Source organism: Glutamicibacter nicotianae, from assembly GCF_002797775.1.
Taxonomy (GTDB): domain Bacteria; phylum Actinomycetota; class Actinomycetes; order Actinomycetales; family Micrococcaceae; genus Glutamicibacter; species Glutamicibacter nicotianae.
The window spans coordinates 2,355,987-2,413,657 of record NZ_PGEY01000001.1 but is presented as its reverse complement, the minus strand read 5'-3'; the positions used below and the strand labels follow the sequence as shown (position 1 = coordinate 2,413,657).

General features: G+C 63.8%; 47 protein-coding genes and 1 pseudogene (2 of these 48 cut by a window edge). 27 read left to right on the top strand and 21 right to left on the bottom strand.

Annotated elements, in window-relative coordinates; genetic code table 11:
• A protein-coding gene (gene nirB / locus ATK23_RS11205) for a nitrite reductase large subunit NirB (protein WP_167550506.1) crosses the window boundary here: on the bottom strand, positions 1 to 1,495 show its 5' portion. It extends 1,208 nt beyond the left edge of the window; the window shows 1,495 of its 2,703 coding nt (coding positions 1–1,495); its start codon is at positions 1,493 to 1,495; the stop codon falls past the left edge of the window.
• Between the two features lie 148 nt (positions 1,496 to 1,643).
• On the opposite strand from nirB, the gene ATK23_RS16585 reads away from it, so the two are divergent.
• Both ATK23_RS16585 and ATK23_RS11195 read left to right on the top strand, forming a co-directional pair.
• A complete protein-coding gene (locus tag ATK23_RS16585; protein WP_245858378.1) occupies positions 1,644 to 2,231 on the top strand; it encodes a nitrite reductase (NAD(P)H) small subunit in 588 nt (195 codons plus the stop codon).
• 323 nt (positions 2,232 to 2,554) lie between these two features.
• Positions 2,555 to 3,181 carry a dihydrofolate reductase family protein gene (locus ATK23_RS11195; RefSeq protein ID WP_245858376.1) on the top strand — a complete coding sequence of 209 codons (627 nt, stop codon included), beginning with the start codon at positions 2,555 to 2,557 and terminating at the stop codon, positions 3,179 to 3,181.
• 42 nt (positions 3,182 to 3,223) lie between these two features.
• On the opposite strand, the gene ATK23_RS11190 is transcribed toward ATK23_RS11195, so the two are convergent.
• The 4 genes from ATK23_RS11190 to ATK23_RS11175 are packed head-to-tail and all read right to left on the bottom strand — an operon-like array spanning position 3,224 to position 8,484.
• Positions 3,224 to 4,714, bottom strand: a complete 1,491-nt coding sequence (locus ATK23_RS11190; RefSeq protein ID WP_066141915.1) for an FAD-dependent oxidoreductase — start codon at positions 4,712 to 4,714, stop codon at positions 3,224 to 3,226.
• On the bottom strand, positions 4,711 to 6,846 hold the full coding sequence (locus ATK23_RS11185) for a molybdopterin oxidoreductase family protein (RefSeq protein WP_066141912.1): 2,136 nt from the start codon (positions 6,844 to 6,846) through the stop codon (positions 4,711 to 4,713). Before ATK23_RS11185 ends, ATK23_RS11190 begins: the two co-directional genes overlap by 4 nt.
• Before the next feature lies 1 nt (position 6,847).
• Entirely contained in the window at positions 6,848 to 8,224 is a 1,377-nt protein-coding gene (locus tag ATK23_RS11180) for an MFS transporter (protein ID WP_066141909.1), read from the bottom strand.
• 17 nt (positions 8,225 to 8,241) lie between these two features.
• Complete coding sequence (locus ATK23_RS11175) at positions 8,242 to 8,484, bottom strand: hypothetical protein (protein WP_066141906.1); 243 nt, start codon at positions 8,482 to 8,484, stop codon at positions 8,242 to 8,244.
• 330 nt (positions 8,485 to 8,814) lie between these two features.
• Here ATK23_RS11175 and ATK23_RS11170 point away from each other — a divergent pair, with 330 nt between their 5' ends.
• The 4 genes from ATK23_RS11170 (at position 8,815) to ATK23_RS11155 (ending at position 14,342) form a co-directional block, all read left to right on the top strand.
• A complete protein-coding gene (locus tag ATK23_RS11170; protein ID WP_066141903.1) occupies positions 8,815 to 10,317 on the top strand; it encodes a xanthine dehydrogenase small subunit in 1,503 nt (500 codons plus the stop codon).
• A complete protein-coding gene (gene xdhB / locus ATK23_RS11165) occupies positions 10,314 to 12,647 on the top strand; it encodes a xanthine dehydrogenase molybdopterin binding subunit (RefSeq protein WP_066141900.1) in 2,334 nt (777 codons plus the stop codon). The genes ATK23_RS11170 and xdhB overlap by 4 nt, the downstream gene beginning before the upstream one ends.
• Positions 12,648 to 12,649: 2 nt before the next feature.
• Positions 12,650 to 13,522 carry a xanthine dehydrogenase accessory protein XdhC gene (gene xdhC / locus ATK23_RS11160; protein ID WP_083515595.1) on the top strand — a complete coding sequence of 291 codons (873 nt, stop codon included), beginning with the start codon at positions 12,650 to 12,652 and terminating at the stop codon, positions 13,520 to 13,522.
• A 91-nt stretch (positions 13,523 to 13,613) separates the two neighbouring features.
• Positions 13,614 to 14,342 carry a hypothetical protein gene (locus ATK23_RS11155; RefSeq protein ID WP_066142538.1) on the top strand — a complete coding sequence of 243 codons (729 nt, stop codon included), beginning with the start codon at positions 13,614 to 13,616 and terminating at the stop codon, positions 14,340 to 14,342.
• Positions 14,343 to 14,411: 69 nt separating this feature from the next.
• Here the strand turns inward: ATK23_RS11155 and ATK23_RS11150 are convergent, their stop codons facing one another.
• Both ATK23_RS11150 and ATK23_RS11145 read right to left on the bottom strand, forming a co-directional pair.
• Positions 14,412 to 18,866, bottom strand: coding sequence for a type VII secretion EssC family protein (locus ATK23_RS11150; RefSeq protein ID WP_066141897.1), 4,455 nt, complete (start codon positions 18,864 to 18,866; stop codon positions 14,412 to 14,414).
• Complete coding sequence (locus tag ATK23_RS11145; protein ID WP_066141894.1) at positions 18,863 to 19,909, bottom strand: RDD family protein; 1,047 nt, start codon at positions 19,907 to 19,909, stop codon at positions 18,863 to 18,865. Before ATK23_RS11145 ends, ATK23_RS11150 begins: the two co-directional genes overlap by 4 nt.
• A 145-nt stretch (positions 19,910 to 20,054) precedes the next feature.
• On the opposite strand from ATK23_RS11145, the gene ATK23_RS11140 reads away from it, so the two are divergent.
• The 6 genes from ATK23_RS11140 (at position 20,055) to ATK23_RS11115 (ending at position 24,111) form a co-directional block, all read left to right on the top strand.
• Entirely contained in the window at positions 20,055 to 20,342 is a 288-nt protein-coding gene (locus tag ATK23_RS11140) for a WXG100 family type VII secretion target (RefSeq protein ID WP_066141890.1), read from the top strand.
• Positions 20,343 to 20,476: 134 nt separating this feature from the next.
• Positions 20,477 to 20,800 (top strand): hypothetical protein, encoded by a 324-nt coding sequence (locus tag ATK23_RS11135; RefSeq protein ID WP_066141888.1) that lies wholly within the window; start codon positions 20,477 to 20,479, stop codon positions 20,798 to 20,800.
• Positions 20,801 to 20,818: 18 nt separating this feature from the next.
• The gene (locus ATK23_RS11130) at positions 20,819 to 22,204 is read left to right on the top strand and encodes a hypothetical protein (protein ID WP_066141883.1); all 1,386 of its coding nucleotides are present in this window, start codon (positions 20,819 to 20,821) and stop codon (positions 22,202 to 22,204) included.
• Positions 22,205 to 22,268: 64 nt separating this feature from the next.
• Positions 22,269 to 22,895 carry a hypothetical protein gene (locus ATK23_RS11125; RefSeq protein ID WP_157066396.1) on the top strand — a complete coding sequence of 209 codons (627 nt, stop codon included), beginning with the start codon at positions 22,269 to 22,271 and terminating at the stop codon, positions 22,893 to 22,895.
• Positions 22,877 to 23,494, top strand: coding sequence for a hypothetical protein (locus ATK23_RS11120; RefSeq protein WP_066141873.1), 618 nt, complete (start codon positions 22,877 to 22,879; stop codon positions 23,492 to 23,494). The genes ATK23_RS11125 and ATK23_RS11120 overlap by 19 nt, the downstream gene beginning before the upstream one ends.
• A gap of 17 nt (positions 23,495 to 23,511) precedes the next feature.
• Positions 23,512 to 24,111, top strand: a complete 600-nt coding sequence (locus ATK23_RS11115; RefSeq protein WP_100339271.1) for a hypothetical protein — start codon at positions 23,512 to 23,514, stop codon at positions 24,109 to 24,111.
• Positions 24,112 to 24,490: 379 nt separating this feature from the next.
• Here the strand turns inward: ATK23_RS11115 and ATK23_RS11110 are convergent.
• A pseudogene (locus tag ATK23_RS11110) lies at positions 24,491 to 25,391 on the bottom strand (IS982 family transposase).
• 228 nt (positions 25,392 to 25,619) lie between these two features.
• A complete protein-coding gene (locus ATK23_RS11105) occupies positions 25,620 to 26,987 on the bottom strand; it encodes an FAD-binding oxidoreductase (RefSeq protein WP_066141866.1) in 1,368 nt (455 codons plus the stop codon).
• A gap of 108 nt (positions 26,988 to 27,095) precedes the next feature.
• On the opposite strand from ATK23_RS11105, the gene ATK23_RS11100 reads away from it, so the two are divergent.
• Positions 27,096 to 27,779, top strand: a complete 684-nt coding sequence (locus ATK23_RS11100) for a GntR family transcriptional regulator (protein WP_066141862.1) — start codon at positions 27,096 to 27,098, stop codon at positions 27,777 to 27,779.
• Positions 27,780 to 27,866: 87 nt separating this feature from the next.
• On the opposite strand, the gene purB is transcribed toward ATK23_RS11100, so the two are convergent.
• Positions 27,867 to 29,276 (bottom strand): adenylosuccinate lyase, encoded by a 1,410-nt coding sequence (gene purB / locus ATK23_RS11095; RefSeq protein ID WP_066141859.1) that lies wholly within the window; start codon positions 29,274 to 29,276, stop codon positions 27,867 to 27,869.
• On the opposite strand from purB, the gene ATK23_RS11090 reads away from it, so the two are divergent.
• Together ATK23_RS11090 and ATK23_RS11085 are read left to right on the top strand one after the other, a co-directional pair.
• On the top strand, positions 29,275 to 29,688 hold the full coding sequence (locus ATK23_RS11090; RefSeq protein ID WP_066141856.1) for a hypothetical protein: 414 nt from the start codon (positions 29,275 to 29,277) through the stop codon (positions 29,686 to 29,688). The two genes, purB and ATK23_RS11090, sit on opposite strands and share 2 nt — an antisense overlap.
• A gap of 2 nt (positions 29,689 to 29,690) precedes the next feature.
• Positions 29,691 to 31,040, top strand: coding sequence for a hypothetical protein (locus ATK23_RS11085; protein ID WP_066141853.1), 1,350 nt, complete (start codon positions 29,691 to 29,693; stop codon positions 31,038 to 31,040).
• Positions 31,041 to 31,202: 162 nt separating this feature from the next.
• Here the strand turns inward: ATK23_RS11085 and ATK23_RS11080 are convergent, their stop codons facing one another.
• Complete coding sequence (locus ATK23_RS11080) at positions 31,203 to 31,589, bottom strand: phage holin family protein (protein WP_066141850.1); 387 nt, start codon at positions 31,587 to 31,589, stop codon at positions 31,203 to 31,205.
• 82 nt (positions 31,590 to 31,671) lie between these two features.
• Here ATK23_RS11080 and ATK23_RS11075 point away from each other — a divergent pair, with 82 nt between their 5' ends.
• The 8 genes from ATK23_RS11075 to ATK23_RS11040 all read left to right on the top strand — a co-directional run bounded on the left by ATK23_RS11075 (position 31,672) and on the right by ATK23_RS11040 (position 42,106).
• A complete protein-coding gene (locus ATK23_RS11075; RefSeq protein WP_052254042.1) occupies positions 31,672 to 32,781 on the top strand; it encodes a histidinol-phosphate transaminase in 1,110 nt (369 codons plus the stop codon).
• Positions 32,782 to 32,908: 127 nt separating this feature from the next.
• Positions 32,909 to 34,051, top strand: a complete 1,143-nt coding sequence (gene pdhA, locus ATK23_RS11070; RefSeq protein WP_038993236.1) for a pyruvate dehydrogenase (acetyl-transferring) E1 component subunit alpha — start codon at positions 32,909 to 32,911, stop codon at positions 34,049 to 34,051.
• Positions 34,052 to 35,029 carry an alpha-ketoacid dehydrogenase subunit beta gene (locus ATK23_RS11065; protein ID WP_038993237.1) on the top strand — a complete coding sequence of 326 codons (978 nt, stop codon included), beginning with the start codon at positions 34,052 to 34,054 and terminating at the stop codon, positions 35,027 to 35,029.
• A 20-nt stretch (positions 35,030 to 35,049) separates the two neighbouring features.
• Positions 35,050 to 36,465 carry a dihydrolipoamide acetyltransferase family protein gene (locus tag ATK23_RS11060; RefSeq protein WP_038993239.1) on the top strand — a complete coding sequence of 472 codons (1,416 nt, stop codon included), beginning with the start codon at positions 35,050 to 35,052 and terminating at the stop codon, positions 36,463 to 36,465.
• A gap of 133 nt (positions 36,466 to 36,598) precedes the next feature.
• Positions 36,599 to 37,039, top strand: a complete 441-nt coding sequence (locus tag ATK23_RS11055; RefSeq protein WP_066141847.1) for a carboxymuconolactone decarboxylase family protein — start codon at positions 36,599 to 36,601, stop codon at positions 37,037 to 37,039.
• A 29-nt stretch (positions 37,040 to 37,068) separates the two neighbouring features.
• A complete protein-coding gene (locus ATK23_RS11050; protein ID WP_066141844.1) occupies positions 37,069 to 37,965 on the top strand; it encodes a sigma-70 family RNA polymerase sigma factor in 897 nt (298 codons plus the stop codon).
• A 59-nt stretch (positions 37,966 to 38,024) separates the two neighbouring features.
• The gene (locus tag ATK23_RS11045) at positions 38,025 to 39,533 is read left to right on the top strand and encodes a hypothetical protein (RefSeq protein ID WP_157066394.1); all 1,509 of its coding nucleotides are present in this window, start codon (positions 38,025 to 38,027) and stop codon (positions 39,531 to 39,533) included.
• A complete protein-coding gene (locus ATK23_RS11040) occupies positions 39,533 to 42,106 on the top strand; it encodes a hypothetical protein (RefSeq protein ID WP_066141839.1) in 2,574 nt (857 codons plus the stop codon). The genes ATK23_RS11045 and ATK23_RS11040 overlap by 1 nt, the downstream gene beginning before the upstream one ends.
• A 34-nt stretch (positions 42,107 to 42,140) precedes the next feature.
• On the opposite strand, the gene ATK23_RS11035 is transcribed toward ATK23_RS11040, so the two are convergent.
• Positions 42,141 to 44,198 (bottom strand): S9 family peptidase, encoded by a 2,058-nt coding sequence (locus ATK23_RS11035; protein ID WP_083515594.1) that lies wholly within the window; start codon positions 44,196 to 44,198, stop codon positions 42,141 to 42,143.
• A 206-nt stretch (positions 44,199 to 44,404) separates the two neighbouring features.
• Between ATK23_RS11035 and ATK23_RS11025 the strand changes: the two genes are divergently transcribed.
• The 3 genes from ATK23_RS11025 to ATK23_RS11015 all read left to right on the top strand — a co-directional run bounded on the left by ATK23_RS11025 (position 44,405) and on the right by ATK23_RS11015 (position 47,090).
• On the top strand, positions 44,405 to 45,181 hold the full coding sequence (locus ATK23_RS11025) for a hypothetical protein (RefSeq protein ID WP_157066393.1): 777 nt from the start codon (positions 44,405 to 44,407) through the stop codon (positions 45,179 to 45,181).
• Between the two features lie 310 nt (positions 45,182 to 45,491).
• Positions 45,492 to 46,853, top strand: coding sequence for a TRAP transporter large permease subunit (locus ATK23_RS11020; RefSeq protein ID WP_245858374.1), 1,362 nt, complete (start codon positions 45,492 to 45,494; stop codon positions 46,851 to 46,853).
• Between the two features lie 18 nt (positions 46,854 to 46,871).
• The gene (locus ATK23_RS11015; protein WP_198934384.1) at positions 46,872 to 47,090 is read left to right on the top strand and encodes a hypothetical protein; all 219 of its coding nucleotides are present in this window, start codon (positions 46,872 to 46,874) and stop codon (positions 47,088 to 47,090) included.
• Here the strand turns inward: ATK23_RS11015 and ATK23_RS11010 are convergent.
• Positions 47,087 to 47,812 (bottom strand): GntR family transcriptional regulator, encoded by a 726-nt coding sequence (locus ATK23_RS11010; RefSeq protein ID WP_066141818.1) that lies wholly within the window; start codon positions 47,810 to 47,812, stop codon positions 47,087 to 47,089. The two genes, ATK23_RS11015 and ATK23_RS11010, sit on opposite strands and share 4 nt — an antisense overlap.
• A 108-nt stretch (positions 47,813 to 47,920) precedes the next feature.
• Between ATK23_RS11010 and ATK23_RS11005 the strand changes: the two genes are divergently transcribed.
• Positions 47,921 to 50,833, top strand: coding sequence for an FAD-binding and (Fe-S)-binding domain-containing protein (locus ATK23_RS11005; RefSeq protein ID WP_066141814.1), 2,913 nt, complete (start codon positions 47,921 to 47,923; stop codon positions 50,831 to 50,833).
• A gap of 71 nt (positions 50,834 to 50,904) precedes the next feature.
• Here ATK23_RS11005 and ATK23_RS11000 read toward each other — a convergent pair whose 3' ends face one another.
• The 8 genes from ATK23_RS11000 to ATK23_RS10965 all read right to left on the bottom strand — a co-directional run.
• Positions 50,905 to 52,383: an amino acid permease gene (locus ATK23_RS11000; RefSeq protein ID WP_066141811.1), complete on the bottom strand. Its 1,479-nt coding sequence runs from the start codon at positions 52,381 to 52,383 to the stop codon at positions 50,905 to 50,907.
• A 14-nt stretch (positions 52,384 to 52,397) separates the two neighbouring features.
• Positions 52,398 to 53,813 (bottom strand): aspartate ammonia-lyase, encoded by a 1,416-nt coding sequence (locus ATK23_RS10995; RefSeq protein ID WP_066141809.1) that lies wholly within the window; start codon positions 53,811 to 53,813, stop codon positions 52,398 to 52,400.
• 47 nt (positions 53,814 to 53,860) lie between these two features.
• A complete protein-coding gene (locus ATK23_RS10990; protein ID WP_245858372.1) occupies positions 53,861 to 54,856 on the bottom strand; it encodes an asparaginase in 996 nt (331 codons plus the stop codon).
• On the bottom strand, positions 54,853 to 55,557 hold the full coding sequence (locus ATK23_RS10985) for a FadR/GntR family transcriptional regulator (protein WP_066142534.1): 705 nt from the start codon (positions 55,555 to 55,557) through the stop codon (positions 54,853 to 54,855). Before ATK23_RS10985 ends, ATK23_RS10990 begins: the two co-directional genes overlap by 4 nt.
• Positions 55,558 to 55,691: 134 nt before the next feature.
• A complete protein-coding gene (locus ATK23_RS10980; RefSeq protein ID WP_066141806.1) occupies positions 55,692 to 56,129 on the bottom strand; it encodes an SRPBCC family protein in 438 nt (145 codons plus the stop codon).
• Between the two features lie 9 nt (positions 56,130 to 56,138).
• Entirely contained in the window at positions 56,139 to 57,119 is a 981-nt protein-coding gene (locus ATK23_RS10975; protein WP_066141803.1) for a TIGR03086 family metal-binding protein, read from the bottom strand.
• Positions 57,116 to 57,463: an ArsR/SmtB family transcription factor gene (locus ATK23_RS10970; protein ID WP_066141800.1), complete on the bottom strand. Its 348-nt coding sequence runs from the start codon at positions 57,461 to 57,463 to the stop codon at positions 57,116 to 57,118. Before ATK23_RS10970 ends, ATK23_RS10975 begins: the two co-directional genes overlap by 4 nt.
• A 140-nt stretch (positions 57,464 to 57,603) precedes the next feature.
• Positions 57,604 to 57,671: the final stretch of a beta-ketoacyl-ACP synthase III gene (locus tag ATK23_RS10965; protein WP_066141797.1), read on the bottom strand. The gene runs 883 nt beyond the window's last position; 68 of the gene's 951 nt are visible here — the last part of the coding sequence; the start codon falls outside the window, past its right edge — the gene reads right to left on this strand; it ends in the stop codon at positions 57,604 to 57,606.

Sequence of the window (57,671 nt, the reverse complement as noted above, 5' to 3'; positions counted from 1 at the left end):
TGAGCATCTGCGCTTCCATGAGCTTCTTGAGCATGGGAACGCAGGACCCGCACTGGGTGCCGGCACGGGTGCACCCCTTCAACCCGGAAACAGTGGTCACCGGAGCCTCGCCCTCGAAGCAGCCGCAACCGGAAACTGCATCGCGGATGGTTCCAGCAGTGACCGAATTGCAGGAGCACAGCACCGCATCATCGGGCAGTTCGCCCTCCGGCGCCTCGCCGCCCAGTGCGCTGAGGTAAGCGCCTGGCTCGCCGGGCAACTCCCGGCCGAGCAGCGGACGCAAGGACTGGTACGGGGTGGCATCTCCCACGAAGATGCCACCGAGCAGGGTCTTGGCGTCGGAGGACACCACGAGCTTCTGGTACAGGCCGCGCGGGGCATCCGCGTAGACCACTTCCAGCGCCCCCTCGGTACGGGCGAAGCCGTCGCCGAAGCTGGCAACGTCCACCCCGGAGAGCTTGAGCTTGGTGGCCGTATCGAAGCCCGCGAATTCGGCCTCGCCGCCGGCCAACTGCTCTGCCACGATTTCCGCCATGGCGTTGGCCGGCGCGACCAGGCCTATGCAGAACCCGTCATAGTTCGCGACCTCGCCGATGGCCCAGATGTGCTCGATATCCGTGGCGCAATGCGAATTGATGACCACGCCGCCGCGCGGACCCATGCCGAAACGGGGTGCCTGGCTGCTGGACTCGTCCAGGGCCGCGTTGTGGTTGCGGATCAGCTCGTCGCGGGGACGCACGCCGATCGACACGATGACCATGTCGGCCTCGATCACGCGTTCATCTGCCATCAGCACCCCGGTAACTACTCGGCTGCCGGAGTCCTGGCTGGTCAGGATCTCCTGCGGGAAGACCCCGTTGTGGACGGTGAAACCGGTCTGCTCAATGAGCCGGCCCATGGCTTGGCCAGCACCTTCATCCAGCTGGGTGCCCATCAGCCACTTGCCGCCGTCAATGACGACAGCTTCGGCGCCCAGCGCCTGGGCACCTGCGGCGGCTTCCAATCCAAGCAGCCCGCCGCCGATGGTGGCCACCACCGGGGCGCGGCCGAGCGTGGTTGAAAGCTCTTTGACCTTCTCGGCGATGGACCAGACATCTTCCAGCGTGCGATAGACGAACGTGTGCTCGTTGCCGGCGATGGGCAAGGTGGCAGCGTTGGATCCGGTGGCGAGCACCAACTCGTCATATGCGAAGCTGCGTCCATCGGCGGTGGCGACCGTGCGCTGTGTGCTGTCGATAGCCACGGCCTTGGCCTTGGTTTCCAAGGTGACATGCTCAGCTTCCCAGAGCTTCGGATCGCCGAGGGTGAGATCCACCCCGGGGTTGGTCAACGCTTGGGAGAGGGCCACACGGTCATAGGGTAGGTGGGTTTCCTCGGTCAGTACCGTGATGTGCAGATCTTGCGGTGCGCGGCTGGCCAAGGCTTCGGTGAAGCGGTGGGCCGCGGGGCCGCCGCCGATGACCAGGATGTTGCGTGCAGTGTGTGTTGTACCCATGATCTATTTCGACTTTCGCTGGGAAACGGTGAGTTTCAGGCTGATGAGACCACTGTAGAAAGCGCGTTTTGCGCGGCAATTACCCTTGTGTTTCGGCCGGCGCAATTCTCTCCACCACGAGTCAGTTCCCTAGTGAAGGCGCTGAAACATGAACGAATCATTCGGCAAGGAATTCGTTTTCTCCAAGGGAAGGCAACATCAAAATCCGGCGGAATTCCGGCAGGATTTTCGATTCACGTCGATCGAAATTGCTGTTAGCGATGCTTTACCGACCAGCAATCGCGTTGGGCATCGGGCGAAACATGCGGCTTCTAAGCTCGATTTGTCAGCGAAAACCAACCACGAAGGACTGGGAATCATGAGCACGCAAATCGAAGAAGGCACAAGTGAAGCTACGTTGAGCTTGGAGCTGCTGTGCCGCAGCGCAGAGCTGGAGCGCGGGTGGGGAGAAGCGCTCTGGCACGAGACCACGCAGCTGGCCCTGTTCCGCACCGAAGAAGACGCCTTCTACGCCACCTCGCATCATTGCCCGACCAGCGGCGCGAAGGTCATGGCCCGTGGAATTCTGGGTGACACAGTCGTCGATGGTGCTTCAGTGGCCACGGTAGCCTGCCCGCTGCACAAGGAAGTGTACCGACTGGATACCGGGGAATGCCTGAACGCCGATTCGCTGCCGCTGCCGGTGCAGCGGCTCATGGAAATCGAAGGACAGCTATGGATGGAGCAGATCAAATGAGCATCAAATCTGAGTGCAGCCTGAACGTGGAACATTCGGCCTGGCAAGGCTGGTTCGAAATCCTCGACGAGACGGAATCGCTTGCAACCAATTAGCTCCAGCCAGCGTACTGTCCAGCAACGGGGCGGAAGACCAAGACAACCCGCATCATCAACTAATCGCAGGGACGAAAGCCAGAGGCTTTCGTCCCTGCGTCATTTGGCAGCGTGCAGCATCCGGTTAGGAGCAAAGATGCCAGCAGGGTGGGGCCACGGACGTAGGCAGCCACAGCTGAGCGATGCTCCGCAACGGGGGTCTAGCCAGCGCACCAGCGGCTGCCCTAGGTGGCACGTAGCAACGCGGTCGGCTCGCTGGATTCCCGGCCGTTTATCGATGACAGCCTTTCCCTGGTGAAAAGGATCGAAGCAATAGCAACTGTGATTATCCACGCGACCATCACCTTCGATGGGTATCTCGCTGATGCTGATGGCGGGGTGGACCGGATGTTTGGCCGTCCCTCCGCCCCCGAAGATGATGGGGTCGTTGCCTTGGTCATGGAGACGATCGGAGCCATTGTCGACGGTGTGAATCGGAGGCCAACGATCGAGGAGGGCGAAATCCCTTATGGAGGGATACTTCAGGTCCCGGTATACCTGATGACTCATACAGCCACTGAGCCGGTGGTACGTGACGGCATCACCTACACCTTCGTTGTTGATGACATTGCAGGCGCAGTGGAACCAGCCAAGCAGGATGCCAAAGACGGTTTTTTCAGCTTATTGGACGGGAAAATATCGCGGCAGTGCCTTGCCCTGGGATTGGTCGACGAGCTGCACCTGGATATCGCCCCGGTATTGCTTGGCGGTGGCATATCCCTGTTCGAAGGTTTGGGGCAGCATATCGAGCTGGAACGCATTCAGACTTCGGCTTTCGCTAGCGAAGTGCATCTGGCGTACCGGGCGCTTCGCTGATCAGCTCTGCAACGTACCAGGAGCCGACAGCCCTCAGGGTCGTTATGCCACGGCGGGAGCGTTGGCCAGCAGTTCCTCGATTTTCGCTTTGCACCCTCCGCATCCGGTACCCGCGCGGCAGCTTTCACCCACCTGCGCGACGGTGGTGCATCCGGCGTCCACCGCATGGGACACCTGGCCGTAGGTGGCACCCGAGCAACGGCAGAGCTGGTCTTCATCGCTGGGGATCGCAGAGATTTGTTCAGTTGCCGGATCATCCAGCCGCAGTAGGGTCGAACGATCTTCAGGAAGCGCGGTACCGCGCTCATAAGCCAGCGCAAGTTCGGCGCTGGCTTGTGGCAAGCCCATGGCCAGGAACCCGGTGACGGCATCCTTGCGGGTGACGATTTTGAGATAGCGTCCGCGCGCAGGATCCGCGTAAACGGTTGCCTGCAGGTCTGAGTCGTCCCAATACCCGGCGCTGATATCGCCGGCCGCGGTTACCTCGATGCCTTGGCCCTTGAGCATCAGCACATCGGACGCGGAGAAGTCCGGGGCAGGAAGCGGTTCGGCAGGTCCCGAACCAAACAGCTGCGAAAAGTACTGGGACAGCCATGCGGCCTGGGCCCATCCCGGGGCCAGCAAGCCAACCGGCGGCTGCCCGGCTACTTCGGCGCAGTCACCCAAGGCAAAAATTCGTTGCTCGGTGTCGGCGCAGAGGAATTCGTCGGTCTTGATGCCACGGCCTACGGTCAAACCGCAGCCGGTGGCCAGCTCGGTTCTCGCCCGAACACCGGTGGAAATGAGCAGGGCGTCAGCTTGGACCAGTCCGTGGGTGGAGGTCATCAGCCCGGCGAATTCTTGCTCATCCTTTTGAATGCCAGTGGCCTTCACTCCGGAGATCACCTCGACACCGGCGGCGCGCAGATTCTTAGTCAGCAGCGCTCCGCCGTCGGCATCCACAACCCGTCCCAAAGGTGCAGGACCATGGTGCACCAGCACCGGTTGCGCCCCCGTAGTGGCAATGGCCAAGGCGGCTTCGATGCCCAACACGCCGCCGCCCAGAACTGCAATGCGCCGGCCGGCACCGAGCGATTCCCGCAGCTGATGAGCATCATCCACGGTGCGGAGGGCAAAGACCCCGGCAGGCAGGGAAGTTTCCGCATGCGGATCGAAGTTCAGGCCGTTGAGCGTCGGGACTACAGCCCGGGCACCGGTTGCGAAGACCAGACGGTCATAGGAAATATGGCCAGCGTCCTGCAGGTGGACCCGGCGCCGCGAACGGTCGATGCCGGTAGCCCGCACACCCAAGCGCACCTCGACTCCGGCATCTGCCACCCGTTGCGGATCCACCATGCCCAGATGCTCGAGCTCGGCGGCTCCCACGGCTAGCTCAGCGAGCAGCACGCGGTTGTAGGCCAGATGATCTTCGGCGCTGATGACGGTGATGGCGCACTGGCCGGAAGCCGCCGCGGGTAGCAGCCCCTCGACGAGGGATGCGGCGACGGGGCCGAAGCCGATGATGACGATGCGTTGCGGGCGATGCTCGGTCATTGTTCCTCTTCCACAGTGTTCAGCGAAACATGGGCGTGCTTGAATTCAGGCATCCTGCTGTGCGGGTCGAGTTTCGCCTCGGTCAGCAGGTTCGCGGTCCCCGCCCCCGGGTAGTGGAAGGGCAGGAAGACCGTGTCCAGCCGGGCATCAGCGGTCAGCAGCGCTCGGGCGGTCACCTCACCGCGTTCATTGCTGATCACGACCTTCTGTCCCTGGACAATCCGGTGCGCCAAGGCGGTTGCCGGATGGATTTCAAGCATTGGTTCTGGTGCGGCGTTGGCCAGCTCGGGAACACGGCGGGTCTGCGCTCCGGACTGGTAGTGCTCCAGCAGCCGGCCGGTCACCAAGGAGACGGCAGAGCTGTTCTTCTTCGGTGCCGGCTGGAACGCCACCGGAACCAGCACCGCACGCCGATCTGCGTGGGCAAAGCCGTCAAGGAACAAGCGCGGGGTGCCGTTGCGGATGCCGGGTTCGGCCGTCACCTCGGTACCTGCAGGACAGGGCCAATAGACGGCGGCACCGGCATCGAGATCATCCCAATGCACCCCCGAGTAGTCAGCCAAGCCGCCGGCCGAAGCCCGTTTGAGCTCTTCGAAGACTTCCCGCGGATCGGGGGAGAAGCGGCCGGGAGCGTCCAGCCGCTGGGCAAGCTGGGAGAGGATCCACAGTTCGCTGCGCGCATTTCTCGGTGCCTCCAAGGCGGCGCGGCGGCGCAGGATCCGGCCCTCCAAGTTGGTCATGCTGCCTTCCTCTTCGGCCCATTGCAGCACCGGCAGCACCAGGTCCGCCTGCGCCGCGGTTTCCGATAGGAAGAAGTCGCAGACCACCAGGAAATCCAGGCTGGCCAGTGACCTGCTCACGTTCGAGGCATCGGGTGCGGAGATCACCGGGTTGGCCCCGTGGATCATCATCATGCGCGGACCGGTTGGGGTGCCCAGCGCTTCGAGCAGCTCGACGGCGGGAAGCCCGAGACCCGGGATGATTTCCGGGTCAACGCCCCAGACGCGGGCCACCTGCGCGCGATGTTCCAGGTCGGTGATCTTGCGGTAGCCGGGAAGCTGGTCGCACTTCTGCCCGTGCTCGCGGCCGCCCTGCCCATTGCCCTGTCCGGTGATGGTGCCGTAGCCGCCGGCCATAGTTCCGGGCAGGCCGAGCAGCAGTGCGAGGTTGATTGCGGCGGTGACCGTGTCGGTGCCGTTGGCATGCTGTTCAATGCCCCGGCCGGTGAGGATGTAGACCGGCTTGCCGCCGGTCTTCGCTTCGCTGGACGCCTGCGCCAGGGCCCGGGCGGTGCGCCGGATCTGCTCGGCCGGAACACCAGTGACCCGGGCGGTGCGTTCCGGCCACCAGCCGGCCAACGAGGCTTTCACCGCGTCGAAACCATTGGTGCGGGCGGCCAGATAACCGGTGTCGACCAGGGACTCCGCCACCAGCACGTGGGCTAAGCCCAGCAACAGCGGCAGGTCGGTGGCCGGGGTGGGCTGCAGGTGCCAGCCGGCGTTATCTGCGCAGAGCTTGGCCGTTGCCGAACGACGCGGATCAACCACCACAAGCCCGCCATTCTCGCGCGCCCCGGCCAGATGCCGGACAAAAGGCGGCATAGTGTCGGCCACGTTGGAACCGAGCATCAGGATCATCCCGGCTTCATCCAGATCCGCCAGCGGGAACGGCAAACCGCGGTCCAAGCCGAAGGCGCGGTTGGTGCCCGCGGCAGCCGAGGACATGCAGAACCGGCCGTTATAGTCGATGCGCGAGGTGCCCAGGGCCAGCCGCGCGAACTTGCCCAGCTGGTAGGCCTTCTCGTTGGTCAGCGACCCGGAACCGAAAACCGCCAGAGCATCGGCTCCGGATTCTTCCCGGATGGCCCGGACCTTGTCTGCCACCAGATCTAATGCCTGCTCCCAGCCGATCGGTGCAAGGCTGCCATCGGCTTGGCGGAGCATAGGTGCTTGCAGGCGTTCGGGATGATCCAGCAGCGTCGCGGCGCTGTACCCTTTCCGGCACAGCGCCCCGCCGTTGGTTTCGAAGTCGCGGCCCTTCAAGCTCACCGGCTCAGGGGCTTCGGCCTGCGTGCTGCGTTCGAGGGTGATGCCGCACTGCAGTGCGCAGTAGGGGCAATGGGTGGCGGTCATCCTAGACTCCGTGCTTCGCGAAGCGGGTGCCGGGCCGCGCATAGGTGAACCATGCGGTGGCCATGAGCAGCAGGTAGGCGGCGATGAAGATGATGAATGCCGTGGTGTAGGCTCCCGTCGTGGAAACGGACAGGCCCAAGGCTTGCGGAATCAGGAAGCCGCCGTAGGCGCCGATGGCCGAGATCAATCCGAGTGCGGCAGCAGCCTTGCGGGAAGAATCCACTTGTCCGGCCTGCTGTCCCTGGCCGCTCAGGGCAAAGACTGCCGGGATCATGCGATAGGTCGAGCCATTGCCGATGCCGCTTGCGGTGAAGAGCAGCAAGAACAAGGCGAGGAAGACCCAGAAGTTCGCCCGGGGCAGGCTGATCACCAGAGCGGCGGTAATCAAGGCCATGGCCGCAAAGGTGGCCACGGTGATGCGTGCGCCGCCGAGCTTGTCGGCGATCTTTCCGCCATATGGGCGAGCCAGCGAGGCGACCAGCGGGCCGAGGAAGGCCAAGGTGATGGTGGCTGTTCCCAGCGGTAAGGCAGCGTATTCGGGGAAGGTGTCAACGATCAGCTTGGGGAAGACTGCCGAGAATCCAATGAAGGAGCCGAAGGTCCCCACATACAGTGCCGAGATGACCCACAGGTGCTTTTCCTTCAGGCAGGCCACCGCGCCGCGGATATCCGAGCGTGCCGATGACAGATTGTGCATGTACTTCCAGGCGCCCCACGCGGAGAGCAGAATCAGCGGGATCCAGAGCAACCCCGCCAGCGGGAGCTGCAGCGCTCCGGCGGCGAACACCGTGACAATGACCGGCACGAGCAGCTGGGCGACGGCCGCGCCGAGGTTGCCGCCGGCAGCGTTCAGCCCCAGCGCCCAGCCCTTGCGGGCGGCCGGGTAGAAGTAGGTGATATTTGCCATCGAGGAGGCAAAGTTGCCGCCGCCGAAGCCCGTCAGCGCTGCGAGGCTGAGCATGACCCAGAACGGCGTGGACGCATCGGTCAGCGCGAGCGTGATGCCGCCGGCAGGAATCAGCAGGAGCAATGCGGAAATCACTGTCCAATTGCGTCCGCCGAACCGGGCGACCATGAACGTGTAGGGGATGCGCAGGGTCGCTCCTACGAGGCTTGGGATGGAGATCAGCCAGAACAGTTCGGTGGTGCTGTAGCTGAATCCGGCGGCCGGGAGATAGACCACGATGATGGCGAAAAGCTGCCATACGCTGAAACCGAGGAACTCGGCGAAGATGGACCACTTGAGGTTTTGGCTGGCTACCGCTGATCCTGTGTGCTTCCAGAAGGCAGGATCCTCCGGGGTCCAATTGCTGACCCAGCGTCCCGGCTGGATGTCCAGTGCCTGCGATGTGCCAGATGCTTCTAGCTGTGCGCTCACGCTACCCGATCCCTTCTCTAGCGTTTGATGCTTCTGAGCTTTTCAAATCGGTATTTCACCGAGGTGCTCATGTTGTTGCGCCGAGGGGAACTTAATTTCACCTGAGGGATCAGGGAGTCGATAGGCGGCTGTAACGTGTTGGAAACCCGGCTGTGGCCCGAGCAGATCCGCGAGATCAACTCCAAGCGGTTCTCCAGCGCCATGCCGGCGTTACTCACATCGAATACGAAGCCGATGGCCAGTTCAGTTGCCACCGGCATCGGCGCTGGGCTACCTGGAATACCTCGCCCGAGGGCCCATCACAGCCCTACTGGCCTGAGCCGATACGGGCTATAGTAAGGATCCATCGAGGTGGGCTGGCTCACTTCGACGGGTTGGATGCATGTAGAAAATCCGAATTCTGGAGGGCAATCATGGGCGGATGCCTCGCCTGGTCCGAGGGCCAGATCGCGCACGGAGACTGATCGCGCCGCAGCATGCGGCGGCACCTTGCCGAGCCTTGAATCCCCGGCAGGGAGCCAGATCCCGACCATCATCCAATTCATACATGGTGCGTCCGGCGATACCCGGGCGCAGGAGGTGTCAGCGGCATGAGCGCCGAGGCAACGCAAGAGACAAAGTGCCTGGTTACCGTCAACGGGACGGTCCGGGAATTCGACGGACCGCCCCATGCCAACGCGCTGGATTTCCTGCGCGGACAGCAGCTGATCGGATGCAAGGAAGGCTGCGCCGAAGGCGAATGCGGCGCGTGCTCCATCCTGGTGGCCCGCAGCGACGGGGAGGGCAGCAGGTGGACCGCGGTCAACGCCTGCCTGCTGCCGGCCGCGTCCCTTGACGGCCAGGAAGTGATCACCGCCGAGGGGCTGGGCAGCGTCGCGGACCTGCATCCGGTGCAGGCAGAGATGGCCAATCGCGGAGGATCCCAGTGCGGATATTGCACCCCCGGATTCATCTGCTCCATGGCCGCCGAATACTACCGCCCCGAGCGCACCGCCAGCCCCGCAGTCAGCGCGGAGGACGGCGGCGAGCACGAGTGCGGACCCAATGGATTCGATCTGCACGCACTGTCGGGCAATCTCTGCCGCTGCACCGGATACCGCCCGATCCGCGACGCCGCTTATGCGCTGGGCGCGCCCGAGGAAGATGACCCGCTGGCCGCCCGGACACAGCGCAGCGCCCCGCACCCGGTAGCCACCGACATCCTGCGCGCCGACACCCCTACCGGGGAACTCGGCCGCTTCCGCCGGGCCACCGACCTGGACCAGGCACTGCAGATCCTGGCCGCCGAACCGCAGACCGTGCTGGTGGCCGGGGCCACCGACTGGGGCGTGGAAGTCAACATCAAGGGCGCCCGCGCCCGGTCGGTGCTGGCCATCGACCGGCTGCCCGAGCTGCGCCAGATCCAGTTCAATGAGCAGTACCTGGAACTCGGTGCAGGCTGCACGCTCAGCGAGCTGGAACGGAACCTCGCCGGACGGGTCCCGCTGCTGGGAAAGCTCTTCGGGCAGTTCGCCTCCCGGTTGATCCGCAATAGCGCCACCCTGGGCGGAAACCTGGGCACCGGCTCGCCCATTGGCGACACCCCGCCGGCGCTGCTGGCCCTGGAAGCGCAACTGGTGCTCTCCAGCATCAGGGGCAACCGGGTAGTGGCGCTCGCCGAGTACTTCACCGGCTATCGGCAGACCGTGCGGGAGCCGGGGGAGATGATCACCGCGATCCGCATACCGCTGCCGCTGGCCGAACTGACCAGTTTCCAGAAGATCTCCAAGCGTCGCTTCGACGACATCTCATCGGTGGCCGTCGGCCACGCGGTCACGGTGGAAGACGGCGTGATCTCCAAGGCGCGGATCGGGTTGGGCGGCGTGGCAGCAACCCCGCTGCGTGCCAAGGCTACCGAAGAGATGCTGGAAGGAAAGGAATGGAACCTGGACACCATCCGGGCCGCCGCAAGCATCATGGGCCAAGAAGGAACCCCGATGGATGACCACCGGGCCAGCGCCAGCTACCGCAAGGCGATGCTGGCCTCCTCGCTGGAACGGTTCTACGCCGAGCAGCTGACGCGCTCGGGTGCAGGGCAGGAGCAGAACTCATGAGCCAACTATCCCAACGCCCCGATAACGCAGTGGTCGGCCAGCGCCACCGCCACGAATCCGCCGCCGCGCACGTCACCGGTACCGCACTGTATACCGATGACCTAGCGCAGCGCCTGGCCGGGGTGCTGCATGCCTACCCGGTGCAGTCCACCTCCGCCCACGCGAAAATCCTGGGCCTGGATGCCAGTGCGGCGCTTCAAATGCCCGGAGTCGTCCGGGTGATTACCGCGGCAGATATTCCCGGAGTCAATGACCAGGGCGCCAAGCATGACGAGCCGCTGCTGCCGGTGGACGAGGTGATGTTCTTCGGACAACCCGTAGCATGGGTCTTGGGCGAAGACCTGGAAGCGGCGAAGGCCGGAGCCAAGGCGGTGAACGTCGACTATGAGCAGCTGGATTCTCTGATCACCATCAAGGAGGCCATCGCGGCCGGCAGCTTCCACGGCATCCAGCCCGAGATCGCCAAGGGGGACCCGGAGGCAGGCTTCGCGCAGTCGGCCCATGTCTTCGACGGAGAATTCGAATTCTCCGGACAGGAGCACTTCTACCTGGAAACGCAGAACTCGCTGGCCATGGTGGATGAGAGCGGACAGATCATGATCCATTGCTCCACCCAGCATCCCACCGAAACCCAGGACATTGTCTCGCATGTGCTGGGCATCAGCGCCCATGAGGTGACTGTGCAGGTGCTGCGCATGGGTGGCGGATTCGGCGGCAAGGAAATGCAGCCCCACGGCTATGCAGCGCTGGCGGCCCTGGGTGCGGTGCTCACCGGACGTCCGGTGCGGGTGCGGCTGGACCGCACCCTGGACATGACCATGACCGGCAAGCGCCACGGTTTCCATGCCACCTGGAAAATAGGCTTCGACGAGCAGGGCAGGATCCTCGCCCTGCAGGCCCAACTGACAGCTGACGGCGGGTGGAGCCTGGATCTGTCCGAACCGGTGCTGACCCGCGCCATGTGCCATATCGACAATTCCTATTGGATCCCGAACATCAAGGTTTCCGGACGCATCGCCAAATGCCATAAGACCTCGCAAACAGCGTTCCGCGGCTTCGGCGGTCCGCAGGGAATGCTGGTCATGGAAGACATCCTCGGCCGGGTGGCCCCGCAGCTGGGATTGGATGCCAGGGAACTGCGCCGGCGCAACTTCTACACAGAAGGGCAGGACACCCCGTATTACCAGCCGGTGAGGCATCCCGAGCGGCTGGAAGCCGCCTGGAACCAAGTGCTCGACTCGGCAGGCATCGCCGCACGCGAACAACAAATTGCGCAGTTCAACGCCACCCATGAGCACGCCAAAAGGGGATTGGCCTTGACCCCGGTGAAATTCGGAATCTCCTTCAACCTCACCGCCTTCAACCAGGGCGGGGCCCTCGTTCTGGTGTACAAGGACGGTTCGGTACTGGTCAACCACGGCGGTACCGAGATGGGCCAGGGCCTGCACACCAAGATGCTGCAGGTGGCCGCCACCGCGCTGGGCGTGCCGCTGTCCATGGTGCGCAACGCGCCAACGCGCACCGACAAGGTGCCCAACACCTCGGCCACCGCGGCCAGCTCGGGCAGCGACCTGAACGGCGGGGCGGTCAAGGATGCCTGCGAGCAGATCCGGGACCGGCTGGCGCAGGTGGCCGCCGGCATGCTCGGGGTTCCAGCCCAGGACGTCCGCTTCGGCGGCGGCCGGGTCACCGCGCTGGGCAAGGGCGAAACCCTGGAATGGACGGACGTGGTCAAGACCGCGTACTTCCAACGGATCCAGCTCTCAGCTTCCGGTTTCTACCGCACCGAGGGGCTGCATTGGGACCTGTCGCGGATGACCGGCAGCCCGTTCACGTACTTCGCCTACGGGGTGGCGGCCAGCGAGGTGGAAGTCAGCCGCTTTGACGGCTCCTACGTGCTGCGCCGCGTGGATATCGTCCATGACGTCGGGGACTCCCTGTCGCCGCTGGTGGATCTGGGGCAGATCGAAGGCGGATTCGTGCAGGGCACCGGCTGGCTGACCTTGGAGGACCTGCGCTGGGACACCTCCGATGGGCCGGGCCGGGGACGGGTCGCCACCCAGGCCGCGAGCACGTACAAGATCCCGAGCTTCTCCGAGATGCCCGAGATCTTCAACGTCAGCCTGCTACAGAAAGCGCATGAGGAAGGCGCGGTCTACGGTTCCAAGGCTGTGGGGGAGCCTCCGCTGATGCTCGCCTTCTCGGTGCGCGAGGCGATCCGGCAGGCAGTGGCCGCATTTGGGCCCGCCGGCCGCTCCGTGCAGCTGGCGTCCCCGGCAACACCGGAAGCGGTGTTCTGGGCGATCGAATCGGTGTGGGAGGGGCAGTAGCCATGCTCTCGTGGATTGAAGCGGTCACCGCGTTGCGCAATGAGCGGCGGCCGGGCGTGCTGGCAACCGTCACCGCGGTGCGCGGGCATGCCCCGCGCGAGCCGGGCGCAAAGATGGTGATCTCCAGCCAGGAAATCTTCGGGACCATTGGCGGGGGCAACCTGGAGATGGCGGTGATGGAACGGGCCCGCCAGATGATCGCCGTGGGCGCGGGCCAGCCGCAGAGCATCAGCATGAAGCTCAGCGACAAGGCTCCAGCCAAGTTCGGCCGCCAATGCTGCGGCGGCGAAGTCACGGTGCTGCTGGAGCCGCTGCCGGTTGTTGCCACGGTGGCGATCTTCGGGGTGGGCAATGTGGGCATGGAATTGGCCCGCATCCTCTCCCGCCATGACCTGGAATTGCATCTGGTGGATTCGCGCCCGGAATTCCTGGAGGAACTTCCCGTGCTTGAACCCAGCGTGGCGCAGATCCAACCGGCGGTAGCGGTGCTCGGGGAGCAGGTGCTCAGCGCCCTGCCCGGCGGTGCCCACGTGCTGATCATGACCCATGATCACGCCGAGGATTTCCACCTGTGCGATGCCGCCCTGCGCCACCCGGGCTTGGGGTCGATCGGGCTGATCGGGTCCAGCGCCAAGTGGGCGCGTTTCCAGAAGAATCTGGGCGCCAGCGGCTTCAGCGATCGGCAGATCGCCGCGATCCAGTGCCCCATCGGGATCGAGCAGGTGCGCGGCAAGCAGCCGGCGGTGATTGCCGTGTCCGTGGCTGCCGAGCTGCTGGCGCGCATCACGGATGCCGCGAAGCAGCCGGTGCCCGACGCAGAACCCGCGCAGAACCCAGAGCCTGCGCGGAGCGAAGCGAAGATGAGAATAGTCTAATGCGGGGAACAAGGAGCACTGCTGGGGAGTTTAATGATGTGAGAGCGGTGCCCCAGTGCACCGCGCCCGCAATGCCGAGGAGCCCGATTTCATGTCCATGTTCGACAAGCTGCTGCGCAAGGGCAAGCAAATGGCTGGCCAGTATGTCCGGGAACAGCTCAGCCAGCGCAGCTCCAGCAGCGACCAGCGCGGTTACCAGCAGAACACTTCCGGCTACCATCAGCCTTACCAGCAGCAGCGCCAGGACTACGGCAACCGCGGCTACAGCAATCCGCAGGCTTCAGGCCCTTCGCGCGAAGACCAGGCGGCGATCGAGAAGTACCGCTACATGCTGCGCACCGCCCCGCCGCAGGATATGGAACGCGCTCATGCCGAAGCCTTCGCCCGGCTGACCCCGCAGCAGCGAGAACTGCTGCACCACGAGCTGAACGAGCAGCTGCCGCCGGCAGAACGCCCGAGGACCCAGGATCCGCGGGACCTGGCCCGCTCGGCAACCCGAGCGGAAATCTCGCGTCCCGGATTCATGGACAAGCTCCTGGGCTCCGGCGGCAAGGGCCGCGGTCTGGGCATGGCTGCCGGGGCGGCCGGCGGCCTGGGCGTTGGCCTGCTCGGCGGCGTGGCAGGCGCGTTCATCGGCACCGCCATTGCCGGGCCGCTGCTTGACGGCTTTGCCGGCATTGGCGAAGAATTCGGTTCCATGGCCGATGGCCTGGGCGAAACCGTGGCCGGTGCCGGGGAACAGCTCGGCGGCCAGGCCGAGGGCATGTTCGGCGACTTCCTCGGCGGCGCTGGCGGAGACTTCGGCGACTTCGAGTTCTAGCCCCAGCACAGCGAAGCCGGCAGCAACTGCACGTTGCTGCCGGCTTTTTCGCGCCTACTGCTCCACGGCCTACTGCTCCACAAGCGGAAGGTGCACCAGGGTGCGTTGTCCGTTTTGCACCATGAAACCGCGGCCCGGGGGGAATTCGTGGCGCTTGACCCGCGGGAACGGCACCTTGAACAGCGAGTCCCCGTCGTAGGCGTCGGGCTTGAGCGCGATGCCGTGGCGGTTGGACTTCAGCTCGCCGAGCAGCCCGAAGCTGGAGGAGAACGAGTTGATATCCCCATCGGCAATCAGGAAATGATCCGAGCGGTTGATGGCCTTGAGCAGTTCCTTCATCGGACGCTCCGCATCCGAATCGGCGAACTCGGTGAAGTTCTCCACGACAAACACCATCTTGCCCGGCATGGAGTCGTCGGAGACCAGATCCAGCATGTCCTTGGCGAACTGCCGGGTCTCGGCCGGGCCCGAAGCGGTGCCATTCCACTGCCGCCAGCCGCGCAGCTCGGCGCGCCGGCCGCCGAGGTGGAAGAACTGGGTGGCCGGGTTGGCGCGTTCCAGCGCGGTGACCATGGCGCGCATCGCGTTGGTCTTCCCGCTCTGCGGCGGCCCGGCGATGACGAAGGTGCCGATGGGCTCGAAACCGCATGGGCCGAGGGTGGTATCGGACAGGCCGATGGCCGGCAGCCCGTTGACCGTGTCGGGCAGCGCCGCCGCCGCGAATTCCTGGGGGAGGGTTTCGACCCCGGCCGCCTGCGGGGCACCGGTTGCCGCGAGCTCCTGGGCCCAGCTGGTGGTCAGCGCCGTCTGCTCGGCCACATTGGCGGTGCCGCCGAGCACCGCGATCTGCGCCTCGTGGCCCTTGATGATGGCGCGGCCGGGCACGCTGCGCTCATTGAGCACGTCCTTGGCCACGCCCAGCACGTTGTAGGCCTGCTCGTCGGCCATGCGCAGCACCACGCGCTGGGTGATGTTCGCGCTGAGCGCGGTGGGCACCGCGCCGAAGCGGTCGGCGGTGGCGATGACGTGGATGCCCAGCGGGCGGCCCTCGCCGACGATGCGCATGAACACCTGGTAGAACTCGCCGCGGCCGTGGCCCAGCTCCCAGTCGTTGCGGAACTGGCCGAAGCCGTCGATCAGCAGGAAGATGCGCGGCTCGGACAGGTTGCCGGTCACCTGGCGGTACTCGCTCAGCGAGGCGGCGTTCGCGGCCGCATAGCGGGCCGAACGCTCATCGAGGTGCTCGGCCAGGATGCGGAAGACGCGCTGGATGCGTTCCACATCATCGCCTCCGATCACCGCGCCCAGATGCGGCAGCGGTTCAAGCGAACGCAGCGAGCTGGTCCCGAAGTCCAGCGCGTACACCGCCGCGGTGCCGGCCGCCGGGTTGGCTCCCGCAGCGATCGCGATGCTGCGAAGCGCCGCGGACTTGCCCGCGCCGGAGGTGCCGTAGACCAGCAGGTGGCCGTCGGTGTCGGGTTCGAACCAGGCGGTTTCCTGGGCCTGGTGCTCGGGGATGTCGGCCAGCGCCAGCGGGATCCGGCTGTCCGAATCCGGGGCGAGCTCGCGCAAATCCACGGTGGCCGAGAGGTCATCGAGCCATGGCCGGCGCGGGGCCGGGATCCCGGCGCCGTTCGAGGCGGCGATGAAGCTGGAGACCAGGCGCTTCTGGTCGTTCGGGCCGCTGTTCTCCTCGATGTCCGGCGAGCCGGATTCGGGCTGCTCCCAGACGCGCGCCCCGCCGAAGCGCAGGTCCTCCACGCGCACTTCGGCGGCTTCGGGCTCGTCGGTGGTCCAGCCGCCGGCATAGCCGGACTGGAAGGGCACCAGCCGTCCCGGGCCGGTCTTGGCGATGCCGCGCCCGGGCAGCGACGGGTCGAAGCCAGCGGCGATGGGGTCCTCCACCACGTCATTGGAGTCCGCGGCATCGGCCATGCGCAACGCCACGCGCAGGTTGGTGTTGGCGCGCAAATTGTCCTTGATCACCCCGGCAGGGCGCTGGGTGGCCAAGATCAGGTGGATGCCCAGGGAGCGGCCGCGCTGGGCGATGTCCACCACGCCGTCCACGAATTCCGGAACCTCTCCGGCCAGGGCGGCGAACTCGTCGACCACCAGCACCAGGGCCGGCGGGGTTTCCGGGTCCTGGCGCTTTTCCAGTTCCAGCAGGTCCTTGGCCTTCTTGCGGTGGAAGAGCTTCTCGCGGTGGTGCAGCTCGGCGCGCAGGCTGGTCAGCGCGCGGCGAACCAGATGCGGGGAGAGGTCGGTGACCAGCCCGACGCAGTGCGGCAGCTCCACGCAGTCGGCGAAGGCCGAGCCGCCCTTGTAGTCCACGAACAGGAAGGTCACCCGGTCGGGGCTGTATTCGGCGGCCATTGCCAGCACCCAGGCCTGCAGGAATTCGGACTTGCCCGAGCCGGTGGTGCCGCCCACCAGGGCGTGCGGGCCCTGGGTGCGCAGATCCAGGCTCATCGCATCCGGGGTGCCCTGGCCGATGTAGGCGCGCAGGGTTCCGGCGCGCTTGAGCCGTGGCCGGGCGCCGGTGGCGGCGCGGTCGATCACCGAGTTGTTCTGCTTCCAGCGCTCCAGCACCGCATCCGGGGATTCGGCCAGTTCCGGGCCCAGGATGCGCAGCAGCGACACCGAATCCGGGATGTCCGAGGAATCCGGGACCAGCGAGCTGGAGTCCACGATCGGGGCCAGCCGGCGGGCGAAATGCTCGGCGTGCTCGCGCGAGACCCCCTCCACCGACACCTTGCTGGCTTCCTCGCCGGCACGCACCCAGCCCACGCGGGCATCATCCAGACCCCGGGAGACGTCCACGAAGGTGCGGCAGGCCGCGGGCAGCGACTGCACGGTGGGGGCCACGAAGATCGTGTAGATGCCCACGGCCGGCCCGCGCTCGATGATCTGCGAGAGCCGGGCGCGGTCCACCGGGGCATCATTGGTCACGAACAGCACCAGCGAAAGGTCCTTGGCTGTGGGCACGCCGGTTCCCTGCTCGCCGGCTTCCCTGCCCAGCTCCATGGAGGTGTGCCGGGTGGCCAGCGGGCCCAGCCGGTAGGAGGACGGGTCGTTGCGCCGGGCGATGAGCTCTTCCAGGGCGTTGAGCAGCACCGTGCCGGAGGTCTGCGTATCGGCCAGCGCCACCTGGGCCAGCGGGGAGCGCGGACCGGTGGTGTGCGGCAGCCACTTGAACCATTCAAGGTCTTCGGTCCAGGCCGGGTCGATGATCGCGGCGGTGCACAGGTCGTTGGGCGCATGCAGGCCGAACAGCTGCACCGCCAGCGCGCGCAGGGCATCGGCGGACTGCAGCCGGGGCCCGGCAATGCCGATGGCGCCGGCCGAGGGCAGCAGCTCGATGATCGGCACATCCTCGATCATCCGGTATTGCGCGGTGAGCTCCTCGACCCGTTCCACGTATTCCTGCAACCCGGTCCGATCGGCCAGCTCGGCGACCGTGGTGCGGCTGCGCGCGGTTCCCGAACCCAGGCGCAGCGAGAGGAAGTTCCAGTGCTCCGGGCGCCGGGTCCACAGCAGCGGGCCCAGGGATTCGGCCTGCTCGAAGACGGTCGCGGTGGCCGGTGCCTCGTTGCGCCGGTGCGCGCGTTCGCTTTCCTCCCCGGCCAGCAGGGCATCTTCCAGCGCTTCGAATTGCCGTTCGAAGGTCTCGATTTCCAGGCGCAGCTTGTTGTTGTTCTGGGTGCGCTGGCCGATCAGGTTGCCCAGCATCATCAGCGGCGAGATCAGCACCACGATCAGCGACAGCGCGCGCTGGGTGAGCGAGAAAATCGTCAGTCCCATGATCAGCGGCGCGAAGATCATCGGCCAGGGGAAGAGCTTGGGGCTGGCTTCCTGAGGAATCGCCGGGCGCGGCAGTTCCTCGCCCGGGTAGCGGATCTCCACCCGCGGCGAGCGGTTGAAGAGGATCGAACCGCCCTTCTCATAGACCGGGGTATGGCCGGTCGCGGTCCCGGGCAGCAGCTCGAAGTAGACATCCGTGGCGCCCAGGGTGATCAGCTGGCCCGGGATCACCGAGACGCGCTGGGCCAGCCCGCCATCGACCAGGATGCCGTTGGCGGAGTTCAGGTCCACCAGCTCGATCTTGCTTCCCACCTCGATGCGCGCATGCCGGGTGGAGACCATGCGGTCATTGAGCACCACGGTGGCCTTCTCCGAACGCCCCACATAGGAGGTGCCGGCGGGCAGCGCGTAGGCCATGCCCGCATCCGGGCCGTTGGCCACGCGCAGCACCGCGGCCGCCGAACCTCCCGAGACGAAGGCATCGGTCGTCGGCACGACCTCGATGGTGAAGCCCGAACCCAGTTCCGCCTCGGCCAGCGGGGTGTGCGGATCCAGTTGCACCGGTGCGGTGCCGGCAGCGGCAGCCAGCAGCGTGGGATACTCGGGAACCTGCTCCCCGGCCAGCGCCCGGGCGGCGTCTCCCACGGTGGCGGTGGCATCGCAGGTCAAGACCACATCGATGGTGCTGGTGTCCGGGCGCCTGAGCGTGGCCTTGATTTTCACTTCGCGGTCTCCTGGAAGGTAATGCGGAAGGTGCGGCTGCCCACCTGGACGACATCCCCGTCATTCAGATGCAGGCGGACATTGGGTGGTGCATTGCGCGGGGCGCGGGAGGAGGCGGTGACCTGCGTGCCGTTGCTGGAACCCAGATCCATGATCCAGGCATTCGCCCCGTCGCAGCCGAAGGCCAAATGCGTCTTGGACAGCAGCCTTTCCGGGTCCTTCAGCGCGACCAGCAGCTCGTTGCCGGACTCTTCCGTGGCCTGGGGCGCACGCCCGATCAGCCCGGATTCGGGCACAGGAAGATAGGACCCGTCGTCAAAGGCGAAGGCTGCGCGGCGGACGGTTCCCGGTCCCGGTTCCGCTGGCGAATGCCAGTCGCTGTTCTGCGCCCCGATGATGCCCGCGGTGGACCGACGACGCGAGGGCACGGCGGCCTCATCCGGGTCGGCGTCCTCGACGGACGTGCCCAGCGACGGCAGATGCTCGGAAATATCCCGGTCCGGGCGGGAGAGCAGGTATTCGGCACGGGCCAGCGCCCGCGGGTTGGTGGGGTCCAATCCATTGCGCACATCGACCACGTAGGTCTGGGCGATCTTGTCCAGCCAGCTGCGGTGGTGTTCCCGGTCGAAGAGGCAGGAGAGCAGCATCAGCGCCGGGCCGATGAACGGGAGGAGATGGCTGAGCAGGAAGGCAAAAGACGCGGCCATGGCGCGGGGGAAACCCGGCGCGGCAAAGCGACCCAGCCCGGTGGCGCGCAGGCGCATCGCGGACTTGCCGGGCGAAGAGCCTTTGCGGCTGTTCATCGTGAGCAAGACAATCAGGTAGACCAGCAGCAGCAGGGCGCTGACCGCAGACAGGACCAGCGGAACGGTGGAGTACTGCCCGGTCACCCGAAAAATCACGTAGCCGATGCCGGCGGGCAGCAATGCGGCCAGCGAGATGGCGTAGTCGATGAGGTACGACCAGATGCGCAGGCGTGCTCCGGCCGGCCGCATTCCGAGGGTGGAGGATTTGGCGAGGGCTGCAGCTGCGACGACGTCCATGGGACCTTTCTACTTCAATTCAATGCCGGCCTGCCACGGGGAGTTCTCCCCATTGAACGGAGACCATCTGCCACATTAGTCTAGACTGTGAACGAACTAAAGTGGCCCGGCAAGAGGGCCAGTCGACAAGTTGAGGAGCATTGTTATGACTGATTTCAAGGCCAATTATGGCGAGATGGAAGCCATGGCATCGAAGCTTGACACCGGGCGTGAAGACCTGGATGGCGTACTGGAGCAGCTGCAGTCCGGCGTGGACAAGCTGCTGGGCGAAGACTTCACCACCGAGCACGCTTCGGGTCAGTTCGGCGAAGGCTACAAGGATCTGAACGATGGGTTGAAGAAGGCTTTCGACGGCATCAATGACATGGCCATCGCGCTGCGCGACATGATGGAGCAGATCCAGGACACCGACCGTTCCATGGCCGGCAAGTAGGCCCATTTTCTTACGGGGTAATGTGGCCGCCTTGGGAAATTGCGGGCGGCCACATTTTTCTTGCACCGCCTGATCCTTGAATACCGAATTGTCCTTCAGCGTCGTCGCTGGATACCTGAGGAGTCGTTTGCACTATGGCCGATGAGATCTATTTGGCGCGCCTGGAAGAAATCGTGACGGAGCTAGGCAACAGCATTAAGGATTTCGAGAATGCGTCTGACTTCACCAAGGGCATGGCCGGCTCGGTGGGAGACCCGATGGGCAAGGGCGACCTGAAAGACCGGGTCAAGGACTTCGAAGACAACTGGAACGATACCCGCGATGACCTCCTCAAGAATCTTGAAGGAGTGCATACCGGCTTGAAAGACATCAAGGACGGATTTGAAGAGTGGGATCTGGAAACGAAGAAGGCCTTCTTGAATTCGCGCGCTTCCGATGCCCCCAAAGAAGCTAAGTAAACGGAGAGAGTTGACGATATGACCTTGGAATCGCCGAAGGGTACACCCCTGCAGCTCATAGACGGAAATCCTGATGACCTGCTCCGGAGCGCCAAGGACTTGATCACCTCGGGCGAGGAGATGGAACGCTCTGCGGCCAGGCTGGAAGACATCAGCAATGGGACGTCGGATCTGAAGTCTGAAGCTATCGCCAAGCTACGCGAGAACGCTGGAGAAGTATTCCCCGAGTTGCGCAAGGCGGCCATCCGATACGACGGCACGGGCCAGGCCCTGAAGAAATATTCGTATGCTTTGGACCGGGTCCAAGGCGCGTTCCAAATGTGCACCGCTGAAGGCGGAGTGGATTCGTACACGACCTTGAACGCGCTGATCACGGACATCGAGGATGCGCACCAGAGCGTGCAAACCAAGAAAAGCCAAGAAGACACCGCCGAAGGCGCGGTAGATGATGCCGACGGATTCCTCGGCTTCAGCGAAGGGACCGACGAGGAAAAAGCGGAAGCCAAAAGCAACCTGACAGAAGCAACCGCTGCGCGCGAAGAAGCCGAAGAAGAACTGCGTGAGCTGTGGGGCAAATTCGACGGTCGCGTTTCCTATTGGGAAGACGCCTACGATGAGGCAGTCGGCGAAATCGAAGATGCCTTCAAAGCCGCGGACAACGATGACAAGTTCCTCTCCACCCTGGGTTCGGTTCTAGGTTGGATTGCCCTGGGCGTGGGCATTGCGGCCTTATTCATCACTTCGCCGGTATGGGGACCGATCGCATCAGCCATTGCGGTGATCGCAGCCGTTGCCGTGGTGGCAATCGAGGTCATCAAGATGGTCCAAGGTGATGGCGACTGGACCAGCTTGCTGATAGCGGTTGTCGGAATTATCCCGTTCGGCCGTTTTGCTGGAAAAGCCTTCTCCGGCTTAAGCAAGGCATTCCCGTCGGGGATCAAGGCAGGGTCAAAAGCGGGACCTCGGAACATCATCAAGGCCTTCAGCAAAACCCGTTCCAGCACGGGGCGCGGCATTGTCAGGTCTTCCATCAAGTCGGGCACCAAGCGCCCACCGAAAACTACGATCCGTGGAAACCGCCAGACCAAAGCCAAGATCCGGCGCAACAACCGCAAGATCGAGCAAAAGTACCAGCAGAGCGTCTCCGGCAAGACCAAAAAGTATTTGGATGGCTTTAACAAGGAGTTCAAAGGCGACTGGAAGACATACGTGAAGTACATCTCGGAGGGAAGCGCAACAAAGCATCGCGAGATGGCTGCGTACATACTGAAGAACCCTGAGGGCATGGGTCCTCAGGCCAGGGCCTGGGCGGAAAAGATTGCGAAGCACGGGAACTGGGAAGACCGGGGCAACGTCATAGTGACCGCGCCTCCTAGCCTCTGGGACTTGACGCGCGAGAAGTAGCTTCGGCGCGGAGCAATCCGTAAAGTGAACATCCGAGCCACACATTGAATTTGCGGGAGAAACGATGAGCGCAACACCACCAGCGTCGAAGGCGCGTCCCCGAGGTATCGGATACAGCTTGCTGTATCCGGCAGGTTGGCGCGAATTCAACACCAGTGTTGAGCATGAGCAGGCCTTGACGAAACTGGTGACTGCTGAGCCCAAGGCACTTGGACGCGCAGACCTGGTATTGATGCTTCGGCGGCAAATGCACCAGACGTTCGAGTACTTGAGGCGCCGCGGATCACTTGGCTTCGCAATGCCGGTAGAGAAGCTTGCCGAGGGGGGAATGCCGGTTTCCGTGATCATGACCCCACTCAAGGTGGGATCCTCCGGCACTCTGCTGGATGTTGCGCGAAAGGCCGCAGGCGGCAACCAGATCGAAATCGAAGACGCCGACGGAGCAGACTGGTATCTCTGGTCTTCTGCGGAGCAAGCCGCCGAGTCCCCAGAGCTCAAGAACAATGGCTTGAACATGGTTGTTCCTCGTCCGTTGCCAGATGGAACCATCGATCCGGATCCAAAAGCCGGATTGTGGCTGCTTTATTCCTACGCGCACGTTGAGTCGGAGAATGGTGAGGCATTCTCCGAAGGATTGAGGTCGTTGGGCTTGTCGATACTGGGAACTTTCAAGTGGGTGCCAATTCAGTGACAACATACGAGATTGAACCGGATCTGGAATTTTGGATTCCGGTACCTCGCTCATTTCCTGAAGATGGTTGGGATACGGCAGAGCAATGGGCGCAGGACCTTGCGGAATCAGCCATCCCGGACGATCTTGAGCTGCGGAAGGTCTATGAGCAGCTGGCTATGGAAGTGGCGAACAACCAGATAGCAGAAGCCGAGCATACACTCTGGTATTCGCCCGAAGATGGACACGCATTGGGCACTGCCCATTTGATAGTCCTGGATGACGACCCCGCGCTGAGCTTGGAGGAACTGGCCAAGCCGGACTACGAATCGGCGGCACCGGTCCAGATGAGCGAGTACCACTCGGAGTCACTTGGACAGATCATCCAATTGGCGTCTGTCATCGCGCTGGATGGGCAGCAGGAAGGAAACGGATCAGCAGTGTTGCCGGCCATCGGGCATGTCAGAACCGTAGCGCGGGGACATGGACTGCTCTTCCTGCTTGAGGCGTTCGACTCCGACCTCTCGACTTTGAATTTCATGATGGACCCGATGATCGATCTTTTCGATGCGGTGTCTTTCGGCAACGTTGACCATGAAAGCGAATTAGGTACCGTTTGAAGACTTCTAGATCCAGATTGCCCGAGCACAATGAGTTTGTGGCGTCCTCGTTGTATTTCTATCCGCGGATCGACAAGGGATTCGGCCTATTGATGATTGGAGCGATCCTCTTATTGATGGGCATCTACCTGATCGCCAACGACTTGCCGGAAACCTCAAGCTATCTTGCTCAAATCGTCCTTCAGGGTGTCCCCACCGTAGTGGGCTCCATCCTGCTGATCTTCGCTGCCGTCGCGCTTCTCAGCGCTTTGAAGGGTGCCGGAAGAAAAGCGGCCGAAGCCATCGACCTCAAGGTCAAGGCCAGTGGCCTAACTGTTCGTGGCGGGCACAAGATCGCTTGGGCTTCGGTTGCCTCGGTCACGGGCGTCGAGCACGTCAACAATGCGAAGGTGCAAGTCCTATGGGATCGAGCGGACCTCAATCGGACATTGGAGATTTATTTACACGAACCCTTGGAAGGCCCGCGAGGAAAATTCAAGGAAGGAAAGCCCTATGTTCAGGTGTCCCTACGCCACTATCCTGCCGTAGAGTACCGCGCCCTTTATGAAAAGATAATGGACCAATTCGAGAAACGTGGCATCCCTCTCGCATTCGAGGCTAAACCTACTCAATTCTGATTCAAGCGGCTACGCCAAATGACGTGCAAGAGGCGCCGCCTCCCCGGGAATTCATGCGGGGTGGCGGCGCCTCTATTCGTGTACGCCCAGTATGGGTATTTGCTTCCGGGGCTAATGTCCACTGGAAGAGAAGGTTCAACTCCTATTTGGAGCAACTGCGTCGCTGAAAGGCGGGGTGGGAAGGAAGCCGGAGACAAGACCACGCACTGTGGAACATGAATCACATGAGCGGCATGCTTGCCGGCGGTAAGCCAGCAGGCGGAGGTGAAGCCAGTTCCGCCAGATTTGTTCCATTGTCAATCGACGGGGATGACTATTAGCCGGAAGCTCCCTGGTCTTGGCGACTAGATGATTAATTCCTATTGATGGCCCCGCGTTCTCAATGATCATACGCAACCAAGGATCGCTTGCGCGGGGCATTGACCTTCCAGCTATGCCAGATCCCGGCCGCCATGGCTAGCAGCTTGGATGCGACCCTGGCCATCACCCCTTCCAGGGTCCGTGCCCCGTGGCGTTCCAGACCGAGCTGGCCTCTGAGGGTGTCGAAAACCGACTCGACCCACTGGCGGATCCCGCCGAAGTCCCCGAAGCGGGGGCTTTTCGTCCTTCCGGTCCGGGCGCACCAGATGCGCCCTGAGGCCATGGGTGATGAACGCTTCGAATTCCCTGCCGGCAAATCCCCTGTCTGCCAAGATCACTTGCCCGTCGGCGACCAGGTCGCTGCTGGCATCGAGCATTGCGGTGATCGCTTCGCGTTCGCCGATCTTCGGGTTGGCCAGTCCCCAGACGACCGGCACGCCCTCCGGCGTGCAGACCAGGTAGAGCCGGAATCCCCAGAAAAACCTGGAATGCGAGGCACAGTACCCGTAGCCTGCCTGCCCGGCCAGGTCCGAGCGTTTGGCCGTTTCGCGCGACTGGCCGCAGGGTACCGGGGTTGAATCCAGCAGCCGCAGCACATCGCTCCAGGTGGGAATGTCCTTGGCGAGAACAGTGAGGGTGTGGGAGATCAGCGGGGCGGCGGCACGGATGCGCTTGTTGTATCCGGATTGCTGGGGAATGTGGGGGAAGATGTCTTTCAGGTGGGTGCGGGCGTAGCGGATCCACCTGGTTTCGGAGCAGTCCCCGTGCAGCAGGTGCTGTGCCTCGGCCAGGCAGAGCAGTTCCGCGTCGGTAAGCAGTTAGCAGCGGCCACGCCGCTGCTTGGTAGGCATGGTCGGGATGACATGGTCTGTGATGAACACGTAGAGTGTTGTCAGGAGAGTGTTTAGGTTTTTGTTCACACCATAATTCTTAACACTCTCCACCAAGCTTTAAAAGCCCCTGACCAGAATTTTTGTTCTGTTCAGGGGGGTTTGCTTTAGGTCAGGCGCATTAGGACTTATTCATCTAGACGTAGGGACTGATCCCCACCTTGTGCGCATTATCTGGCTGGCATCCAATCCCGCCTTGTCGCGCATGGCGACTGGCCGCTCTTCGACCGGACCTCCGGCGCTAAGCGCGCCTGCCCGTTACAGCGCGCGTCCCGGGGTGAGGATTCCGGCCGGGTCCAGTGCGGCCTTGACCGCCAGCTGCGCCGCACGGGTCGGCTCGTCCAGCTGCCAGGACAGCTCGTGCTGCTTGACCTTGCCGATGCCGTGCTCCCCGGTGATGGTGCCGCCCAGCGAGAGGGCAAGCCGGGTGATCTCATCGATGACCTTTTCGGCGGCCGCATGCCCTTCGGGGGTGTCCTCCGCGTCCACCGTCGGGTGCAGGTTGCCGTCCCCGGCGTGCGCCACCACGGAGATCATCCGCCCGGTGCGCTGGGCAATCTCGTCGATCCCGCGGAACACCGCGGCCAGCTCGCCCACCGGAACCCCCACATCGCAGGAGACCCGCAGCCCGTGGGCGCTGAGCGCCGGATTGGCCAACCGCCGCGCTTCCAACAGCGAGTCGCCCTCGCCGATCAGCACGTCCGCTGCGCCGAAGCTGCGGCATAGTGCGGCGACCGACTGCGCGGCCTGCAGCGCATGGCGGCCGGTGAACTGGCCGATCAGCAGCGCCTGCCCGTCCACCGGCAGCCCGGAAGGGTGGAAGGCCTCGATGACCTGGACGCTGTGCGCGTCGAGCAGTTCGAGCACCTCCGGAAGGTACTCGCCGTTGACGATGGCGCTCACCGCACGTCCGGCGTCCTCGACGGTGCGGAAGCCAGCGCGGAAGGTCTGCGCGGTGCCCTCGGGCACCGGCTTGAGCCGTACCGTGGCCTCGGTGATGACCCCGAGGGTGCCCTCCGATCCGACGAACAGGCTGGTCAGGTCCAGGCCGACAACGTTCTTCCGGGTGCGTGCCCCGGTGTGCACGACACGGCCATCTGCCAGCACCACGGTCAGTGCCGCGACCGAGTCGCGGGTGACCCCGTGGTTCAGGCAGCGCAGCCCTCCGGCATTGGTGGCGATGTTGCCGCCCACGGTGGAGATCCGCGCACTGGCAGGATCTGGCGGGAAGAACAGGCCGTGTCCCCGAGCCGCCTCGTCGAGGTCCGAGTTGATGACCCCGGCCTGCACCACGGCCAGGCGGTTCACCGCGTCGATGTCAACGATCCGGTTCAGCCGTACCAGGCTGATGACCAGCCCGCCCGGGTAGCCAGCCGCACCGCCGGAGAGCCCGGTCCCAGCCCCGCGCACCGAGACCGTCACGCCGTGGCGGTGCGCCCAGGCCAGCGCCTGCGAGACTTCGTCGGTGGATTCGGGGAAGACGGCCGCTGCCGGGCGCCCCTCGGGCTGGTAGCGCGACTGGTCGCGGGCCACGCGGTCCAATTCATCCGCTGCGGTGCTCAGCCGGGGACCGAAGACGGCGGCCAGTTCATCGAGCGGCAGGGTCGGTGCTGCGTGCTGGGTCATGGGTGCTCCTTTGCATGCGCGGTCCGGCAGGGGAGCCGCTGGGTGATTCCCGTTACACACTTTATATTATAAAATCTGAGGGTCAACCCGCGAGTGAAAGCAGGAACCATGACGGCAAGCCAAGCGCAAGCGGAAAGCAAGCGCGGCCGGAGCAAGGCCGATCTGGCCTACGACTATTTGCGCGAACAGGTGCTGGGAGGCACGCTGGCACCGCGCCAGCGGGTGCTGGCCGGGCCTATTGCCGCACAGCTTGAGATCAGCGCCGTGCCGGTGCGCGAGGCAATCCACCGGCTGGCCGCCGAGGGCCTGCTGCAGATTGAGCGCAACGTCGGCGCGCGGGTCGCCGAAATCGACGAGCTCGCCTACCGCGAGGGCATGGAGGCGTTGGCGGTGCTCGACGGGTCGGCTACAGCGCTGGCCGCGCTGGCAGTGGGTGGCGCCGCGCTTGATCGGGCGGAACAGATCAATGAGCAGCTCGCAGGTCTGTTGGGGGACTTCGACCCGGCCGAATACACCCGGCTGAACACCAAGTTCCACGCGGTGCTGCATGCCGGGTGCCCGAACGCGCGGCTGCGAGAGCTGGTCGAGGCAGAATGGCGCAAGTTCTCCGCATTGCATGCGGCGGAGCGTGCGGTGGATGCGGAGCGGGCGCAGGCCGCTGTGGATGAGCACCGCGAACTGCTGCGGCTGATCCGCGACGGCGCGCCCGCAGCCCGCATCGAACAGGCCGTCCGCGACCACGTGCTGTCCTCGTTGCATGCGCGCACCGGATTCGTCAGCCAGCTGCGCTAACGCCGTAGCCCGGTGGCTGTTCCTTAACTGGAAAGCCGGGCCCGGTACGTCGAACTCGACGTACCGGGCCCGGCTTGTGCCGTACGGCTACTTCTTCAGGTGGTCCACCAGCTGCGAAGCGATGCCATTGTAGGTGCCCGGGGTCAGGGACTGCAGGCGGGCTTCAGCATCGGCCGACAGGCCCAGCTCGCCAACGAATTCCTTCAGGCGGGCTGCATCCACGCGGTGGCCGCGGGTCAGGTCCTTCAGGCGCTCGTACGGGTTGTCCATGCCCTCGACACCGGCGATGGCCTCGGCGCGCATGACCATCTGGATGGCCTCGGCGAGGACCTCCCAGTTGTGGTCCAGATCCTCGGCCAGCACGGCCTCGGCAACATCCAGGCGGTCAAGGCCCTTGGCGACGTTGGAGATCGCCAGCACCGAGTGCCCGATGGCGGTGCCGATGTTGCGCTGCGAGGAGGAGTCGGTGAGGTCGCGCTGCCAGCGGCTGGTGACCAGGGTGGAACCCAGGGTGTTCAGCAGGCCGTTGGAGATCTCCAGGTTCGCTTCTGCATTCTCGAAGCGGATGGGGTTGACCTTGTGCGGCATGGTCGAGGAGCCGGTGGCACCTGCCACTGGGATCTGCGCGAAGTAGCCGATGGAGATGTAGCTCCAGACATCGGTGCACAGGTTGTGCAGGATGCTGTTGAATCGGGCGATGTCTGCGTAGACCTCTGCCTGCCAGTCGTGGGATTCGATCTGGGTGGTCAGCGGGTTCCAGGTCAGGCCCAGGTGCTCGACGAAGTCCTTGGCAACCTTCTGCCAGTCGGCAGTTGGAACCGAAGCATAGTGGGCCGCATAGGTGCCGGTGGCACCATTGATCTTGCCCAGGTACTCGGTCTTCTCGACACGGTCCAGCTGGCGGGTCAGGCGCCATGCCAGCACTGCCAGTTCCTTGCCCAGGGTAGTCGGGGTGGCTGGCTGGCCGTGGGTGCGCGAGAGCATCGGCACGTCGCGGGAATCCTCGGCCATCTTGGACAGCTGGGCCACCAGGTCGCGGGCTGCTGGAAGCCATACCTGCTGCACGCCGCCCTGGACGCCCAGCGCGTAGGACAGGTTGTTGATGTCCTCGGAGGTGCAGCCGAAATGCACCAGCGGCTTGAGGTTGCCGATGCCAATTGCTTCCAGGCGGTTGGCGATGTAGTACTCCACTGCCTTAACGTCGTGAACGGTGACAGCTTCGATCTCTGCCAGTTCCTTCACCGAGTCAGCATTGAAATCGGTGACGATCTTGCGCAGTGCCGCCTTCTGGTCCGCAGTAAGCGGGGAGGTGCCTGGAAGAACGGAGTTGTCGGTCAAATGGATCAGCCATTCAACTTCGACGTGAACGCGGTCGCGGTTCAAAGCCGCTTCGGAAAGGTAGTCGACCAGTGGTGCCACGGCGCTGCGGTAGCGTCCGTCGAGGGCAGTCAAAGCCAGTGGTTCATTAGCAAGGGAAGTGCGCGCAATCTCAGCCATGCTCATATTCTTCCATCCCCGGCGCTACATCACATCTTTTACACCGTTCTTGTTTCCACAACTGGGCCCAAATCCTGCTGGCACCGAATCGCGGCTGTCCATGATGGTGGACAAATTCTTAAGGATGCGGAGCAGGAAAATGATGTTTCAAGCGACGCTGCTGACGGTGGCGAGCCAACTCGATGACGCACGGAAAACCACTCAATTCGCCATCGCGCAGTTGGGGTCAATCCATTCATTGACTTGGAATTCCAAGGCAGGCAAGGCGTTTTTGGAGAATGTCGACGAGTTGAGCCGCCGGCTGGAAATGCTCAACAGCGAGCTGGGCGACGCGGAGGAGTACGTAGGGGTAGCCATGCGGGAGATCCAGAACCTCGAAGCACAAATCATGAACCAGCGAATGGCCTCGTAGCCATGGGATATGAAGTCAATTACAGCTCGTTGGATTACGCCGAGGCAGGGGAGATCTGCCAGCGGGTTGCCAACGATATCGATGGCATATCCGAGGTACTGCTCAAAGCCGCGCAGGCAGCTGATAGCTGCCAGCGCGACCTGGATCTGCAGTGCATGGTGTCAGGCATCGGTGCCAGGGGGTATAACGTCGGGCTGTTGGGCGACTTGATCAGGGACGCCTATCAGCAGTCCAGAGAGGTGCAAATTACAGCGTTCGATCTGACCGCAAAAGTCTCCGAAGCCATGCGGAACTATGAAGTTGCCGAGTCCGCTGCTGAACGTATGGTGCTAGCCAGCACGGGAGCCGTGCTGGTGGGAGACTTCATTTCCGAGACCCGCGACAACGGCTGGCGTCCGCCTCTGGAAAGCATGGAAATATTCCTGCGCTTGATGTTCTCGTACCTGCCGCGCTGGCCCTTTGGATCGAACCTGACGCTGACCGAGCAGATCGAAGGTGCAGCCAAGGATCTGTCGGGCTTTATCCGGCGGCTGGGAGCAGATCGCAATACCGAAATACAGCTCACTGGGCAGGATCCAACGCAAACGGTTGAAGTCGATGGAAAGATGCAAAGCTATTTCCAGTTGCACCAAATGCTGGAAGGCGAAGGGACGGAGAATAACGGGAAGATCATGATCGTGAAGGCTGACGAGGATACGTACATTGCGATCTTCCCGGGTACACAGAATGACTCGGAAGTTCCTTCGCCTTTTGGCCCGGAAGGCATCGCCGACGGGTTCGGGGTGGAATCCGAGAACTTCGCGAAACCGCTTGATGAGGCACTGGAGATCAGCGGAGCGAAAGAGGGCGATGAGCTCATCCTTTCGGGGTATTCGCAAGGGGGCATTCATGTGGCCCAGCTGTCGAAGAACAAGTTCTTGAAGCACAAGTACAAGCTGAATAAAGTCCTGACCCTTGGATCGCCCATCGGCACGATTGACCTGCCAGAAGACGTACGCAGCCTGTCGGTTGAAGACCAGAAGGATATGGTGCCGGGTACCGATGGCGGGCCCAACCCCGGCAAGGGGGAGCATTACACGACCACCTTCCCGGGCCCGCGGGAGCACATGGAGGACATCTTGCCCGACGATGGCATCTTTGGCGCTCCGCATAACCTCAAGAATTACGGTGACCACCTTCTGGAACTCGATGAGAATCCGAAGCTGGAAATCAGGGAGCATCTGGAGAAGTACTACCTCCCCGAACCACTGGTGAAAATCCGCATGTTCAAGCTGGAGCGGAAGCCGAAAGAACCTCGGCCCATCACGGAAGAGGAGAAGCGTCGGCTCAATCATGTGGCGCCGCCCCATTAAGATGCCCAAAGCTGCAGCGCGCTATCCAATGCCAGTATCTTCCGACGCCACAGTAAAAGGCAGCGGAAACGGGGAGATGACCGGGCCGGCCAATTGGGAACTAGCCAAAGAAGACGGCACCTGCCGGTTGCCGTCTTCTTTCAGCCGAGAGCGGTAGTCCGCTTAGTCGCTATCGCTCTTGACGAATAGTCCGAGGACCGCCGAGACAATGGAGATGATGATCGTGCCGGCGATGGCATCCCACCAGAACTGCTCGATGACCAGTTCGATGGGCGTGAAGGTCGTCAGCCATGACGTCAGCAAGAGCATCAGGGCATTGATCACGATTGTGAACAGGCCCAGGGTGAGGCAGGTGATCGGCAAGGAGAAAAGCTTGACGATTGGACGGACCAAGGCGTTGACCAAGCCGAAGATGACTGCAACGACCAGATAGGCGATGACCGTGCTCATGGTGCCTTCGCCTGCCGCGACGATCTTGAGACCGGGCACCACCCAAACGGCGGCGGCGAGGGCAAGCGCATTGACGATGACTCGAATCAGAAAGCTCATGGCTTAACTTTGGCACAGAAATCTGGGATTCGGATGAACCTCGGATATCGCTAAACCCATAGTGAGGACTAGGCTTTGAGGTATGACTGAGAACCCGGTGACCCAAGATCAGGTGCAGCCACGCTCTGTAGTTGCACGTTTGCCAAAATACGCTGCGGGCAAGCCGCCTGCTCCAGTTGAAGGCGTCCAAGCTTACAAGCTGTCATCGAACGAGATTCCCTTTGGCCCGTTGGACGCTGTGCATCAGGCAGTCGTCGAGCAGGACAGCCTGAATCGCTACCCAGACCCGCTATCGACCAAGCTTCGCATGGCCCTCGCCGATTATTTGGACGTGCCGGCTGAAGATATCGTGACCGGCGCCGGTTCACTCGGCGCGCTGGTGCAAATCCTGAATACCTTCGCGGGCCAGAACGAGGACGGCATCCAGGATGAAGTCATCTATGCGTGGCGTTCCTTCGAGGCCTACCCGATTCTCGTGCAGACCGCCGGTGCGCTGCCGGTGGAGATTCCACTGCTGGAAGATGGGCGCCACGATCTGGAATCCATGATCGCCGCGGTGAACGAGAACACCTCAGTGATCTTGCTGTGCACCCCGAATAACCCGACCGGACCGGTACTCACCCAGGCCGAGGTCGATGATTTCCTGGCACGCGTTCCGAAGAACGTGCTGGTGGTCCTGGATGAGGCCTACATCGAGTTCGTCCGTGATGAGAAATCGGTGGATGGCATTCACACCTACAACGAGAACGAAAATGTCGTTCTGCTGCGCACCTTCTCGAAGGCCCACGGCCTGGCGAATCTCCGGGTCGGCTACTCGGTGGCCCATCCGCAGATCACCGAGAACATCCGCGTGGTCGCCACCCCGTTTGCCGTCTCCAGCGTGGCCGAGGATGCCGCGGTCGCTTCGCTGGCTAATATCGACCTGGTGCTTGAGCGTGTCGAGGGGCTGGTGGCCGAACGCGAACGAGTGGCGGCGGCCTTGGCCGAGATGGGCTGGAAGATTCCTTCCACCCAGGCGAACTTCGTCTGGCTGCCGCTGGGAGAAAAGACCGGCCAGTTTGTCGAGCGGGCCAACGCCGTGGCGTTGTCTGTGCGCGGCTTCTCGAACGAGGGAGTGCGGGTCTCCATCGGCGAAGTTGAGGCAAACGATCGCTTTATTGAGCTGTGCAAGGAATCACTCGACCTGGCATAGGGGTAACGGGCGCTGATTTCTCGCGTTTTAGCGGTCAAAGCCTATAGGCTTAGGAACTGGACAAGCCGTATATGTCCCATGCGGAATGTATTCCGTGTGGGGCATATTTATGACCGAAGGATGATAAATGACGCGAGCTGCGACCGAGGCGACGGAGCCGGATCTGATTCAGATCCTGACTCCGGACGGCCAGCGTCAGTCCCATGAAACGTACGATGCGTATCTGGGCGACGTTGATGATGACATGCTTCGCGGTTTCTACCGCGACATGGCATTGACGCGTCGATTCGACCAAGAGGCCACAGCTTTGCAGCGCCAGGGGCAGTTGTGCCTCTGGGTCCCGCTGCGCGGGCAGGAAGCCGCGCAGATCGGTTCCGGCCGCGCCACCCGCCGAAGCGACTACATCTTCCCCACCTACCGCGAGCACGGCGTAGCGCTGACCCGTGACGTCTCCTTCTCGGAAATGCTGCGCTTGTTCCGCGGCATCTCCGGCGGCGGCTGGGATCCCCGGGAAAACAACTTCCACATGTACACCATGGTGCTGGCCGCGCAGATGCCGCATGCCGCCGGCTACGGCATGGCGTTGAACATGGAGCAGCGCGGATGGGATGAAGCCCGCCGTGCCAAGGAAGGCAATGCTGTTGTCGCCTACTTCGGCGATGGCTCCTCCACCGAGGGCGAAACCCACGAATCCATGGTCTTCGCCAGCTCCTTCAATGCACCGGTGGTCTACTTCTGCCAGAACAACCAGTGGGCGATCTCCGTGCCTTTCGAGGTCCAGTCCAAGGTGCCTCTGGTCAACCGAGCCGCTGGCTACGGCATGCCCGGAGTCCGCGTCGACGGCAACGACGTGCTGGCAGTCTTGGCCGTCACCCGCTGGGCGCTGGAACACGCACGCAGCGGCAAGGGCCCGGTCCTCATCGAAGCCGTCACCTACCGTCTCGGAGCGCACACGACCGCCGATGATCCGACCAAATACCGCATGAGCGAAGAAGAAGCCCAGTGGGCTCCGAAGGATCCGCTGATTCGCCTGGAAACCTACCTGCGCGATAACAACCTGGTTGATGACACCTTCTTCGAGCAGCTGTCCGCCGACGCCGACGCAATGGCTGCCAAGGTCCGCGAGGACGCCATGGCCTTCCCAGTCCCGCCGCTGGCCAAATCGTTCGAGCAGGTCTACGCCGAAGCGCATCCGCTGATCCAGGAAGAACTGGCCTGGCATCTGGAATACGAAGCAGGATTCGCCGATGCGGCTGAGGGAGAGCACTAAATGACCACCACGATGACCCTGGCCAAGGCCATTACCAGCGGCCTGGACAAGGTGCTTGAAACCAACGACAAGTCCTTGCTGATGGGCGAGGACATCGGACGCCTCGGCGGCGTATACCGGATTACCGACGGGCTGATCGACAAGTACGGCGAGCACCGCGTCATCGACTCGCCGCTGGGCGAGGCAGGCATCGTCGGCACCGCCGTGGGCATGGCCCTGCGCGGCTTCAGCCCGCTGGTGGAAATCCAGTTCGACGGCTTCGTCTTCCCTGCCTTCAGCCAGATCACCACCCAGCTGGCCAAGATGCACGCCCGCTCCGAAGGCCGGCTGACCACTCCGGTGGTCATCCGCATCCCGTACGGCGGCGGCATCGGCTCCATCGAGCACCACTCCGAATCCCCGGAAGCGCTGTTCGCCCACACCGCTGGCCTTCGCATCATCACTCCGTCCAACGCGCATGACGCCTACTGGATGATCCAGCAGGCAGCCAGCTGCCAAGATCCGGTGATCTTCTTCGAGCCCAAGCGCCGCTACTGGCTCAAGGGAGAAGTGGACACCGGGACCCCGGCCCTGGATGCGTTCAAGGCGCAGGTGGTCCGTCCGGGCACCGACGCGACCATCGTGGCCTACGGCCCGCTGGTGCCGATCGCCCTGGCCGCCGCGGATGCCGCGTTGGAAGACGGACGCTCCATCGAGGTCATCGACCTGCGTTCGCTCTCGCCGATCGACTTCGACACCATCACCGAATCGGTGCAGAAGACCGGGCGGCTGATTGTCACCCACGAAGCGCCGACCTTCGGCGGCCTGGGTGGCGAAATCGCCGCCCGCATCACCGAGCGCGCCTTCCTCTCGCTGGAAGCCCCGGTGCTGCGCGTGGGCGGATTCCACATGCCGTACCCGATTTCCAAGGTGGAATCCCAGTACCTGCCGGATATCGACAAGTTGCTTGAAGCCCTCGACCGGTCCTTCGCTTACTGAGCGGAATCCAAGGAGTAGAAATGACAGTCTTTAATCTCCCCGATGTGGGCGAAGGGTTGACCGAAGCGGATATCGCTTCCTGGAAGGTCAAAGTAGGGGACACCGTTGAGGTCAACCAGATCTTCGTCGAGATCGAAACCGCCAAGTCGCTGGTCGAGCTGCCCTGCCCCTTCGCGGGGGTGGTCACCGCATTGCACGCGGATGAAGGCGACACCGTGCTGGTGGACAACCCGCTGATCACCATCGACGAGGAAGGCGGCAAGCCGGCCCCGACCGGCACCCCGGAACCAGCCGAGGCGCTGGCCACCGCAGCGCCGCAGGCCAGCGAGGAACCCGGCCCTCTGGTCGGTTCGGGCCCGACCGCTGATTCCTCCGTGCGCCGCAAGCGCACCAGCCGCCCCGCACCTTCGGCAGCCGGTGCCCGCACCGCAGCGGTCCGTGCCTCCGGCTCCGCTTTGGCCGAGACCATCTCGCGCCGCGCGCAGTCCCTGGGTACCGCCGTGACTCGCGAAGTGGATCGCCGCAAGCCGGCAATGGCGAACTTCGTGGACCGCGTGCTGGCCAAGCCGCCGGTACGCCGGCTGGCCAAGGAGCTGGGAATCGACATCAACGATGTGGTGGGCACCGGCACCCAGGGCGAAATTACCCGCGAAGATGTCAACAGCTACCAGGCCCAGCGCGAAGCCGAGCACGCGGCGGCACCAACCTACTGGGCCCACGGCCAGCTGGCCGACGCCCGCGTCGAACGCACTCCGGTGCGTGGCGTGCGCAAAGCCACCGCGAAGGCCATGGTGGACTCCGCGTTCACCGCACCGCATGTCTCGATCTTCGTGGACGTGGATGCCAGCCGCACCATGGAATACGTAGCACGGCTGAAGAAGTCCCGCGACTTCGAAGGCATCAAGGTCTCTCCTCTGCTGGTGCTGGCCCGGGCCGTGATCTGGGCTGCCGCCCGCAACCCTTCGGTGAACGCCAGCTGGGTGGAGACCGAGAACGGCGCAGAGATCCACCAGAAGCGCTTCATGAACCTGGGCATCGCCGCTGCCACCCCGCGCGGCCTGCTGGTGCCGAATATCAAGGACGCACAGAACCTGAACATGAAGGAACTGGCCATCGCCCTGAACGAGCTGGCCACGACCGCGCGTGCCGGCAAGACCCGCCCGGAGGACATGCGCGACGGTTCGCTGAGCATCACCAATATCGGTGCGCTGGGCATCGACACCGGTACGCCGATCATCAACCCTGGCGAGGTGGCCATCGTCGCCTTCGGCACGATCCGCCAGAAGCCGTGGGTTGTCGACGGCGAAGTGGTCCCGCGCTGGATCACCACCCTAGGCGGATCCTTCGACCACCGCGTGGTTGACGGCGACCTCTCGGCCCGCTTCATGGCCGATGTGGCATCGATCCTGCAGGAACCAGCCATGCTGCTGGACTGAGCTGCGGATAACAGCACCCCGGAGAGAACTTCTGAAAAAAGTTCTCTCCGGGGTGTCACAGTTTAAGCTCCGGTTTCGACGTACTTTTGAAGGGCAGGAACCTGTCTGGAAATCGAATGACAGGAGACACGCCATGCGCATGAATCTGAGCAAAACGCACAAGAAGGGGTACGCCGCCGTACTGGGACTGGAAGCCTACGCCAGCCAGTCGGTGCCCAAGGAGCTCTACGAGCTGGTGAAGCTGCGCGCTTCGATCCTCAATGGCTGCTCCTTCTGCACCGATATGCACTCCCACGACGCCATGGAGATGGGCATGTCCACCGCGAAGCTCTTTGCCGTCGCTGCCTATAACGATTCCCCGCTGTTCACCGACGCCGAGCGCGCAGCCCTGAGGCTGACCGATGCGGTGACCCGGCTGGATCCTGCCACCGGGGTCAGCGACGAAGTCTGGGACGCGGCCGCTGACGAATTCAGCGAGGAAGAAATCGGCAACTTGATCCTGGCAATCGCCACCATCAACGTCTGGAACCGCATTGCCGTCCCGACCCAGCTCGAACCGCCAGTACGCGACTAGTGCCGGAACGCGCAGGTAGAATCGGGCGCGTGGAGCAACCAACGGAATCTGCCGCGCTGGCGCAGTGGGACGCAGAGAAGAGCCGGCTGACCGTCCTGGCCTACAACATGCTCGGCGTGTGGGCGCAGGCCGAAGACGTGGTTAGCGAAGTGGCCGAGCAGCTGCTCAAGCTCACCCCGGAAGCCGCCGAACAGGTGCGCAACTGGCCGGCGTTCCTCACCACGCTTGCCACGCGCCGGGCGATTGGCGTCCTGCGCTCGGCTCAGCGTCAGCGGACCGAATATGTCGGGGAATGGCTGCCCGAACCGGTAGGGCAGCTGGCGCTTCCCGAAGATGAGGCCCTGAGCGGATCGATGCTGCGCCTCGGCGTGCTCTTCCTTCTCGAAGAGCTCTCGCCCCAGGCCCGGGCCGCCTACGTGTTGCACCATGCCCTGGGCTACAAGGCGGCGGAGATTGCCGAGGTGCTGGAGACCTCGCCGGCTGCTGTCAGGCAGCTGCTGAGCCGGGCCGGCAAGAAACTGGGGCACGCCGAAGCACCCAGCAGGGAAGCAAGCGAAGTATCGTCATTGCTGTCGAAGGTCGTGGCAGCCATACGCCACGGCGATGCCGAGGAACTGGTCAGGCTGCTGTCCAAGGATGCGGTGCTCTACTCCGACGGCGGAGGCAAGGCCCGGGCCGCGTTGAACCCGGTGTTCGGCGCGCAGCGCATTGCCCGCTTCCTGGTTGGCGTTGAGCGGAAAAATCCAGGGCGAAGCGTCTTTTCGGGAGAAGTGAATCAGGCGCCTGCACTGCTCTTCAAGCTGGCAGGCCGGCAGGACGTGGTGGCGATCGAGGTGGCCGCAGGACACATTCAAACCATCTTGCTGGTGTCCAACCCGGACAAGCTTTCACACGCCAGTGCGCAGTGGAGCATTCTGGACCGGTAGCGGAAGACTGTTCCACGTGGAGCGGAGTTGTTCAAATCCTTGTTGATACAGTAGTTTCCATGAATCGACCCCGCAGCTTCGGTCCGTTGGCACTGGGTAGGATCCAGTGCGCGTGCCTGCTGGCAGCCGCCGTCGTGCTCGGCCTCGGCAGCGCCACCATCCCAGTTCACGCGTCTGCCGCGGCCACGGAATCCGAAGCGCCGGCACCGGTGTACCCCTCGGCGACACCCAGCGATGGCGCCGAAGACGAGGGCACGGTCCTCATCCCGTCGGTAACATCCCAGGAAGGCAACTTCTACCTTGCGGTGACCGACGCGGCACTCGACGACGTGGATTCGGAAAGAATCATGGACCAGGTCCGGCAGGCCGTAGGCGAGCAGGATGCGAAGATCCTGCTCGGGGTGGACCAGGAGCCGAACAACCTCAAGGGAGCCGCGCAGCTGGTGCGCGGGATGCTGATGTTCGGGGACAGCGACGCGCTCAGCGATGACTGGCTGGAGAACGGAAAGACCCTGGGCTACGTCGGCAAAGGGTGGATTGCCGTCGGCGTGATGCTGCCAGAGGACCCAGCCGATGAGGTCGAGGTCTTCGTGGATCCGGGCCGCGATATCAGCGAAACGGACCCCGGGTCCAGCCAGAAGATCCTGGCAGCCGGGGACGAGGCATTTAGGGCGGGGGACTACACCGCAGGCATCACCGAGGTCGCGCTGGCCACGACCCAGCAGCTGCAGGCGCCGCCGGACCGGACGCTGTCCAAGGTGATCGCCGTGGGCGTGCTCGCTGTGGCAATCGTCTTCATGCTCGCCTGGGCGTGGCGCGCCAAGCGCCGCAAGGCCAAGAAGGCGGCGGCTGCCGAACGCCTCAAGCAGGCCGAACTGCTCGAATCGCGGATCCAGCAAGCCAACCGCTACCTCGGCCGCAAACCGGTGCCCGACTTGGGCCTGCCGGAACAGGGCCGCTTGGCCGAGGCGATGGCGGAACTGGAAAAGCAGCGTGCCGGCACCCAGCATGGTACCCAGCACGCACAGGACCTGGATCCGGGGATCGCCTTTCAGGGACAGGTCTCCGAAAAGCAACTGGCAGATCTGCGCCACCGCGAACGCGAACTCTCGCTGCTGCGCGGCGCGGTCCAGCTGGCCCACGACTTCGCAGGACGGCCACGGGATTCTCACGAATCCTGGGCATCGATTTTCGAATACCACCGTGAGCGGCTGGAAGACCTGGCGCTGTTCCTCGATCTTCCCGGTGCAGGGCAGCTTGGCTGCGCCCAGGCCGCTCGCACCGTGATCATCACCCATACCGATGAGCTGCAGCTGCTGCGAACCCGGGTGGGCCGGCGGAACACCGGAGCCGAGGAAGCTCCGGGCATTCTGAACCGGCTTTGGGAGTTGCGCGACGAGCTCGATAGCGTGCTGCTCGATGCGCTGGCGCAAGCCGGGCAGGCGCGGCTCAAGGTTCCGCAGGGGCTGGGTGAGCGGATGGCAGGCAGGCAACCGGCTGACGCTGCGCTGGAAAATGATCCCATTGCGCTGCTCAGGAATTTCCTGCCGGGAAGCGAGGCCCGCTGATGCCTGCCCGTTTGATGCATGATTCCACCGGACGGCGCTTGCGCCGCCCCTTCCACTGGACCGCGATCGCTGCCATTTTCATGGCTTTGGTGACCACGGCCCTGGGCGTGCGCGCCGTGCTTGCGGTGCAGGCAGCCAACGTCCCTGCACCCTATGAGGTCACGGTAGTGGTCCAGGGGGAGAACGGCTTCAACATCACCCAGCAGACGGTGGACGCCGAGCTGGCCCGGCACCCGGTGCGGGCCACGGCCCCGCTGGAACTGGTCATTGCCGACCGCTGGCTAACGGGCGATGAACTGCTGCGCGGGGAAGTGCCCGAAAACCAGATCATCGTTTCGACCAAGATGGACAACCGGGATTCCGGGCAAAGCGAGGCCGAGCAGCGCTTCTCCGGGGTGGGTGTGGACCGGAATCTGGTCGCCTCCGACGACGCGCATGACGACCTGCGCTTCGATATCGAGAATGCCTTCATCAAGAACATCTCGGTAGGCCATGGCCCCAAGGCTGCGGTGGCCGCCGCGCATACCGCCGCCGTGCTGCTGGATGATTCGCCCAGCAACTCGGCGATCTTCTGGTTCGCCGTGGTGGGCGCCAGCGCCATGCTCACCGCGGCGCTGCTAGCCAGCGCCCTGCGCTTCCGTTCCCGGTGGGCTTCCCGGCACCGGCGGCTGGCCGCGGCCCAGCGCAAGCTGGCCCGCGTGGTCCTGGATCTCGAAGCGTTGGAAGCCACCTACCAGGCAGCTGATCCGGGGCACCGCCCGGCCGGCTTCACCAAGGCCTGGCGGCAGCTCGAAGCGCTCTCCCTTGATGCCGCCCGGCGCGAGGACCCTCTGGTGCGCCTGATCTTCGACCGCGCCGCCTGCCTGGATAAGAAGACCGGTCAGCAGCTGGCCGCTTTCGAAGCCGATGCGCGCACGCTGACCGAACTGGCAGATTCCCTGATGGGCGCCGGCTCGGTGCATGCCCACCTGGCTGGCACCGGATCCACGTTCGACAAGCTCAGCGCCCCGATCAACGATGCCGCCACGGCGCTGCTGATCCGGCTGGAAACGGCCCCCGGCACCATGGTTGCCGGCAAGGACCTGGAGGATTTCCGCGGCGCCTTGGGCGAACTGCTCAACGCCGCCCATGGCGATACCGGCCAGCGCACGGCCGTAGAGCGCTGGGCCGACGCCGAAAAGCAGCTGGCCAAGCTTGCCGCGAAGATCTCGACCCGGTTGCGCCGTTATCCGCGGGGCCAGAAGCAGGAGGTGCCGCCGATTGGTGCCCAGCACAATGAGCTGCGCGCCAGCCTGGGGCTGCCGCCGGTCACCAAGCAGAGCGCTTTGCAGCAGATCGCCACGGCGAATGCGCTGGCCCGCGGGGTGCTCGGCGACACGCTGCAGACCGACCAGGCTGCCGGAGGGGCATCGGGCGAACCTGCTGGCTGGCAGCGCATGCTGGCCCGCTTCGCCAGCACCCGCAAGGCAGCTGGTGATGAACCGCCGAAGCTGCGCCGGGCGTGGAAGTTTGGACTGCTTGCGGCCCTGCTGGTGGGCAGCCTGATCGCCTCGGGGCTCATTGTCTCCTCGATAGCCAACGAACCCGAACGCACCTATGAAGGGTCAGGCCGGGGAATGGAACTTGAAATCGATGACCAGGGCCAGCTGGTTGACGAGTCAGAGATCCGCCGGTACATGGAGGAAGACTTCGAGACCACACAGCGGATTCTGGTCGCGGTGCGCGATGCGGAGGCCTACCTGGATCTCAACGAGGTCGAAGGCTATGACTTCCGCGAATCGACACCCGAGAGCGTGCGCTCGGCGATCTTGCGGACCAAGGACGAATATTCTGATCGCGCTGATCCTGCCAACGGGGAGCTTCCCGAGGACTTGACGATCATTCCGCTGCTGATCACGGATGAAGGCAAGGGCATCATGCCCGGGCTGATTTCCGGTGCGGTCATTAGTGGTACCGCCTCGTGGGGAACGACCGGCGGGTGGGAGCACGGAAGCATCTACGAGTCGAACTATCCGGCGATGGAAGCGGCCGGTGCGGCCGAGGACTTCGCCGTGGTGCTCAAGCGGGCCGGCTATGAGCAGCCGGACTACAACACCACCTTGCTGTACTGGATGCTCGTGTTCATGCTGTTCTTCACGGTAATCAACGTTCTCCAGGTGATCCAGTACCTCCTGGGGGCCAGCACGCAGCTGACCCGGTTCTCCCGCGGTTCGCGGTCGGTGCAGCAATCACGCCGGCAGCTGGAGCAGCTGGCCATGGGCCTGGAGGATTCGCAGATCAATGCGGTGGCAGTGCTCGGTGCAAGCGAGGCGGGGATTGCCGACGAGGCAGGCCAGCGCTTGTTCGAGCGCGCCCTGATGATGGCGTGGCGCGAGGCCGAGGAATTGTCCTCGATGACCTTGGGACAGCGCTTGCAGGCCGGCTATGCCCAGCGTGCGGCGCATCTGGCCCAGCTGGTGGCGTTGCTGGGCGAACGCGATGCCGATGTGGCGCGGCGGGCCAAGGCGCTGGTGCTGGCCAGCCGCGGTGCCGGCGGGGATGCGCCGGCGGAAGTCCAGCTGCCGGGACGGTAGTGCTTCCGCCCCGGCAGCCGGATCCTGCTCGGACTCAGCCCAGCAGCTCGGGCAGTTCCTGCGCCTCGTTGCCCAGCACCTTCTGGGAGAGGAACTCGGTGACGACCTGGTACCAGATCTTGGCGTGCTGCGGGGTGAGGATCCAGTGGTTCTCATCCGGGAAGTAGAGGAACTGGTGCTCGGTGCTGCCGTCTTCCTTTTGCGGCAGCCCCGAATCGGCCAGCAGCTCGTACCACAGGCGCAGGCCCTCGCCGATGGGCACCCGGTAGTCCTTGTCGCCGTGGATGACCAGCATCGGGGTGACGATGCTGCCCACCGAATGATGCGGCGAGTTCAGCTCGCGCATTTCCGGGCTCATCTCGCGGGTCCAGTAGAACGCTGCGTCGGTGGTCTTGCCGAAGCCTTCCAGTGCCCACAGGCTGGCGTGCGTGACGATTGCCTTGAAGCGGTCGGTGTGCCCTGCCACCCAGTTGGCCATGTAGCCGCCGAAGGAGCCGCCCATCGCGGCGGTGCGGGTTTCATCGATGTCAGCGCGCGCCTCGGCGGCATCGGTGATGGCCAGCAGATCCGTGTACGGTTCCTGGCCCCAGCGGCCCCAGCCGCGCTGGATGAACGCCTGGCCGTAGCCGGTGGACAGGGCGGGATCCGGCAGCAGCACCGCATAGCCCTGGGCTACCAGCAGCCATGGGCTCCAGCGCCAGCTCCAGGCGTTCCAGGAGCCCAGCGGTCCGCCGTGGATCCACAGCAGCAGCGGCGCCTTGTTAGTGGCAGAAGCTGATTCCGGCAGGGCCAGCCAGGCACGGACGCTCGATCCATCTTCGGCCGTGGTCGTCACCTCGGTGAGCGTGCCCGGCAAGGCCGGGCGGGCAACCGGGGAGCGCAGCTCGGTCAAGGCGGCGAATTCGCCCGGCTCCAGGTCGCCGGTGTGCGCCAGGTCGATGGCTACCGGTTCGGCCGGGTGCAGGTAGCTGGAGCGCAACGCGTAGGCGGTGCGCGAGTCGCTGCTGATGACCACGTCGGTGAACGCTCCGTCTTCGGTGAGCCGGGTGATCTTGTCGTTGTACAAGCTCAGGTGGAAGACCGGGGCATGGCCGTTGTCGTCCGCGACCAGCAGCAGCGAGCGTCCATTGGGAACCCACTGCAGGTCGCTGACCCAGCGGTCCCAGCCGGCGGCGATTCGATGGGTGGCGCCGTCGGCCAGGTCCATCAGCCACAGCTCGAAGACCGGGGCGGTTTCGGCGGTGGAACGCTCCCAACGTGCATAGGCCAGCTGGGTGGAGTCCGGGCTGATCTTGCCCAGCGTGTATTCGTACGTGTCGTCGGGGGCGAGCAGCATTTCGTGGGCGCCGGTGTGCAGATCGATGCGCATCAATCCCGGGGCCGAGGAGGCCCGGCCTTCGGGAACTTGCCATTCGGTGACCAGGAAGGCCCCGTTGGCAGCGACATCGTAGTAGGTATCCTCCAGATTCGCGCCGATGCCCGGGGTGAGATCGGTGAGCTGGGTGCCACTGGTGTCCTGGGGGTCCGGCAGGGAGCCGGTATAGAAGTGCGGGGTGGACGGGCCCAGGTCTTCGTCCCAGAAGCGAACCGGGTAGCCGGTGTGCAGGATTGCCGAGACCTTCTTGTCCTTGCGTCCGGTGCGCAGCGCCGCTTCGGCCTCCAGGTCCTTGGCACGGCTGAAGGCCGAGGTGCGCAGCACGATGGTCTGCGGTGACTGCTTGCAGATCCGCAAGGACTGCACCCCTGCCGGGTGGGCGATCACCGAACGGGCTTCGCCTCCGGCCATCGGAAGGATCCAGCCTTCGGCCTTGGCGTCTTCCTTGGATGAGCGCTTGGCCACGAAGAGCAGGTCGCCGTTGGCGGTGAACTGCGGCTGCGATTCGCCGTGCTCGCCGAAAGTCAGCCGGCGTGCCGGTTCCTGGCCTTTGGGGTCCAGCGACCAGAGGGCGCTTTCGTATTTCGTCTCATCCTCGGACAGGGTGCTGAGGGTGGTGACGAGCTTCGTGCCGTCGGGGGAGAGCGCCAGGCCGCTGAGCCGGCCCAGGCCGATAAAAGAATCTAAATTATGAAATGAATGCTTAGAGTGTTCCACTTCACATATCTTGCCACTGTTCGCAGCCGGGCACTACCGAATATCGAAAATTACGCGGCATCGGAACGAAAGGCCGGTGCAACTTGCAACCAAGGAGTTATGGCACAGCTATTGGAAAAACCTGCAAGCCCGTGGAGGATGGGTTCCATGGGGGAGCTCGCGATGTCAGCTGCATGACCGGATAATCGATCAAGGAGTTGGAAAAGATGAACCGTGCCAGAACCCGTCTTGGGGCGCTCCCGATGATGTGCGCGGCAGCGCTGATGCTGGCTGCCTGTCAGGGAGCCGAGTCGGAACCGGCCGAAAGCCAGAGCGCAGGACCAAGCGGAACGTCGCCATCGGCAAGTGCCAGCGCGCCGACCGCTTCCAGTCCCGAATCCAGCCCAACGCAAAGCACCGCAAGCCCGGATGCGCCAAGCTCGGCGGCGCCAGAGCTGAGCCAGGTGCATGAAGTGCACGGCATCCGCTTCTTTACCCCTGAGCAGTGGACTGCCACCGGGGACGACTGCGACGGCGAGTGCACCGAATGGGATGAATGGGAGATCAAGGACGCGCAAGGCAAGCACGTGCTGACCCTGATCCCCACCACGGCAACCTCTCCGGATGGAGACATGGCGCTGTATGAACGGGAGCTGCTGGATCGCAAGGAACTTGAAAATCCCGGAGCGGACACCGGATTCCATCCCACCAGCCTGATCGCCGAGTTCTGGGAATCGACGGACCAGAAAGACGGCGAGAAGGATTCAGGATTCGACATTGCCCTGATCGATGACGAAGAGCTCGCCAAGCGCGATGAGAATCCGGACCTGAACTTCTTCAAGGTCGGCGAGCAGTCGCCGATGATGTGGGTTGAAGAGGATTATCTGGAAGACCATGGTGTTCCTGACGACCCGACCAAGCAGCAAGCGCAGCAGTTCCTGGGCACCGGGCAATACGCGTTGGTGCGCGACATCTTGCTCAGCGTGGAACCTGCCGTCGGCTAGCCAAGCCGGAACATAGGAAAAGCAACAGAAATCAGGCAATCGCCCTGGCTTCTGTTGCCTTTCTTCACGCCTCAAAAAACTGCATTCCGCGCAAGGGCGCGGAAGTGGTGCATATGCTGAAGGCCGAGGAAACGGGTAGGGGAAATTGCCGCTGAGCAGCGAAGCTGCAGGGTGCACTGGAAGCCTCTTGGCCACGACAAGCAGGCTTGGCTGTGCCGTTCGAGCGGTGTAAATAAATCCCAAAAAGACTCCTCTGTCACTTTGTGTGGCCTGTAACATGCTACTGTGTGTAGGCACACAAAGTTATAACGTGAAAGGTGCACACATGGGCGTGCTGGCACTTGGCGTATTCATCGCCGTGACAGTCATAGTTAACGTCGTACTGAAACGGCGTATCTCAGAGGCGCTTGTACTAGCGCTGATAGCTTGTTCCCTGGTCGGCGGTGCTGATGCGCTGAACCTGTTGAGCGCAGCCGTAGTTGACGGCTTCCAATCAGACGTGACCTTCGCGGGCATGGCCTTTGTGTTCATGGGAGTGATCGTCTCGGCGACAGGCCTGATCGAGCGCCTGATCCATATCCTGAATTCGATGTTCGGGCGCGTTCGCGGTGGATCGGCCTACGTATCGACGCTGGGCTCGGCCGCAATCGGGCTGGTGGCAGGATCTACCGCAGGCAACACGGCGACGGTCGGCTCGGTAACCATTCCGTGGATGAAGGAAAACGGCTGGTCGTCCAATCGCGCCGCAACGCTGGTAGCGGGAAACTCCGGCTTGGGCGTCGCGCTCCCGCCGAACAGCACCATGTTCATCCTCTTGGCTATGCCGGCCGCCGCTGGCATTTCTGCTGGCGACGTATATGTTGCACTGGCCATTGGCGGTGCTTATTGCGTGCTCTACCGCATGATCCTGGTGTTCACTTGGGCTCGTGCCGACGGCATTCCCGTAGCGAATCGGGAGGGCATGGCGACGTTAGGGCAAGCGCTGCGCGAAGGATGGCGCTCGCTACTGATTTTCCTTGGCATCGCGATCCCTGTTGCACTGACCTTCGGCCCGCTGTTTGAATTCCTGTCCCGCCCGGAGTTGGTGGGCAAGAATTCGATGGGCTCGATCTCCATCATTGTTTGGGTTCCGATTCTCATCTCGGCAATCGCATTGATCGAGGGTCGAAAGCGGATCTTCGCGCCGGATTCGAAGTTCAAGGTGATCCTGAATCGCGAGCTGCCGCAGTTCGCCACTGTTGGTGTTTCGCTGTTCGCTGCGCTGAGCGCTTCGAACATCATGGAAGCGCTGGGCGTCGGTCCGCAGCTTTCGGATTTCCTGGGTTCGCTGGATATGCCAAAGGCGGCGATTGTCGCAATCGTCTGTGTCATGGCCGTTGTCGTAGCCACCCCGCTGTCCTCGACTGCAACCGCCGCGGCCGTGGGTGCACCGGCAGTGATGGCGTTGACCAGCGTGGGTATCGATCCAGTCATCGCCGTGGTGACGGTCCTGTTGTGCACCTCGACAGAGGGTTCTTCTCCACCGGTCGGTGCGCCGATCTATCTGGCTGCCGGCTTTGCCGAAACCAATCCAACCAAGATGTTCATGCCATTGCTGGGCTATTTCGTGCTGCCAATGATCGTCATTGCCTGGCTTGTCGGCATGGGCTGGCTGCCGATTCCGATTTCGTAGGAGAAAAACATGCGACTCATGAAAATACTATTCCTGGTCTTCTTGGCGCTGTTCATGATCGGCGGCACTGCAATCGTCGGTACCCAGCTGGCCGGTGTGCTGTCACTGAATGGTGATCTGGTCAGCGGAGCCAAGCAGATCCTGTATCCGTGGACCTTCAGTTTTGCGACCGCGTGCGCACTGTGCGCCTTCGTGCTGCAGTATTCAAAGGAATACAAGGAAGACGAGCAGGACTAGTAGCCAGCTGTCAGTTCAGTCCACAAGTTTTCAGGGTCAAGGTCCAAGCCTTGGCCCTGAACTGCTTGTACAAGCAGTAGCTTTCCTGTCGCGACCAGGTGCTGGCGCATGGCAAGCGCAGCCGCCGGGGCATTGCCGCTGGAGATGGCGGTGATGATCGGTTCATGCTCGGCCATGATGTCACCCAGGGTGCGCTGCTTGCCTGCGGTGGAAACACCAAGCAGCCGCGTTGCGACACGAAGGCGGTTCACGATGTTGCGCCCGCGGTTCGACTGCGCGACCTCAAGGATGAAGTCGTGCAGCTGCTGGTCCAGATCGAAGAACTCTTCGGTCAGATCCGCTTCGGCGCATCGGGCCAAGCCAGCAACGATATCATTGAGCCGCGCCGCGATCTGCGGGGTGCAGGCCTGCGCGGCCCTGAATGCGGCGGGAACCTCCAGCGCCAGCCTGAGCGAGAAAATTTCTGCGACATCCTTTGGCTGGGTCGGAATGATGCGGAAGCCGCGATTACGAGCAAATTCAACCAAGCCGGCTTCCTCCAGGCGCAACAAGCCATCGCGCACCGGTGAGCGGGATATCTTCAGGCGATCAGCCAGCTGGTAGACGCTGTAGAGGGTGTCGGTCTTCAATTCCCCAGAAATGACAGCTGAACGGACGTAGTCCATCACTTGTTCGGTCAATGTGCGCCCATGTTGGGCGGGGACTTGGAGATCGGAGGTCATGAACTGATTCTCTCATTGAAATCTCCTGCCGAGTTTTCACGTAATCAAGAAACTAAACAGTATGTAACATGTTACTCTAGTGGGACGAATCAACGAGAGGCGCTCACCATGTCAGCTCAGTCGAGCATCCAGACCCTGACCCCTGAGGCAATTGAGATGCGGGAACGGCTACGGACCGATCTGACGACTCGGGCTGCATATATTTCCGATGCCTCGATTTTCCGCCGGGTGCCGCAGGCTGTACTTGAAGTGCGCAGTGAGGCCGACATCGCCTTGGGCATCGAGTATGCCAAGGCCGAAGGCCTTTCGATCACGTCGCGAGGTGGAGGTACCTCGGTTGCAGGGAATGCCATCGGCGAAGGTCTGGTGCTGGACACCTCCCGCTATTTCAATAAGATCCTCGACATCGATCCCGAGGCGAAGACCGCGCGCATCCAGCCTGGAGTCATCTGCGACCAGCTGCGTGATGCTGCTGCGCAATACGGGCTGACCTACGGTCCGGATCCGTCGACCCATAGCCGCTGCACCGTAGGCGGCATGGTGGCCAACAACGCCTGCGGATCGCACTCGCTGGCGTGGGGCACCGCCGCGGACAACGTTGTGTCCATGAAGATCATGCTCGGCGACGGATCCGTGGTCGAGGTCAATGCCGACGGAACCAACAGCGAGGAGCTTGACGGAAAGCTCAAGGCGCTGCGCGATGCGAACCTCAAGGAACTGCGCACAGAACTGGGCCGCTTCGCGCGCCAGGTCTCGGGCTACGGCATGCACTATCTGCTCCCGGAAAACGGGTTCAATGTCGCCAAGGCGCTGGCTGGGTCCGAAGGCACCCTCGGGGTGATCACCGAGCTGGTGGTGCGCCTTGTCGAGAAGCCGAAGCATACTGCGCTGGCAGTCCTGGCTTTTGAAACTGTTTTCGATGCCGCGGCCGCGGCAGCATCCCTGCGCCGTCCCGGTCTTGCCACTGCGGAAGGCATGGGCGGAGATCTGCTCGATGCGCTGCGCAGCCGCCCCGGTCAGCAGAGTGCCGGATCCAATCTGCCTGGCATGGGTGCCGCCAACCGCGGTGGCGTCGCCAAGGCCGGCGGCTGGCTCTTCTGCGAGACAGCCGGGCAAACCATCGAACAAGCACGAAGCATCGCCGATGAGCTGGTGCAGTCAGCGTATGATGCAGCGGCCGGGGCCGCGATCGATGCCGTGGTCGTGACGGACCATGCCGAGGCCCGCACGCTGTGGAAGATCCGCGAAGCCTCCGCCGGTATTGTCACCCGCCTGCCAGATGGCGGCGAGGCCTGGCCGTCCTGGGAAGATTCAGCCGTACCGCCGGAGAATCTTGCCGGATACCTGCGCGATCTGTACGCGCTCATGGACGCCCATGGACTGCGCGGCATCCCCTTCGGGCACTTCGGCGAGGGTTGCGTCCACGTGCGCATCTCCTTCGACTTGGGCACCAATGAAGGCGTGGCGATCTTCCGCCAGTTCATGGAACAGGCCGCCGACACCGTGGCCAAGCATGGCGGCTCCCTGTCCGGCGAACACGGGGACGGCCGGGCGCGCTCGGAATTGCTCACCCGCATGTACAGCTCGAAGATGATGAAGGCATTCGCCAGCTTCAAGGCGGCCTTTGACCCCGAGGGCCTGTTCAACCCCGGGGTATTGGTCAATCCGGAACGCATCGATGAGTCGCTGCGTCCCGGACCCGGGCAGCGCAGCTTCGAGCTGACGCCGGTTCATGCGCTCTCGCGCGACAAGGGTTCCTTGGTCAACGCCGTCAACCGCTGCGTGGGCGTAGGCCTGTGCCGTTCGGACGAGGGGGCCATGTGCCCGTCCTTCCAGGGCACCCATGACGAGGTCAACTCCACGCGCGGCCGTGCCCGGGTGCTTTCCGAGATGTTCCGCGGCACCACCTTGCCCGATGCCTACAAGTCCGAAGAGGTGAAGGACGCCCTGGACCTCTGTCTGTCCTGCAAGGCCTGCGCATCCGAATGCCCGGTCAATGTGGATATGGCGACCTACAAGTCGGAGTTCCTGCACAAGTTCTACGAGGGTCGCATCCGCCCGATGGCGCACTACACCATGGGCTGGCTACCCAAGCTCACCCACTGGATGCACAAGGTGCCAGGTGCGGCATCCTTGGCCAACACGGTGCTGCGCATCGACGCGGTGCAACGGCTTGTCAAGAAGGTTGGCGGCATTGAACCGACACGCAAGATGATCACGTTCTCGGGCGAATCGCTGCAGCGCTGGGCGGCCAAGCGGAAGGAAACAGAAGCCGAATCACCGCAGGGCACCGTGGTGCTCTGGCCAGATTCCTTCAATAACCACCTGGATACCGGGCCGGGCCAGGCGGCAGTCGAAGTGCTCGAAACCCTCGGCTACCGGGTAATCATTCCCGAAGGATTCGTCTGCTGCGGTTTGACCTGGCACTCAACCGGCCAGCTGGATACCGCGCGCAAGGTCATCAAGCACACCTTGGACGTCATGGAACCCCTGGTCAAGGCAGGCTACCCGGTGATCGGCCTGGAACCGTCCTGCACGGTGATGCTCGGCCACGAAATCACCGAGCTGGTTCCCGAGGACCCGCGCGCGGCTGCGCTGTCGGCAGCCGTCGTGCCGTTCCCGGATCTGATCGCCAAGCACGTTCCGGCCGATGGCAAGCCCAGCGCCGGCTGGCCCTTCGAACAGCTGAATGTCGGCGCGGTGTCGCAGGTCCACTGCCATGAGCGTTCGCAGGGCGACCATGGCTCGTCCTCGGCCGTGCTGCGCAGCATCGGCATTGACGAGCGCGAAATCGAAACGGGCTGCTGCGGCTTGGCCGGCAACTGGGGATTCGAACCCGGACATGCGGAACTATCCCGCTCGCTGGGCGAACGCGAGCTCTTCCCGGCCATCCGCAATCGTGCGCAGGACGATGTGGTGCTCGCCGACGGATTCTCCTGCCGCACGCAGATCGCCGAGGGCACAGAGGCCCGCGGAATGCACCTGGCGCAGGTGCTGCTCAAGGCCAGGATCACCGGCTAGACAGGCTCGGAACGCAGAAAACCGGCCCGGAAGCAGCGCGATGCTGCATCCGGACCGGTTCGGTGATCCTGCTATCCCTGGTTGGCCGGCTGCTCGTTGCGCAGCCGTGCCTCGGCGATCTCGTTGATCCGTCCGCGGCACAGGTACCAGCCGCCGATGATCAGCGGGATGATGATCACCAGCGAGGCAATGGTCCAGGTGCCCACCGGATTGTCGAAGGCCATCATCACCAGCACCAGGGCAAGGAAGCCAAGGGTGACCCAGCCGGAAACCGGGGCGAATGGCATCCGGAAGCTCGGTCGATCCTGCTCCCCGCGCTTGGCCGACTTCATCAGGGCGATCTGGCACAGCACGATCATCGCCCAGGAGGCAATGATGCCGATGGCAGCGAAGTTCAGCACGATCTCGAAGGCCTTGGCCGGGACCACGGCGTTGAGCACCACGCCGAGCACTGCCACCACGGCGGTGATCACGATGCCGCCGTAGGGCACCCCTGCCTTGTTCATCCGTCCGGCGAATTTCGGTGCCGACCCGTTCAACGACATGGAGCGCATGATGCGCCCGGTGGAGTAGAGCCCGGCGTTCAGCGAGGACAGCGCCGCGGTGAGCACCACCAGGTTCATCACCACATCCATGCCCTGCACGCCGATGGATCCGAAGAAGGTCACGAACGGCGATTCCCCGGCGCTGTAGGCCGAATAGGGCAGCAGCAGCGAGAGCAGCACCAGCGAGCCGACGTAGAACACGGCGATGCGGATGATCACGGTATTGATCGCCTTCGGCATGACCTTTTCCGGGTTGGCCGTTTCGCCTGCGGCGGTGCCGATCAGCTCGATGGATGCGTAGGAGAAGACCACGCCCTGCATCAGCACCAGCACCGGCAGCAGGCCGTTGGGCAGCAGCCCCCCATTATCGGCCAGCAGCGAGAAGCCGACCTCATGCCCGTCCAGCGGGGTACCGAAGATGACGAAGTAGCAGCCAACAACCAGGAAGGCCACCAGGGCCACGACCTTGATCAGCGCGAACCAGAATTCCATTTCGCCGAAGGCCTTGACGGAGATCAGGTTCATGGTGAGCACCACGGCCAGCGCGGCCAGCGCCCAGAGCCACTGCGGCACCGAGCTGATCCACCCCACGTATTTGCCGAAGAAGCCCATGTACAGGGCGACCGCGGTGATGTCCACGATGGCCGTCATCACCCAGTTCAGCCAGTACAGCCAGCCGGTGGCGAAGGCCGCTTTCTCGCCGTAGAACTCGCGGGCGTAGGAGACGAAGGAGCCGGTCGACGGACGGTGCATGACCAGTTCGCCCAGCGCCCGCAGGATCAGGAAGGCGAAGAAGCCGCAGACCGCGTAGCTGATCACGATGCCCGGGCCGGCAGCCTCGAGGCGCCCTCCGGCGCCCATGAACAAGCCGGTGCCAATCGCTCCGCCAATGGCGATCATCTGCATCTGCCGGGAGGACAGGCCCTTGTGGTAATCGTTATCGCCGGCAGTCAGCGCGGCATCGGGGACGTGCGCCGCGGTGGCGTGCGGGGTGGAATTATCCATAGGATTCCTTGGATCTAGTCGGTGAGGTTGGCAAGCCGCTCGGGGGAGAGCAGCTCATTGAGGTCTTCGGCCGAAAGCAGGCCGCGTTCGAGCACCAGTTCGGCCACGCCGCGTCCGGTGTGCAGCGCTTCGAGCGCCACCGAGGTGGACGCCGCATAGCCCAGGCGCGGGTTCAACGCGGTGACCAGGCCGATGGAGTTCTCCACTTCGCGGCGCAGCGACTGCTCGTCCACGGTGATCCCGTCGATGCACTTGCGTGCCAGCGTCAGGCAGCCGTTGGCCAGGTGCTTGAGCGAGAGCCCGATCGAGTGGGCGATGACCGGCTCGAAGGCGTTCAGCTGCAGCTGCCCGCCCTCGGCAGCCATGGTCACGGTCAAATCGTGGCCCACCACCTGATAGGCGATCTGGCTGACCACTTCCGGGATCACCGGGTTGACCTTGCCGGGCATGATCGAGGAGCCGGACTGCACGGCCGGCAGCTGCAGGTCGTTCAGGCCAGCGCGGGGTCCGGAGGAAAGCAAGCGCAGGTCGTTGCAGATCTTGGAGATCTTCAGCGCCACTCGCTTGAGCACGCCGGAAAGGTGCACGAAGGCGCCCACATCGCTGGTGGCTTCGATCAAATCCGGGCTGGTAGTCAGCGGCAGGCCGGTCAGCTCGCGCAGGTGGCGGCAGGCGGCCTCGGCGTAGCCGGCCGGGGCGTTCAGCCCGGTGCCGATGGCTGTGGCGCCGAGGTTGATCTCGGTGACCAGCGACAGCGATTCCTCCAGCCGTGCCCGGTCCTCGCCCAGGGTCACGGCCCAGCCGCGGAACTCCTGGCCTACGGTCATCGGCACGGCATCCTGCAGCTGGGTGCGGCCCATCTTCACCACGGTGCGGAATTCTGCGGCCTTGGCATTGCAGGAATCCTGCAGCACCTCGATGGCCGCCAGCAACGGCTGGGTGGCGAAGTGAGTGGCGATGTTCACTGCGGTCGGGTAGGCGTCGTTGGTGGACTGCGACAGGTTCACATGGTCGTTCGGGTGCAGGTGCTGGTACTCGCCCTTTGCATGGCCGAGGATCTCCAGCGACAGGTTGGCGATGACCTCATTGGCGTTCATGTTGGTGCTGGTGCCAGCCCCGCCCTGGATCGGGTCGATGATGAACTGGTCATGCAGCTCGCCGGCGGCGATGCGCTCGCAGGCTTGGTCGATGGCCGCGGCGCGCTGGGCGTCGAGCAGGCCGAGCTCGTGGTTGGCCCGGGCGGCAGCCTGCTTCACGCGCGCCAATGCGCGGATCAGGTGCGGGTTGCCGGACAGCGCGGTGCCGGTGATGTCGAAGTTCTCCTTGGCGCGCAGGGTGTGCACGCCCCAATAGGCTTCCGCCGGGATCTCGCGGTCGCCGATCAGGTCATGCTCGGTGCGGGTCTGGCCGCTGAGCAAGGTTTCAGGCATGGTGGATTCTTCTCCAGTGTTCATTGAATGGGTGGGAACGGGAAACTTCACAGTGCGGCCAGCAGGCCTACGGGCGCACCGCCGCCGAGGGCCGGGCTGGTGGCCAGCGGCTCAAGGGCCAGAGCCGCTTCGGAGCCAAGGTGCTCGGCGAGCAGCTTGGCGGTGATCGGCATCCGGGCGCGGTCCGAGCCATCGGCGATCTTCACGGCCAGCGCGCTGCCATCGGGCAGGCCCACGGCCTGGATGCCTTCGAAGCCGTCCTTGGCCACGGCGCCGGGCAGCACGCGCATCAGCTCGGTGACATCGCGGCCCTCGCCTGCCACCAGTTCCGGGCAGCCGGACATGGCCGCGGCCACACGATGCTCGGCGGTGCCCTCGGCGGCGCTGGCCAGCTTGCCGAAGGCACGGGCCAGTCCGGCCAGGCTCATCCGGTAGACCGGGGTGCCGCAGCCGTCGGTGCTCACTCCGCTGATGCTTTCGCCGGAAAGCTCCTCCACGGTGTCCTGCAGCAAATCCAGCAGGCGCTGGTCATTCAGGTAGTCTGCGGTGTCCCAGCCCTTGAGCTGGCATAGGGCGGCCAGTGCCGCGTGCTTGCCCGAGCAGTTCTGCGCCAGCTGGGTGGCCTTGCCGCCGGCGGCCAGGTGGCGCTGGCGCTCGGCGGCGCCGTAGGGCAGGTCGGTGGAGTTGCGCAGCGCGTGCTCGTCCAGCCCGGCCGCTGCCAGCGTCGAGGCGGCAACCTGCTGGTGGCGTTCTGCTCCGGAGTGGCTGGCCGAGGCCAGGGCCAGCTGCTGGTCATCGAGCTGCAGCCCGGCGCGCAGCATTCCCACGGCGAACAGCGGCTTCAGCGCCGAGCGCGGGTAGAACACGGCCTGGGCATCGCCGCGGCTGGCGGCGATGGAGCCGGAAGCATCCAGCAGCACTGCCGAGCCGTAGTGGATGGACTCGACGGCGTCACCGCGGGTGGCGATGACCAGCGGTTCGTGCTGGGGCAGTGCCTGATTGGCCAGCGATGCGCGCAGGGTCCGGGGATCGGCGGGGGTCACTTCTTGCTCCTGACTATGGTGGATACGGCGTGCTGCACCGCGTTGAGGTGCTTGGCCATGGCATCGGTGGCGGCTTCGGGGTCCTGCGCGGCGATGGCTTGGTAGATTTCCTGGTGTTCCGCGTTCGAGGGCGTGCGGCGTCCGGCGACCAGGTTCACGGTTTCGGACTGGCGGGCCATGGCCTCGCGGATATCGGCGACAACCTTGGTGAACACCGAATTGCCGCTGGCTTGCGCGATTGCCGCGTGGAAGGCGGCATCCAGCTCCACCCAGGCGGCCGGGTCATCTTCCTGCTCCATGGCCTCGATCAGCCCGCTGATCCGCTCCAGATCCTCGGCGGTGCGCCGGGCGGCGGCGAAGCTGGCGGCCGGGATCTCGATATGCGGGCGGGCCTCGTGCAGGTCATCGGAGGAGAAGCTGCCCAGCTTCAGCTCGCGGGTGGGCCGGTGGGAGACCACGAAGGTGCCGCGCCCGGTTTCGGTGCGGGTCAGTCCCAGGGCTGCGCAGGAGCGCAGGGCTTCGCGGATGACCGAACGGCTCACGCCGTAGTCGGCCGCGAGGGCTGCTTCGGATCCGAGTTTCGCGCCGATGGCGATTTCCCGGGCTTCAATGGCTAAGCGGAGTGCATGGAAGACGCCTTCGGCAGCGGATCGTCGTTCGATCGGCTGCTGTCCGGGTGTCCAGCTGTCTGACAGGTTCACGCCTGCCAGTGTGGCAGTGTGATGCACCCTACGTCAAGTCGCTCCATTCGTGATCGCGAACACTCTAGTCAGTGCGGTGGCCTGGTGTGGGGACGCAGGAGGCGAACACCTGCGTTCCCGCATCCGGCTGAGCGTTATCCTGCCTCCAGGACGCGCTTGAGCATCCGCAGATCGGCGGTGTTCGCTCGGCGCATCATCGGAGCCATCAGCGGCGCCAGCAGCTTGCTGAATCCCGCGGGCTGCCCGTCATTGCGCAGGTGCACCCGGGTGCTAGAGCCATCCACCGCCTCGAAACGGTAGCTGGTGCGCATTGGAAACGGACCTTGCGCGGTGGCCATGACCAGCAGCCGGTCGGGCACATATTCCCTGACCTCGTAGGTGTAGGACAGGGCCCGGCCCAGGAAGCGGGCTTCGAAGGCTGCCCGCGCTCCGATGCCGAAGCTGCCCTCATCGAGCCGGCACCCGGTGCTGATGTTCCGGTACCATGCCGGAGCGTTGAGCGGATCCATCGTGTAGCCGGCCACCACCGAAAGTGGCCGGTCAATCACGATGCTGGTGGAGACATCAACCATCGGTGCCGCTCAGGCGCCGGCCGGCACGCGGCCGGTGAAGGCGATCAGCCGTTCGAGGCTGCCGGCGGATTCGGCGATGGCAGTCTCTGGGCCGAATGAGCCGGACGCGCGCTGCTGTTCGCCAACCGTGGCCCGCGCCAGCTCCAGGACGTACTCGGCCAGGCCCGGATCCACGTCGAACTCCTGGTTCGTGGCCTGGGCGAAATCCCAGCCGTGGACCATGAATTCGAGGTTCAGGATGCCGGACAGGACGCTGGCCGGAACCACTGCGAAGCCCAGATCGAGCGTGCCCTCCAGCCCACGTGCGGAGAAGGACTCCAAGGCCGCCTGCGCGAGCTGGGCAATGCGCGGCTCCGCTTCCAGCGACGGGTCATCTGCCTGTTCTGAGCCCAGCGCCTTGCAAGCCAGTGCGAGGTTGCCGGCCAAATGGTCCACGAGCTGGCTGACGTTGAACTCGGTGCAGGGCGTTGGGCGCTGCAGGTCCTTTTCCTGAAGGTGGTGCAGCACCAGCTGCAGCGCGGCCAGGGATGCCTCGGCCGCGGTGATGGCATCTGCGGGTTCCGGCGTGGCGTTCCATTCATCGGGGACGGCATGGCCGGTTTGGGCGAAGCGCACCAGGCGGTCCAGGAAGTGGTTCCAGCCCTCGGCGTGACCGGAGGACTGCCCGGCGTCCAGGCCTTCGTGGCGCAGGGTGAGCGCGGTGCCTTCCGCATGCGGTTCCATGGTGATGTAGAGGGTGGAATCACCGGGAGGCACCGCGTCGGAGCCTTCCCAGCCCCAGGTGAGCACCAGGCGCTTGCCCGGCTCGATTTCGGTGACGGTGCCTGCGGCATGGTGGCCGGGGCCCATGGTGAAGCGGTAGCTGCCACCGACCCTCAAATCCATGCGGCAGGCGACAGTTTGCCAGCGGCGCAGGCGTTCGGGGTCGGTGACAAGCTCAAAGGCGGTGTCGGCGTCAACGGGAAGGATGACTGTTCGTTCAAAGCTCATGGCTTTTCTCCTGATGGATGGTGCGGCGGCTTCGGTGGCGCGTCGCGCGTTGCCAATTCGGTGGCTTCGGCGACGAGTAGATCAAGTTCGGTATTCCAAAACGAGTCAAGGAGGACCTTGAGCTTCGTGATGCCTGTTGGGTCCAGCGAGTAGTAGCGGCTGCGTCCATCTTTGCGCGCTTGCAGCAGCCCTACGTCAATCAATAGCAACAGGTGTTGTGAGATGGCGGAACGACTGACTGCGAAGTTCGCAGCCAGTTCCGTCACCGTGCGCTCTCCAGAACCCAGCAACTGAACCAAGCGCCTGCGCGTTGGCTCGGAGGCGACTTCCAGTAGATCAAGCATGAAATATACGTTAGCAATCACTAACGCATTTAAACAAGGGGATCTCGAGAGCAAATTTGGAGTGAAACCTTAGGGGCCGTTAACGCACTAGTGGGCGCCCGGGCATTGCTGCCGGGGCGCCCACTGGTGGTGAAAAATACTTATGGGATAGTGATGATCTGGCCTGCGTAGGCCAAGCCGCCGCCGAAGGCGAACAGCAGCGCCTTGG

What these genes read in the sequence shown, in the direction of transcription:
- ATK23_RS16585 (WP_245858378.1), top strand. Translation starts at nt 1,644, where the DNA reads ATGAACGAATCATTCGGCAAGGAATTCGTTTTCTCCAAGGGAAGGCAA.
- ATK23_RS11190 (WP_066141915.1), bottom strand. Translation starts at nt 4,714, where the DNA reads ATGACCGAGCATCGCCCGCAACGCATCGTCATCATCGGCTTCGGCCCC.
- ATK23_RS11185 (WP_066141912.1), bottom strand. Translation starts at nt 6,846, where the DNA reads ATGACCGCCACCCATTGCCCCTACTGCGCACTGCAGTGCGGCATCACC.
- ATK23_RS11175 (WP_066141906.1), bottom strand. Translation starts at nt 8,484, where the DNA reads ATGCCGGTGGCAACTGAACTGGCCATCGGCTTCGTATTCGATGTGAGT.
- ATK23_RS11170 (WP_066141903.1), top strand. Translation starts at nt 8,815, where the DNA reads ATGAGCGCCGAGGCAACGCAAGAGACAAAGTGCCTGGTTACCGTCAAC.
- xdhB (WP_066141900.1), top strand. Translation starts at nt 10,314, where the DNA reads ATGAGCCAACTATCCCAACGCCCCGATAACGCAGTGGTCGGCCAGCGC.
- xdhC (WP_083515595.1), top strand. Translation starts at nt 12,650, where the DNA reads ATGCTCTCGTGGATTGAAGCGGTCACCGCGTTGCGCAATGAGCGGCGG.
- ATK23_RS11155 (WP_066142538.1), top strand. Translation starts at nt 13,614, where the DNA reads ATGTCCATGTTCGACAAGCTGCTGCGCAAGGGCAAGCAAATGGCTGGC.
- ATK23_RS11145 (WP_066141894.1), bottom strand. Translation starts at nt 19,909, where the DNA reads ATGGACGTCGTCGCAGCTGCAGCCCTCGCCAAATCCTCCACCCTCGGA.
- ATK23_RS11140 (WP_066141890.1), top strand. Translation starts at nt 20,055, where the DNA reads ATGACTGATTTCAAGGCCAATTATGGCGAGATGGAAGCCATGGCATCG.
- ATK23_RS11135 (WP_066141888.1), top strand. Translation starts at nt 20,477, where the DNA reads ATGGCCGATGAGATCTATTTGGCGCGCCTGGAAGAAATCGTGACGGAG.
- ATK23_RS11130 (WP_066141883.1), top strand. Translation starts at nt 20,819, where the DNA reads ATGACCTTGGAATCGCCGAAGGGTACACCCCTGCAGCTCATAGACGGA.
- ATK23_RS11125 (WP_157066396.1), top strand. Translation starts at nt 22,269, where the DNA reads ATGAGCGCAACACCACCAGCGTCGAAGGCGCGTCCCCGAGGTATCGGA.
- ATK23_RS11105 (WP_066141866.1), bottom strand. Translation starts at nt 26,987, where the DNA reads ATGACCCAGCACGCAGCACCGACCCTGCCGCTCGATGAACTGGCCGCC.
- ATK23_RS11100 (WP_066141862.1), top strand. Translation starts at nt 27,096, where the DNA reads ATGACGGCAAGCCAAGCGCAAGCGGAAAGCAAGCGCGGCCGGAGCAAG.
- ATK23_RS11090 (WP_066141856.1), top strand. Translation starts at nt 29,275, where the DNA reads ATGCTCATATTCTTCCATCCCCGGCGCTACATCACATCTTTTACACCG.
- purB (WP_066141859.1), bottom strand. Translation starts at nt 29,276, where the DNA reads ATGGCTGAGATTGCGCGCACTTCCCTTGCTAATGAACCACTGGCTTTG.
- ATK23_RS11085 (WP_066141853.1), top strand. Translation starts at nt 29,691, where the DNA reads ATGGGATATGAAGTCAATTACAGCTCGTTGGATTACGCCGAGGCAGGG.
- ATK23_RS11080 (WP_066141850.1), bottom strand. Translation starts at nt 31,589, where the DNA reads ATGAGCTTTCTGATTCGAGTCATCGTCAATGCGCTTGCCCTCGCCGCC.
- ATK23_RS11075 (WP_052254042.1), top strand. Translation starts at nt 31,672, where the DNA reads ATGACTGAGAACCCGGTGACCCAAGATCAGGTGCAGCCACGCTCTGTA.
- pdhA (WP_038993236.1), top strand. Translation starts at nt 32,909, where the DNA reads ATGACGCGAGCTGCGACCGAGGCGACGGAGCCGGATCTGATTCAGATC.
- ATK23_RS11065 (WP_038993237.1), top strand. Translation starts at nt 34,052, where the DNA reads ATGACCACCACGATGACCCTGGCCAAGGCCATTACCAGCGGCCTGGAC.
- ATK23_RS11060 (WP_038993239.1), top strand. Translation starts at nt 35,050, where the DNA reads ATGACAGTCTTTAATCTCCCCGATGTGGGCGAAGGGTTGACCGAAGCG.
- ATK23_RS11055 (WP_066141847.1), top strand. Translation starts at nt 36,599, where the DNA reads ATGCGCATGAATCTGAGCAAAACGCACAAGAAGGGGTACGCCGCCGTA.
- ATK23_RS11045 (WP_157066394.1), top strand. Translation starts at nt 38,025, where the DNA reads ATGAATCGACCCCGCAGCTTCGGTCCGTTGGCACTGGGTAGGATCCAG.
- ATK23_RS11040 (WP_066141839.1), top strand. Translation starts at nt 39,533, where the DNA reads ATGCCTGCCCGTTTGATGCATGATTCCACCGGACGGCGCTTGCGCCGC.
- ATK23_RS11025 (WP_157066393.1), top strand. Translation starts at nt 44,405, where the DNA reads ATGAACCGTGCCAGAACCCGTCTTGGGGCGCTCCCGATGATGTGCGCG.
- ATK23_RS11015 (WP_198934384.1), top strand. Translation starts at nt 46,872, where the DNA reads ATGAAAATACTATTCCTGGTCTTCTTGGCGCTGTTCATGATCGGCGGC.
- ATK23_RS11010 (WP_066141818.1), bottom strand. Translation starts at nt 47,812, where the DNA reads ATGACCTCCGATCTCCAAGTCCCCGCCCAACATGGGCGCACATTGACC.
- ATK23_RS11005 (WP_066141814.1), top strand. Translation starts at nt 47,921, where the DNA reads ATGTCAGCTCAGTCGAGCATCCAGACCCTGACCCCTGAGGCAATTGAG.
- ATK23_RS11000 (WP_066141811.1), bottom strand. Translation starts at nt 52,383, where the DNA reads ATGGATAATTCCACCCCGCACGCCACCGCGGCGCACGTCCCCGATGCC.
- ATK23_RS10995 (WP_066141809.1), bottom strand. Translation starts at nt 53,813, where the DNA reads ATGCCTGAAACCTTGCTCAGCGGCCAGACCCGCACCGAGCATGACCTG.
- ATK23_RS10980 (WP_066141806.1), bottom strand. Translation starts at nt 56,129, where the DNA reads ATGGTTGATGTCTCCACCAGCATCGTGATTGACCGGCCACTTTCGGTG.
- ATK23_RS10975 (WP_066141803.1), bottom strand. Translation starts at nt 57,119, where the DNA reads ATGAGCTTTGAACGAACAGTCATCCTTCCCGTTGACGCCGACACCGCC.
- ATK23_RS10970 (WP_066141800.1), bottom strand. Translation starts at nt 57,463, where the DNA reads ATGCTTGATCTACTGGAAGTCGCCTCCGAGCCAACGCGCAGGCGCTTG.